The organism is Arthrobacter sp. TJ-240 (assembly GCF_058269195.1).
The window spans coordinates 1-57,336 of sequence record NZ_JBZCNG010000009.1 but is presented as its reverse complement, the minus strand read 5'-3'; the positions used below and the strand labels follow the sequence as shown (position 1 = coordinate 57,336).

Annotated in this window: 54 protein-coding genes (1 of these 54 only partly in view); 32 read left to right on the top strand and 22 right to left on the bottom strand. The window is 63.6% G+C overall.

Features of this window, described 5'->3' with window-relative positions; all coding sequences use genetic code 11:
* Positions 1-1,055, bottom strand: partial view of an MFS transporter gene (locus AC4D2C_RS17840; RefSeq protein WP_490916155.1) — the 5' portion only. 286 nt of this gene lie to the left of the window's left edge; the window shows 1,055 of its 1,341 coding nt (coding positions 1-1,055); it begins with the start codon at positions 1,053-1,055; its stop codon lies beyond the left edge, outside the window.
* 146 nt (positions 1,056-1,201) lie between these two features.
* Between AC4D2C_RS17840 and AC4D2C_RS17835 the strand changes: the two genes are divergently transcribed.
* The 5 genes from AC4D2C_RS17835 (at position 1,202) to AC4D2C_RS17815 (ending at position 4,403) form a co-directional block, all read left to right on the top strand.
* On the top strand, positions 1,202-1,561 hold the full coding sequence (locus AC4D2C_RS17835; RefSeq protein WP_490916154.1) for a LacI family DNA-binding transcriptional regulator: 360 nt from the start codon (positions 1,202-1,204) through the stop codon (positions 1,559-1,561).
* A 345-nt stretch (positions 1,562-1,906) separates the two neighbouring features.
* Complete coding sequence (locus AC4D2C_RS17830; protein ID WP_490916153.1) at positions 1,907-2,500, top strand: recombinase family protein; 594 nt, start codon at positions 1,907-1,909, stop codon at positions 2,498-2,500.
* 39 nt (positions 2,501-2,539) lie between these two features.
* Positions 2,540-2,839 carry a hypothetical protein gene (locus tag AC4D2C_RS17825; RefSeq protein ID WP_490916152.1) on the top strand — a complete coding sequence of 100 codons (300 nt, stop codon included), beginning with the start codon at positions 2,540-2,542 and terminating at the stop codon, positions 2,837-2,839.
* A gap of 23 nt (positions 2,840-2,862) precedes the next feature.
* Positions 2,863-3,348 carry a hypothetical protein gene (locus AC4D2C_RS17820; RefSeq protein ID WP_490916151.1) on the top strand — a complete coding sequence of 162 codons (486 nt, stop codon included), beginning with the start codon at positions 2,863-2,865 and terminating at the stop codon, positions 3,346-3,348.
* 116 nt (positions 3,349-3,464) lie between these two features.
* Positions 3,465-4,403: an oxygenase MpaB family protein gene (locus AC4D2C_RS17815; protein WP_490916150.1), complete on the top strand. Its 939-nt coding sequence runs from the start codon at positions 3,465-3,467 to the stop codon at positions 4,401-4,403.
* Between the two features lie 256 nt (positions 4,404-4,659).
* Here AC4D2C_RS17815 and AC4D2C_RS17810 read toward each other — a convergent pair whose 3' ends face one another.
* Positions 4,660-5,418 carry a hypothetical protein gene (locus tag AC4D2C_RS17810; protein WP_490916149.1) on the bottom strand — a complete coding sequence of 253 codons (759 nt, stop codon included), beginning with the start codon at positions 5,416-5,418 and terminating at the stop codon, positions 4,660-4,662.
* Here AC4D2C_RS17810 and AC4D2C_RS17805 point away from each other — a divergent pair.
* Positions 5,417-5,668, top strand: coding sequence for a hypothetical protein (locus AC4D2C_RS17805; protein WP_490916148.1), 252 nt, complete (start codon positions 5,417-5,419; stop codon positions 5,666-5,668). The two genes, AC4D2C_RS17810 and AC4D2C_RS17805, sit on opposite strands and share 2 nt — an antisense overlap.
* Before the next feature lie 322 nt (positions 5,669-5,990).
* On the opposite strand, the gene AC4D2C_RS17800 is transcribed toward AC4D2C_RS17805, so the two are convergent.
* Positions 5,991-6,419 carry a hypothetical protein gene (locus AC4D2C_RS17800; RefSeq protein ID WP_490916206.1) on the bottom strand — a complete coding sequence of 143 codons (429 nt, stop codon included), beginning with the start codon at positions 6,417-6,419 and terminating at the stop codon, positions 5,991-5,993.
* Between the two features lie 556 nt (positions 6,420-6,975).
* On the opposite strand from AC4D2C_RS17800, the gene mobF reads away from it, so the two are divergent.
* Positions 6,976-11,814: a MobF family relaxase gene (gene mobF / locus AC4D2C_RS17795; RefSeq protein WP_490916147.1), complete on the top strand. Its 4,839-nt coding sequence runs from the start codon at positions 6,976-6,978 to the stop codon at positions 11,812-11,814.
* Between the two features lie 107 nt (positions 11,815-11,921).
* Positions 11,922-12,386: an SIR2 family protein gene (locus AC4D2C_RS17790; RefSeq protein ID WP_490916146.1), complete on the top strand. Its 465-nt coding sequence runs from the start codon at positions 11,922-11,924 to the stop codon at positions 12,384-12,386.
* 2 nt (positions 12,387-12,388) lie between these two features.
* On the opposite strand, the gene AC4D2C_RS17785 is transcribed toward AC4D2C_RS17790, so the two are convergent.
* Positions 12,389-13,438 carry a family 43 glycosylhydrolase gene (locus AC4D2C_RS17785; protein ID WP_490916145.1) on the bottom strand — a complete coding sequence of 350 codons (1,050 nt, stop codon included), beginning with the start codon at positions 13,436-13,438 and terminating at the stop codon, positions 12,389-12,391.
* Positions 13,439-13,927: 489 nt separating this feature from the next.
* Here AC4D2C_RS17785 and AC4D2C_RS17780 point away from each other — a divergent pair, with 489 nt between their 5' ends.
* The 4 genes from AC4D2C_RS17780 to AC4D2C_RS17765 all read left to right on the top strand — a co-directional run bounded on the left by AC4D2C_RS17780 (position 13,928) and on the right by AC4D2C_RS17765 (position 19,701).
* Positions 13,928-15,229, top strand: coding sequence for an ABC transporter substrate-binding protein (locus tag AC4D2C_RS17780; RefSeq protein WP_490916144.1), 1,302 nt, complete (start codon positions 13,928-13,930; stop codon positions 15,227-15,229).
* A gap of 166 nt (positions 15,230-15,395) precedes the next feature.
* Positions 15,396-16,181, top strand: a complete 786-nt coding sequence (locus AC4D2C_RS17775) for a carbohydrate ABC transporter permease (protein ID WP_490916143.1) — start codon at positions 15,396-15,398, stop codon at positions 16,179-16,181.
* Between the two features lie 2 nt (positions 16,182-16,183).
* A complete protein-coding gene (locus tag AC4D2C_RS17770; RefSeq protein WP_490916142.1) occupies positions 16,184-17,098 on the top strand; it encodes a carbohydrate ABC transporter permease in 915 nt (304 codons plus the stop codon).
* Positions 17,099-17,100: 2 nt separating this feature from the next.
* Positions 17,101-19,701 (top strand): family 78 glycoside hydrolase catalytic domain, encoded by a 2,601-nt coding sequence (locus AC4D2C_RS17765; protein WP_490916141.1) that lies wholly within the window; start codon positions 17,101-17,103, stop codon positions 19,699-19,701.
* A gap of 39 nt (positions 19,702-19,740) precedes the next feature.
* Here the strand turns inward: AC4D2C_RS17765 and AC4D2C_RS17760 are convergent, their stop codons facing one another.
* The gene (locus AC4D2C_RS17760) at positions 19,741-20,751 is read right to left on the bottom strand and encodes a LacI family DNA-binding transcriptional regulator (protein WP_490916140.1); all 1,011 of its coding nucleotides are present in this window, start codon (positions 20,749-20,751) and stop codon (positions 19,741-19,743) included.
* A gap of 608 nt (positions 20,752-21,359) precedes the next feature.
* On the opposite strand from AC4D2C_RS17760, the gene AC4D2C_RS17755 reads away from it, so the two are divergent.
* From AC4D2C_RS17755 to arfB, 3 genes are all read left to right on the top strand, one after another.
* Positions 21,360-21,677: a hypothetical protein gene (locus AC4D2C_RS17755; protein WP_490916139.1), complete on the top strand. Its 318-nt coding sequence runs from the start codon at positions 21,360-21,362 to the stop codon at positions 21,675-21,677.
* Positions 21,678-21,680: 3 nt separating this feature from the next.
* Positions 21,681-22,391 (top strand): RES family NAD+ phosphorylase, encoded by a 711-nt coding sequence (locus AC4D2C_RS17750; RefSeq protein WP_490916138.1) that lies wholly within the window; start codon positions 21,681-21,683, stop codon positions 22,389-22,391.
* A gap of 395 nt (positions 22,392-22,786) precedes the next feature.
* The gene (gene arfB, locus AC4D2C_RS17745; RefSeq protein WP_490916137.1) at positions 22,787-23,209 is read left to right on the top strand and encodes an alternative ribosome rescue aminoacyl-tRNA hydrolase ArfB; all 423 of its coding nucleotides are present in this window, start codon (positions 22,787-22,789) and stop codon (positions 23,207-23,209) included.
* Between the two features lie 331 nt (positions 23,210-23,540).
* Here arfB and AC4D2C_RS17740 read toward each other — a convergent pair whose 3' ends face one another.
* The 8 genes from AC4D2C_RS17740 to AC4D2C_RS17705 form a co-directional block, all read right to left on the bottom strand.
* A complete protein-coding gene (locus AC4D2C_RS17740) occupies positions 23,541-23,999 on the bottom strand; it encodes a DUF4913 domain-containing protein (RefSeq protein ID WP_490916136.1) in 459 nt (152 codons plus the stop codon).
* A gap of 4 nt (positions 24,000-24,003) precedes the next feature.
* A complete protein-coding gene (locus AC4D2C_RS17735) occupies positions 24,004-25,839 on the bottom strand; it encodes a type IV secretory system conjugative DNA transfer family protein (protein ID WP_490916135.1) in 1,836 nt (611 codons plus the stop codon).
* Complete coding sequence (locus AC4D2C_RS17730) at positions 25,836-27,395, bottom strand: ATP/GTP-binding protein (RefSeq protein WP_490916134.1); 1,560 nt, start codon at positions 27,393-27,395, stop codon at positions 25,836-25,838. The genes AC4D2C_RS17735 and AC4D2C_RS17730 overlap by 4 nt, the downstream gene beginning before the upstream one ends.
* Before the next feature lie 233 nt (positions 27,396-27,628).
* On the bottom strand, positions 27,629-29,146 hold the full coding sequence (locus tag AC4D2C_RS17725) for an SCO6880 family protein (protein ID WP_490916133.1): 1,518 nt from the start codon (positions 29,144-29,146) through the stop codon (positions 27,629-27,631).
* Positions 29,127-31,055, bottom strand: coding sequence for a hypothetical protein (locus AC4D2C_RS17720; RefSeq protein WP_490916132.1), 1,929 nt, complete (start codon positions 31,053-31,055; stop codon positions 29,127-29,129). The genes AC4D2C_RS17725 and AC4D2C_RS17720 overlap by 20 nt, the downstream gene beginning before the upstream one ends.
* Positions 30,988-31,752 carry a DUF8175 domain-containg protein gene (locus AC4D2C_RS17715; RefSeq protein WP_490916131.1) on the bottom strand — a complete coding sequence of 255 codons (765 nt, stop codon included), beginning with the start codon at positions 31,750-31,752 and terminating at the stop codon, positions 30,988-30,990. The genes AC4D2C_RS17720 and AC4D2C_RS17715 overlap by 68 nt, the downstream gene beginning before the upstream one ends.
* A gap of 37 nt (positions 31,753-31,789) precedes the next feature.
* Positions 31,790-32,092, bottom strand: a complete 303-nt coding sequence (locus tag AC4D2C_RS17710; RefSeq protein ID WP_104181678.1) for a hypothetical protein — start codon at positions 32,090-32,092, stop codon at positions 31,790-31,792.
* A 4-nt stretch (positions 32,093-32,096) separates the two neighbouring features.
* Positions 32,097-32,666: a DUF6668 family protein gene (locus tag AC4D2C_RS17705; RefSeq protein ID WP_490916130.1), complete on the bottom strand. Its 570-nt coding sequence runs from the start codon at positions 32,664-32,666 to the stop codon at positions 32,097-32,099.
* Between the two features lie 189 nt (positions 32,667-32,855).
* Between AC4D2C_RS17705 and AC4D2C_RS17700 the strand changes: the two genes are divergently transcribed.
* From AC4D2C_RS17700 to AC4D2C_RS17660, 9 genes are all read left to right on the top strand, one after another.
* A complete protein-coding gene (locus tag AC4D2C_RS17700; RefSeq protein ID WP_490916129.1) occupies positions 32,856-33,149 on the top strand; it encodes a helix-turn-helix domain-containing protein in 294 nt (97 codons plus the stop codon).
* Positions 33,150-33,706: 557 nt separating this feature from the next.
* Positions 33,707-34,633, top strand: a complete 927-nt coding sequence (locus tag AC4D2C_RS17695) for a MinD/ParA family ATP-binding protein (protein ID WP_490916128.1) — start codon at positions 33,707-33,709, stop codon at positions 34,631-34,633.
* Between the two features lie 69 nt (positions 34,634-34,702).
* Positions 34,703-35,830: a transglycosylase SLT domain-containing protein gene (locus AC4D2C_RS17690; protein WP_490916127.1), complete on the top strand. Its 1,128-nt coding sequence runs from the start codon at positions 34,703-34,705 to the stop codon at positions 35,828-35,830.
* On the top strand, positions 35,815-36,510 hold the full coding sequence (locus AC4D2C_RS17685; protein ID WP_490916126.1) for a hypothetical protein: 696 nt from the start codon (positions 35,815-35,817) through the stop codon (positions 36,508-36,510). The genes AC4D2C_RS17690 and AC4D2C_RS17685 overlap by 16 nt, the downstream gene beginning before the upstream one ends.
* Entirely contained in the window at positions 36,507-36,818 is a 312-nt protein-coding gene (locus AC4D2C_RS17680) for a hypothetical protein (RefSeq protein ID WP_490916125.1), read from the top strand. The genes AC4D2C_RS17685 and AC4D2C_RS17680 overlap by 4 nt, the downstream gene beginning before the upstream one ends.
* Before the next feature lie 139 nt (positions 36,819-36,957).
* Complete coding sequence (locus tag AC4D2C_RS17675) at positions 36,958-38,832, top strand: hypothetical protein (protein WP_490916124.1); 1,875 nt, start codon at positions 36,958-36,960, stop codon at positions 38,830-38,832.
* A gap of 99 nt (positions 38,833-38,931) precedes the next feature.
* Entirely contained in the window at positions 38,932-39,525 is a 594-nt protein-coding gene (locus AC4D2C_RS17670) for an AAA family ATPase (protein ID WP_490916123.1), read from the top strand.
* A gap of 76 nt (positions 39,526-39,601) precedes the next feature.
* A complete protein-coding gene (locus AC4D2C_RS17665; RefSeq protein WP_490916122.1) occupies positions 39,602-39,760 on the top strand; it encodes a hypothetical protein in 159 nt (52 codons plus the stop codon).
* A 1,761-nt stretch (positions 39,761-41,521) separates the two neighbouring features.
* Positions 41,522-41,785 carry a helix-turn-helix domain-containing protein gene (locus AC4D2C_RS17660; protein WP_490916121.1) on the top strand — a complete coding sequence of 88 codons (264 nt, stop codon included), beginning with the start codon at positions 41,522-41,524 and terminating at the stop codon, positions 41,783-41,785.
* Positions 41,786-42,055: 270 nt separating this feature from the next.
* Here AC4D2C_RS17660 and AC4D2C_RS17655 read toward each other — a convergent pair whose 3' ends face one another.
* Complete coding sequence (locus tag AC4D2C_RS17655; RefSeq protein WP_490916120.1) at positions 42,056-42,637, bottom strand: hypothetical protein; 582 nt, start codon at positions 42,635-42,637, stop codon at positions 42,056-42,058.
* A gap of 32 nt (positions 42,638-42,669) precedes the next feature.
* Positions 42,670-43,017, bottom strand: a complete 348-nt coding sequence (locus AC4D2C_RS17650; protein WP_490916119.1) for a histone-like nucleoid-structuring protein Lsr2 — start codon at positions 43,015-43,017, stop codon at positions 42,670-42,672.
* 30 nt (positions 43,018-43,047) lie between these two features.
* Between AC4D2C_RS17650 and AC4D2C_RS17645 the strand changes: the two genes are divergently transcribed.
* On the top strand, positions 43,048-43,419 hold the full coding sequence (locus AC4D2C_RS17645; protein ID WP_490916118.1) for a hypothetical protein: 372 nt from the start codon (positions 43,048-43,050) through the stop codon (positions 43,417-43,419).
* Between the two features lie 195 nt (positions 43,420-43,614).
* Here the strand turns inward: AC4D2C_RS17645 and AC4D2C_RS17640 are convergent, their stop codons facing one another.
* Complete coding sequence (locus tag AC4D2C_RS17640; RefSeq protein WP_490916116.1) at positions 43,615-44,061, bottom strand: hypothetical protein; 447 nt, start codon at positions 44,059-44,061, stop codon at positions 43,615-43,617.
* 369 nt (positions 44,062-44,430) lie between these two features.
* Between AC4D2C_RS17640 and AC4D2C_RS17635 the strand changes: the two genes are divergently transcribed.
* Together AC4D2C_RS17635 and AC4D2C_RS17630 are read left to right on the top strand one after the other, a co-directional pair.
* Positions 44,431-45,156 (top strand): helicase associated domain-containing protein, encoded by a 726-nt coding sequence (locus tag AC4D2C_RS17635; protein WP_490916115.1) that lies wholly within the window; start codon positions 44,431-44,433, stop codon positions 45,154-45,156.
* Positions 45,157-45,555: 399 nt separating this feature from the next.
* Positions 45,556-45,894 carry a hypothetical protein gene (locus AC4D2C_RS17630; RefSeq protein ID WP_490916114.1) on the top strand — a complete coding sequence of 113 codons (339 nt, stop codon included), beginning with the start codon at positions 45,556-45,558 and terminating at the stop codon, positions 45,892-45,894.
* A 1,060-nt stretch (positions 45,895-46,954) separates the two neighbouring features.
* On the opposite strand, the gene AC4D2C_RS17625 is transcribed toward AC4D2C_RS17630, so the two are convergent.
* Together AC4D2C_RS17625 and AC4D2C_RS17620 are read right to left on the bottom strand one after the other, a co-directional pair.
* Positions 46,955-47,350, bottom strand: coding sequence for a MarR family winged helix-turn-helix transcriptional regulator (locus AC4D2C_RS17625; RefSeq protein ID WP_490916113.1), 396 nt, complete (start codon positions 47,348-47,350; stop codon positions 46,955-46,957).
* 11 nt (positions 47,351-47,361) lie between these two features.
* On the bottom strand, positions 47,362-47,739 hold the full coding sequence (locus tag AC4D2C_RS17620) for a DUF3040 domain-containing protein (protein WP_490916112.1): 378 nt from the start codon (positions 47,737-47,739) through the stop codon (positions 47,362-47,364).
* A gap of 365 nt (positions 47,740-48,104) precedes the next feature.
* Here AC4D2C_RS17620 and AC4D2C_RS17615 point away from each other — a divergent pair, with 365 nt between their 5' ends.
* The 4 genes from AC4D2C_RS17615 (at position 48,105) to AC4D2C_RS17600 (ending at position 51,817) form a co-directional block, all read left to right on the top strand.
* Positions 48,105-48,731: a hypothetical protein gene (locus tag AC4D2C_RS17615; RefSeq protein ID WP_490916111.1), complete on the top strand. Its 627-nt coding sequence runs from the start codon at positions 48,105-48,107 to the stop codon at positions 48,729-48,731.
* 165 nt (positions 48,732-48,896) lie between these two features.
* Entirely contained in the window at positions 48,897-49,775 is an 879-nt protein-coding gene (locus tag AC4D2C_RS17610; RefSeq protein WP_490916110.1) for a DUF2382 domain-containing protein, read from the top strand.
* A 313-nt stretch (positions 49,776-50,088) separates the two neighbouring features.
* A complete protein-coding gene (locus AC4D2C_RS17605; RefSeq protein ID WP_490916109.1) occupies positions 50,089-51,012 on the top strand; it encodes a GAF domain-containing protein in 924 nt (307 codons plus the stop codon).
* Positions 51,013-51,172: 160 nt separating this feature from the next.
* Positions 51,173-51,817: a GNAT family N-acetyltransferase gene (locus AC4D2C_RS17600; RefSeq protein WP_490916108.1), complete on the top strand. Its 645-nt coding sequence runs from the start codon at positions 51,173-51,175 to the stop codon at positions 51,815-51,817.
* Positions 51,818-52,257: 440 nt separating this feature from the next.
* Here the strand turns inward: AC4D2C_RS17600 and AC4D2C_RS17595 are convergent, their stop codons facing one another.
* From AC4D2C_RS17595 to AC4D2C_RS17585, 3 genes are all read right to left on the bottom strand, one after another.
* Positions 52,258-53,013 carry an ANTAR domain-containing protein gene (locus AC4D2C_RS17595; protein ID WP_490916107.1) on the bottom strand — a complete coding sequence of 252 codons (756 nt, stop codon included), beginning with the start codon at positions 53,011-53,013 and terminating at the stop codon, positions 52,258-52,260.
* Between the two features lie 142 nt (positions 53,014-53,155).
* On the bottom strand, positions 53,156-53,428 hold the full coding sequence (locus AC4D2C_RS17590) for a hypothetical protein (protein WP_490916106.1): 273 nt from the start codon (positions 53,426-53,428) through the stop codon (positions 53,156-53,158).
* Between the two features lie 575 nt (positions 53,429-54,003).
* A complete protein-coding gene (locus AC4D2C_RS17585) occupies positions 54,004-54,834 on the bottom strand; it encodes a GAF domain-containing protein (protein WP_490916105.1) in 831 nt (276 codons plus the stop codon).
* Between the two features lie 316 nt (positions 54,835-55,150).
* Here AC4D2C_RS17585 and AC4D2C_RS17580 point away from each other — a divergent pair, with 316 nt between their 5' ends.
* The gene (locus AC4D2C_RS17580) at positions 55,151-55,882 is read left to right on the top strand and encodes a GAF and ANTAR domain-containing protein (protein ID WP_490916104.1); all 732 of its coding nucleotides are present in this window, start codon (positions 55,151-55,153) and stop codon (positions 55,880-55,882) included.
* Positions 55,883-56,106: 224 nt separating this feature from the next.
* Here the strand turns inward: AC4D2C_RS17580 and AC4D2C_RS17575 are convergent, their stop codons facing one another.
* Positions 56,107-57,051, bottom strand: coding sequence for a BLUF domain-containing protein (locus AC4D2C_RS17575; protein WP_490916103.1), 945 nt, complete (start codon positions 57,049-57,051; stop codon positions 56,107-56,109).
* Between the last annotated feature and the right edge of the window lie 285 nt (positions 57,052-57,336).

The window sequence follows — 57,336 nt, the reverse complement described above, 5'->3', positions numbered from 1 at the left end:
CTTGAGGACTGGGTGATGACGATGACCCCGACGCCGTAGAGCACGGCGGCGGCGATCACGAAGATCTTGCGTCGGCCGAGAGCGTCCGAAAGCTTGCCGCCGACGAGGCTCGAGATGAGCGTGAGCGCGGAGAGGGCAAGGGTGGACTGGAAGATCAGGACGGGCACATCAGCGGGATCAGCTTCGAGGACCGAGATGAGGAAGAACGCCTGATACGTGGTCAGGAAGGCGTAGGCCAAGACGAAGAAGAAGCGGCCCCACCACACAAGGCCGAAGTCACGGTTCTTGATGGGATTCACCCAGAAGGAACCGGGCACTTCCTTCCAGTTCAGCGCCGGCTTATCTGCCGGGTTGAGGCGACGATCCTTCAAGATTATGGCGAACAGTGCAACCGCCACGGCGCCCACGAGTAACGGTACGAGGAACATCAGGCTCGTGTTCGGCGAGACGGCCTGCACGATGAATGATGCTGCCGGCAATGCGACGGGAACCGCGGCACCTAGGATGCCGGAGGTAACGCCCCGCTGGCTTTCAGGAACCTGATCGGCGAGGACACCGTAAAGGCCAGCGACAGCGGCGTTGAACATGAACTGGGCAATCGAAAATCCGATACCGAGGACCAGGACGCTGGAAGCCGTGGCCATGATCACGGTCCCGATCGCGCCTCCAACGAAACCGATGATGATCCAGGGGCGTCGCATACCCAGGCGGGACGTCGTGCGGTCGCTGAGGCGCCCGAAGATCGGACTGGCGATCAGGGCCATCAGGGCGCCAACTCCGACGATACCGCCGAGGGCACCGCCGGCCGCCTCGATCCCCACGAGCTCGTTCAGTTTCAGGGACAAGGTCACCAGGATCGGTGCGAGGACAGGGATCCAGATGCCGGTAAAGGCAAGGAAGTACAGCAGCAGGAACCTCTTGCTGACCCTCTTCAGTGGGTCGTCCGCGGCGGCCAGGACGAGACCAGCTGCACCGTCCGGTCCTACCGGGCCCGCACTGAGGTTGTGGGGGTCGATTCCGCCACTACCGGGGCGAGAAACATTGTCAGTGGACATGAGGGCCTCCTCTTTGAGGTCGATGTGTTTGTTAACACGTGTTAGTAACGCGTGCTGAGTGAGAACGTAACGTCTTATGGAGCTCACGTCAAGACCATGGGCATCGTATTCTCGCCGCGAGTGAGCGGGAGGAGGAGCGCTGGTTGATGACTACTGATACGAGGGGAGGGAGGTTCTGGCGACCCATTGCTCCGGATGTCGCTCGTCGAGCAGCCGTGTCCCGCACAACCGTCAGCTTCGTCCTCAAGGGCAGGGCAGAGGCCGGCGGAATTTACGAGACCACCTCGCAACAAGTTCAGGCCGCCGCACGGGACCTTGGGTGCGTGCCACACCTAGCCGCCCGTGCACTCCAAAGTAGTAGGTCGAACTTGCTGCTGTTCGTCATTCCGGCGGCGACCCTCGTCGGGATTGCCGCGTTCTCCATCATTGCGGCGCTTACCCGGAGACTCAGTGCGTTGGGTTTAGATGTGGTCACACGCCAAGCTTCACGACTCGACTGCGTCTAGCACCTTCCAGGACCCGGAAAGGGCGACGGCGGCCGCCCGCAAGCCGGTGGTTCGACGCTCCTGTCGGAACCCAGAGAGCTAGCCAGTGCCGTGAGGTCGGGGAGGGGGCGTATGGCCGGGACGGTGAAGCTGAGCGAGAAGGCACCACAGGTGAAACGCCGATCCTGGTCGGCCGTAGGCCGAAGATGTCTCGAAAAACTACAGTTTTCTAAGACACACGGTTGGTGCCTTTCGAGTCTGGCCACTTCCGCGGAGCCTCGGGGTACGCTCTGTCTCGGAAAGTCGTCTCACTATAAAGTGTCTCAGTTCTCGTCTCGCGCGGACTTTCTGAGGCACACTGGTCAAATGAGGCATCTCGGATACACCCGCGTGAGTACATCGACCCAGGATGCGAAGCTGCAACTCGACGCACTCGTCGCGGCCGGGGTTCAAAAGCGGGACGTGTTTGCTGATGTGACGTCCGGGAGTAGGACCGCTGTCGAGCGGCCCGGGATGAAAAAGCTCCTTGAGTACGCCAATGGGGGTGACACTGTCGTGGTCTGGCGAGTCGACCGTCTCGGGCGGTCCTTGATTGATGTGCTGAACACGGTCAACCTTCTTCGCGAGCGGGGGATCCTGGTGCGGTCCCTCTCGGATGGCATCGATCCGGAAACCTCGACGGGCCGGCTGATGCTGAACATGCTCGCCACCCTCGCGGAGTACGAGCGTGAACTCATCGTCGAACGCGTCAACGCCGGCCTTGTCGCGGCCAGGCAAACTGGAACCCGCTTCGGCCGGCCACGCTCGGACCCGAAGGTCGTTGCGGCGAAGCTCGACGTCGTGGCCGACGCCCGCGCGAAAGGCAGGACCGCCGAGGACGCGGCGCGTCTGGTTGGCTGGAGCAGGGCCACCCTGTACCGGCACCAGCAAGCCCACGAGGCCCAAAACCATGCGAGCTAAACCTCTCCGCCACAACCGCCCGGTAGTCAGGGGAGCGCGATGATCCGACTGATCCGCTGGTTGCTGACCTCGAGCATTCGCTACAGCTACCTGATCGTCCGCGCCATCCTTCGGTTGCCGCTGCTCCTGCTGGCCATCCCGCCGCGGGTCGGCAACCAAGTCGCCGGCTCCCTGGCGACCACCCTCTGGTTCGCCGGCCTGTACATCCTGGTCGCCGCGGCCGCTGCGCCATCGTGGGGTCAGCTGATGGTCGTCGCCGCAGCTGTATTCGTCATCGTCGGCGTGGTGCGGATGGAGGGTCGCCGGCCGATCGTGCGCCGGCCGGCGCGGGTCCGATGAGGACCTGGCGGAGGTAGTCGGTGATGAGGCAGCGCAGGGGAGAGGCTGACCGCTTCTGGGAGAAAGTCGTCAAGGGTCCATGGCCCCATGACTGCTGGATCTGGACCGGTGCCGTCGCCGACGACGGCTACGGGCGGTTCTGGGTCACCAGGGACGGCGAGCAACGCGCCCTGCGGCCGCAACGCTACGCCTACGAACACCTCACCGGAGAGACCCTGCACCCCGGGATCGCGCTCATGCACGTCTGCGACGTGCCGCTCTGCGTCCGCGCCAGTACCGGTACGGACACGCATCTGCTGCCCGGCACTCAGGCCCTAAACATGTTCGACCGCTCCCAAAAGGGCCGGCATGCCAACGCCTCGACCTTCCGGTGGCGCGGCGTCGGCCGCGCCCAGTTCCACGCCCAGTCGCTCACACTGCGCACAGCCCTCCTCGAGCACGGATGGAACGAACCGATCATCCGCCCCCTAATCAGCGGCATCGACCCCGAAGCACCAACGCTCTTCTGATCGTGGAAGGGCCCTCTCAGCCATCGCCGTGTCAGGGCCGTGTTCTACGCTGTGTAGTGGAGTCCTGTTTTGGGTGTCCGTCGTACCCGACCTACCGTCGTTGGAGCATTATGCCTGTGAGCTCGATCCCGCGCCCCGCCGAGTTGGCTGACCGCGTCCGCAGCGCGTTTCGTGCCCGGGTCTCCGGCGACCCCACCGGGGCGCCGGACTGGGTGCGCGACATCGCCCTGGTCGGGGAGGGACCAGGTTTGTTCGAACCCGACGGCGTCGTTTGGCAGGTCCACGGTGGCCTTTCCACTTTGGTCGGCGGCGTCGCGGCCCTCCTCGGACAGGGCGCGCACCCGCTGGCGATGGCAGGGGTTGCGCGGCACTCCTCCTACCGCAGCGACCCCTGGGCCCGCCTCGCCGGGACCGCGCGCTGGCTCACCATCACGACCTTCGGCTCCGCGGAACTCGCCGAACGGGACTCGGCGCGGGTCCGCGGCATGCACAGGCGAGTCCGCGGCACCACCGACGACGGCCGCGCCTACTCCGCATCCGACCCGGCCCTGCTCCGTTGGGTGCACCTGGCCTTCACTGATGCCTTCCTCGGGGCCCACGAGGCCGTCGGCCATGACCTCGCCCCGCGATTCGGTCGCAACTGGGCCGACACCTACGTCGCCGACTGGTCCCGCAGCGCCCAGACGCTCGGAGCCGAGGACCTCCCAGTCAGCCGCCAGGAGCTCGCCGAGGCACTGCGCGCGATGGAATCCGACCTCGAACCCGTCCCCGCCGAGCTCCTGACCTTCCTCTCCGCCCCTGACGGGCTGAACCGGGCCGAACGGATCTTCTACAGCGGCATCGCAAGCGCCGGAGCGCTGGTCATCTCCCCGTCCGTGGCTCCCCTCGCCGGGGTGCCCGGCCGCGGCGACCGCTCGCTCGCGGCTCGCCTCCGTTTGCAGCGCACCCGCTTGCAGTTGCGGACCTTCCAGCTGGCCCTCGGACCGCACAGCCCCTCCGTGGATGCGGCGCGCTACCGGCTCGGCCTCGCCGGCCCCCCGGACTGGCTCGACTGAGCCCCGGCCGCGCCGGCGTTCCGCCGCGTCGCCGGCGCGCTCGTGCAGACCTTCCGATGGCGCCGCGTCGGCCGTGCTCATTTTCGCGCTCAGTCCGTCGAGCTGCGCACAGTTCTCTTCGAGCACGGTTGGAACGAGCCGATCGTTTGGCCCTAACTCACCGGCATGGACCCCGAAGTCCCAACCCTTTTTGGAAGGCCCGGGTCGCCGTATGAGATTGTGGAGAAAGCTTGCTTCGAGAATCAGGAGATGGTCGTCATCGGTCGAGCTGCTCGGACTCAACCCACACCTCCAGCTCGGCGAGCATCACCTCTTTGGTTGGTTCATCGACGGCCGCACCTGTATTCGGATCGTCGACCTGTGATCCCAGATAGCGGTCGAGCAGCGTAAGCGATACCCGATCGTACGATGGCTTTGTCCCCCACAAGGTTGCTGGCGCACGCACCCCAAGGTCCTGGCGGTTCTGTACCTCGTGTTCCGGCAGGGTGCGCAACGAAGTACGGTGCGGATCCTCGTTACCGAGACTGACTTCCACAGTACGAACGCGGTCTGCACGCATGTAGGAAAGCCAATCGCTGGCGTTGCCATTGACTACGCACAGTAGAGCGATTGGCTGAGGGCTGGTGAAAGTCAGTTCGATCCGGTCTGCGGGGGTTTTAGCTGAGTCTGCTCGGGAGGACAGAGTTTCTGGTATCCACCCAGAGCCAGGGCGACCGTCGAAGGCATTCATTTTCCTTCGGCTATCCTCGTTGACCTCAGACGACGCTTCGACGGTTACTGTGCCGTCTGTTTCCATGGTTGCAACGTCTAGTAGTTCCAAGCCGCGAGGATCTTCACATGTGGGCTCCACGTAGTGCCACTGACTCAACGCCTGGTCAAACAGAGGAGCGAACGGCGCAACCACGATGGCTAGCACTACTCCCAAACCCGTTAGCGCGACTTGCGCGAGCATCTTTCCTACCGGTTCAAGTACCTTGACCAACCGCGATGACTTTTTAGCTGGGGGATCGCTCATGGCTGATCCTGTGCTCCTCCGGGGGGCAAGTCAAGGTTTACGGAAGCCGAATCAACGACAGACCGGTAGGCGCAGCCACCTGACCTACCTCACGCAGTTGGTCACTTGCGGGTATACGCCGAGTGAGGTCGAGCAGATCATCCTCGACGGCGCGAATAAGACCACCGAACCCGACGAGGACACAGAGACGTTCGAGGAAGTTCACGCGGACGAGGAGGAGATGAGCGCCGAGGAGTACGCGGTCGAGTAGCACCGGGCGCCGGTGGTGCAGGGAGTGGCAGCCCTGCACCACCAGCTCTGGCCCGGGAGAGGGGAAGGTGGCCAGCTCGCCACTGGTGGGCGGGGCGGTTCGCCGCCGCTACGGGAGCCTCGAGCTGTGGTCGCCGGCGACGAACCGCCGTCCTCGCACTCCAGCTCAATGAGGCTCCGGTGCCGCGCACCAGGTACGCATGCACCGGCCGCGCTGCACGCCGACACGATCAGGAGAAAGGAGTATGCAGATGCGTTGCCCACAGCAGAGGGACCGACATAGTCGGTCCCTCACTTCATGCTGCCCGCTAGGGCGTCATCCGCTAGGCGGCCTTCGTCTCGGCGGCGACTTGCTCCGCGACGTCGTCTGCTGTTGCCGCCAGCGTCGGTTCGGTCCGCACTTCTTCGGACGACGAGCTGGTGCCGGCACCGTCCAGGGCACGCTTCATCTCGGCGGTACTGAGCCCGAGCCGGGCGGCTACCGCTGCGCGACTCTCTCCGGTGTCGAGCATCTGCTGCACCTTCGTACTGGCTTCCTTCGCGGCCGCTTCCGCGTCCTGCTCGGCTTTTGCCAGGATCGCGTCAGCGCGCTCCCGCGCCTCGGCGCGGATCTGCTCGGCCTGCTGTTCCTGCTCGAAGAACTCTGCCGCCAGGTCAATCAACCGCTCGTGCCGCTCGGTAAGTTCCTGGGCTTTCGCCCGCGCCTTTTCCCGTGCCGCCACCTGCTGCGCTGACTTCCTCGGTGCTGCCATGATCACCCGTCCCCTTTATTCATCCTGCGCCTCGTACCTGTACCTGATGCTGCGTCGGCCACGACTTGCGATCGGACGCACTTTCCCTGTCAAACCTAACGGTTAGAGCCCACCCGTCACAGCCGCATCATCCTGCTCCTCGCTCATCACCGGCGACGTCAAACCTTTCATGCGGACCTCGCTGACGCTCGGACTGGATGCAACGGACGTTGACCACACGTGGACAGCTCCGAGATAACCCAACGTCTCTATGCTGCCCACCTGGTGGATAACGTCCGTCAGCGGTTCCACACAATCGAACGAACCGTGGATAACGAAAACCGTGTTACCCACCGCCCATTCTCATGTGCACAACCGCATCGAAAAATCGATGGACCAATCGTCCTGGTCTCCACGGCGCTTCATCTCGGTTTCCTCCTCCGTCGTCAACAAGCAATTTCGCACCCCTCACAACCAGCACAATCCGTCACACCTCTTGCATCCCTATAAGTGAGGCCAAAACCGCGCGGCGTGCCGCCTCAAATGGGGTGGGGGAGTAGGTGAGGATGAGAAGGTGATGACCGTTCATAAGCTCAGTGCTGGGGACGGCTACGCCTACTACACCTCCGAGGTCGCTAGCGGCGACGAGCTGCGCGCGGGCGACCGGGAGCTGGGGGACTACTACACCGTTGAGGGCATGCCTCCGGGGCAGTGGGCCGGACACTCAGAGCAGCTACTGGGCGTGAGTGGTGAGGTCACCGAAGCGCAATTGAAAGCCCTCTTCGGCGAAGGCCTGCACCCCGAAGCGGCGAACATCCTCGCCGCCGGCGGCACGGCGAGCGACGTGAAACTGGGCCAGAAGTACCACCAGTACGATGCCGCAGACACGACGATGACCCGCCGCATCGACGAGGAAGTGGCCCGATTCCGACGCACCAGCGGACCCGCATGGAGCGGCCAGGACAACGCAGGCAAGGCGCTGCCGAAAGAGGTTATGCGCGAGATCCGGTCCCGGGTCGGCGGCGAACTGTTCCGTGAGTCCCACGGCCGGAACGCCCGCAGCAACGAAGAGCTCGCCCGGTACATCACCGCGCACACCACTCCGTCGAAGCAGACCGTCGCCGGGTACGACCTGGTGTTCTCTCCCGCCAAATCAGTGTCCCTCCTTTGGGCGCTCGGTGGGGACGAAGCCCGCAAAGCCATCGAGGCCGCGCACAACGAAGCCATCACCGAGACCATCACCTTCCTCGAGAAGAACGCCACCTACACCCGTCGCGGGAAGAACGGTGTCCGCCAGATCGACGTCGACGGCGGCCTGGTCGCCACCCAATTCCGGCACTACGACTCCCGCGCCGGAGACCCCCAGCTGCACGACCACGTCGTCATCGCGAACAAGGTCAAGGGCGTCGACGGGAAGTGGTCCTCCATTGATGGGCGGACCCTCTACAAGATGGGCGTCGCCGCGTCCGAGACCTACAACGCGAAGGTCATCGAAAAGGTCTGCGCGTCCCTCGGCGTCAGCACCGTCACCCGGGCAACCGGTAGCGGGGAGCCCGTGTACGAGGTCGCTGGCATCGACCTCGATGCGATCCACCGTGCCTCCTCGAGGCGAACTAATATCGCCGGAGCGATCAACCGGCTCGAAGCCGAGTTCACCGATAAGCACGGGTACGCGCCCAGCGATAGGCAAAAGATCTCCCTCGCGCAGCAGGCCACACTCGAAACCCGACCCGAGAAGAAGAGCGCCCGCCGCCTCTCCGAACTGGTCGAGGAATGGCAAAAGGACTACAGCACCGGGCTGGACGGCGGCATGGGCATGCCGGTCGGAACGGCCCTCCTCGAGCACGTCCGCAACGCAGGACCCCGCACATCCGACGGCGCCCAGGTGGGCCCGAGCATCGCCGACCTCAACGTGCACGAGCACGCCCGCCAGATCGTCCACGAGCTATCAGCCAAGCGAGCTTCCTGGGGCCGCAACCACGTCATCGCCCAGACCCGCCGACACCTCAAAGAAGCCTTCCCCGGACAAACCATCACCGACGAAACCGTGGAAAAGGTCACCCACTCCGTCACCGGCACACACAGCCTCCAGGTCACCCCGGAAGTCATCACCCCGAGCCTGCGCGAGTTCCAGCGCGCGGACGGCTCAAGCCAGTTCCAACAGGCCGACAGCGCCCTGTTCACCTCCCATGAAGTCCTGAACGCCGAGCACAGGATCCTCGCCGCCGGACAGAAGACCGTCATCCCAGCCGTGTCCATGGAACGCTTCGACGCAGTCCTGACGAAGCACACCGAAGCTGCCGCCAAGAGTGGCAGGCCGGCCCTGTCCCAGGGACAGATGGACCTGGCGCGCGCGTTCGCCACCGACGAGAAGCTGCTCACCCTCGGCATCGGACCCGCAGGAACCGGCAAGACCACCAGCCTCACCCTGGCCGCCGACGCCATCCGCGACACCGGCGGACGGGTCATCGGGCTAGCCCCCACCGCCGCCGCGGCCGCCGTCATGAGCGCAGACCTCGGCGCCGAAGCAACCACCATCGACGCGTTCCTAGCCACCTACCGCAACCAGCAAGCCGGCAGGAGCGCCAGCGCAGGTGCCTTCGCTCTCGGGGCCGGGGACGTGATCATCGTCGACGAAGCCGGCATGGTCACCACCCCGAAGCTCGCCGACGTCGTCGCCGTCGCCGCCCGCAACGGTGCCGTCATAAGAGCCATCGGCGATGACCGCCAGCTCGGCGCCATCGGCTCCGGCGGGGCGCTGCGCCTGCTCAACAATGAAGTCGGAGCGATCCGCCTCGAAGAAGTCCACCGCTTCCACACGGAAGGCGAGTCGGAGGCGTCCCTGGCGCTGCGCGAACCACCCGCGGCCGGCGCGGATACTCCGTTCCACTGGTACCTCGAGAACAAGCGCGTCACCGCCGGCACCACCGAAGCCATGACCCAGGACGCCCTCGCATCATGGATGGCCGACACCCGGGCCGGCAAGACCTCGCTGCTGGTCGCCACCGACAACGCGACCGTCACCGACCTCAACGCCCGCGCCCAGGCAGCCCGCATCGCCACCGGCGACCTCACCGACGGCACCGGTCCAATCACCGAGGCGACACCCTCCGTCGTCCTCCGCGAAGGGCTGCGCGCCTACGCCGGCGACACCGTCGTGACCCGGAAGAACGACCGCACACTGCAGGTCAACCAGGGCAAGGACTTCGTCAAGAACAATGACGTCTGGACCGTCGAAAAGGTCACCGCCGACCCCGCCATCAACACAGCCACCAGCACAGCCGCCGAGGCAGCTGCAGGGCAGGAGCGGCAGCGCATCACCCTCCGGCACGCAGGCCATCGTGGACGGATCACCGTCGACGCCGATTACCTCCACGAGCACGGCCAGCTCGGCTACGCCGCGACCGTGCACCGCGCCCAGGGCGCGACTGTGGACACCGCGCACGCGATTCTGGACGAGCGGACCGACCGCGCCAGCGCCTACGTCGCCGCCACCCGAGGACGCGACACGAACCGGCTCTACGTCGCCCTGGGCGACGACAACGAGCAGAGCGTCACCCGTGACAGCGTCCTGTCCACGATCACCGCGAACTACGACCGCACCCTGTCCGCGCACGAAGCTGTACGGACCGAAGCCGTGCGTACCGGCGACGTCGCTACCCTCGCCGGCGTCTACAACGAGGTCGAGAACGCAGCATGGGAAGCCAAGACCCGCACCATCGCAGCTGAAGTGATCGGGCCGCGGACCGCTGTGCAGTTCACCTCGCACGAAGCATGGGGCGCAGTAGCCACCCACCTGCGCGCAGCAGAAACCCAGGGACTCGACCCCGCAGCACTCCTCGCACAGGCCGCCGGCATCAGCCGTGACAGCACCAGGGACAGCACGGGGCGCGGGCAGCACGCTGACACCGGTCACCTGCGCGGGTTCGACGGAGCCCAGGACCCGGCGGCCGTCCTCGCGTACCGGCTTGAGCAGCGCATCGACGCCGCCACCAGCCTCCTCGCCAATGCCGACCACCGTCCCCTGGGCGCGGTGTCGGATGAGCACCTGGCCCGCCTCGTAGACCAGGCCACGAAGCACGCAGCAGGAGCCGAGCTGCCCCGCCGGTCACCCGGTGAAGCACCGATGGACACCGGGCTAGACAGGGAATGGGCGGCACGTCCGTTCGCGCTCATGCGGACCGACAAGCTCACCGACGCGCGCACCGAAGCCCTGCAGCGGGTCCAAGCCATCGACCCCACCACACCAGGAAACACAGAGACACAGAGAACTGTGTTGAAGGACCAGTGGATGGTGAAGGCGATGACCGTCGAGCTGGAACGACGTCAGGACCTTTCCCCGGCCCAGGCCGCGATCGAGCGCACCGCACGCGGGGAAGATCCCCGCACCGCACACCAGGTCACCATCGGTGACGCCATCCGGTACGAGCAGCAGCTCCGCGCCGTCGCACTGCCACAAGCCAGCACGGCCAGCACGGCGAGCAAGACAAGTGTGCGGCCAGCGGCCGCGGCGGTCAGCGATGACCTCGCGCCGTCCGTACTCCTGCGTGATGAGCTGGTGCCGGCCTCCTACCGGACCGAGCTTGACCGGCTCTGGGCGTACCTCGGACAAAAGGTCATGGTCCGAGGTGCGCAGCTCGCGGAAGAAAAGCCGGTATGGACGAACGCGCTCGGGCCCGTGCCCGGGAAGGACGCGAAAGCCGCCGAGTGGCACCGCATCGCGGCCGAAACCGAGGCGTACCGGAACCGGTACAACATCGGCACCCACGAGACTGCGCTGATCCCCAAGCAGTACCGGGACGAGCCCACCGCGCAACGCCTCATTAAGCGCGCCACCGCCCTACACAAACACAGCGAACTCGCCACCGTCCCACCCAAGACCGCCGCGCAGATCCAGCAGGGAGCAGACGAGGCAGCGATCACCGACCGCATGACGACCGAGCAGGCCGCCGCCCGCCGCGTCATCGACCGGATGCGCGCAGAACGTGCCGCCGCCAGCGACCCGCTACCGGCGCCACAGCAGCGAGAGGCACACATAGTGGACGCTGTACAGGTCGAACCGGTACAGCAGCAGGGCGACGACATGTCGGCCGCCGTCTCCCGTGTGCTCGCCAGGCACCGCGCACAGGCGGAAGCCGCTGTAGGTACAGCAACGCCGGAGACACCCCAAGTCACCGTCGATCCGGCCCCCACCGTTCAGAACCAGAATACGAAGTGGCCCGTCGTAAACGAGAACAAGGATGTCGCCCGCCCTGACAACCGTCATTCACGGTGGGGCAAGGAACAGGCCGAAGCCATCCGCAGGAGGAAGGCCGCGCCGGAGAAGCCGACGACTATATCCGCGAAAAACGAAGCGGCCTCCGCAGCCCGCAGGGCCGCGGAAGCCGCAGATCGAAGCAAGGGACGCTCGCTCTAGTTCCTTAGGGGACTCAGTGGCGTTGACTAGCACGCCGGGGAGGCACGCGCGTTGCTAAGGGTTGCGGCAACTTGGCTACCGTCAGAGCGTCCTGTATGAGTTGTTAGGTGACTGCCGCTGAAATTGATCATGGTGTGATCGGCGTCCTGCAGAAAGCAATCGCCGGCAAGGACCGGTACGCCGTCCTGCTCGGTGCTGGAGCATCAGCAGGTGTGGGGCTGCCCGGCTGGGACGTCCTGGCCCTCCGACTGTTGACGCTCAGTGGCGCGATTAGTGACGAAACTATTGCGGCTGCTTTTCTTGCGGCACAAGATCCGGCACTGGCCGCCGAGGCGGCAAAGAATTCAACGAGCGACTGGGACGCACTGCTCATAGAAGGTCTCTACGGCGATGCCCCAACCGATTTGCGGCCTGGCGCCCTTCACCTTGCGGTCGCTAACTTGGCCCTAAATCGTCCGGTTGGCGAGGTTGGACTCTTCACGCTGAACATGGAGCGCTCGATTGCGTCGTGGCAGCGGTTGTTGTGCGCTTACTTGCCGACCCTGCGAACCTCGGTGGGCTTGAGCCGATAATCTCAGCGGTCTTCGAATTCGTCGAGTGTCCACTCGTCTCGCCAGTGGATGACGGGACGGTCACCGTCGAAGGTCAGCGGCAGCCAGACATAGGTGGCGAGGGAAGTGTTGACCTCGGCGAATTCCTCCATCCGGACGTCGCCGTCCTGGCCGGGGGCGAAGTGCTGCTCAAATGCCTCGTGTGCTTTGGTGCCGTGTTCCAGGTAGGAGGGGAGCCATCGGTCCCCTAGGGCGATGTACAGGTCCTTCTTGGTGGGGTGCTCGAACACAGAGGAAATCTGGGTGTGGAACGAAGTTCGTGACGTATCGCTCGGGTGCAGATCGCCCAGCACCGTGTAGGGGCCGTGAATGCTTTTGGCGACCGCCGCTTCCGACGGGTTCGGGTAGTAGCCGGTGGTTCCGGAGGTCAGGAGGTAATGCTGGCGGTTGTGCCGGAAGTAGGCGGGTGCTTCTCGGACAAACGGGGGTTGCGGTTGCGGGAAATGTGTTGAGTAGTAGCCGGTGACATCGGTGTAATCGTCATCAAGGTCGGCGATGATCAGTTCGGAATGCACCCGCTCGAAGATGTAGTAGCCCTTGCCGTCATGGGGGTCGACCACGAGGTCGAAGTCCCCGGCGCTCATACTGAGTGGTCGCAGCCAGGTCTGCACGATCTTGTAGGGACCAAGGATGTCGTCCGCGACGAGCACCGTGGACCGCTGTACCGATCCCTTGCTCATGACCTTGATCCAGCACACGAACTGCTGGGTCTGGTCGTTGTAGATGATGTGTGGACGGTCGGCCGCTTGTTCGGGGTGGAGAGGGTGTTCGGGGTCGTTTTCGACGGGCGGCACGATGAGGCCGCGGTCCTGCCAGTTGTACAGGTCGGTGGATGAGTAGCAGCGAACGCCCCAGTGCCAGATGTCGCTGCCGGGGACAGTGTGCTCCTTGTTCTCGCCGTACCAGTAGTAGACACCGTTAACGGTGATGATGGATCCGCCGTGCGCCTGGATCCTGTTGCCGTTCGTGTCGTACCACGTCTGTCCTGGGTGAAATGCGGTGAGCGAGCTCATTGCCTTCTTTCGGGTGAGCGAGTAAGCGGGTGAGTGGGTGAACTATCCGGAGGACCGTTGACGGGCTAATGGCCGGTTGCTGCCGGCGCCGCCCCGCGGGTTGCCTAGGAAGCCTGCGTCGGCAAGAACATCATTATCGTTTGTGGCGTCGAGGTAGCTACCGGTGCACGGGATCTGAAACGGTAAAACTTCCGGTACCGCTCGGCATGAAAACGGTGCCCGCAGCGATCACGGTGGACACCGAGAACGGTTCGACCAGCGGGCCCGATAGCAATCCTCCATTAGATCGATGGCTGCCAGTGTCCAATGAAGCGATTCATCGTGTCAACAGGTCAGAGACCACGTTCCTTCATCATGATTGTGCAACATCGGCTATTTTGCTGTTGACAGGGCGCCTACCGGGACCTAACTTCTGATGAAGCGCTTCATCAGCGGCGTCACATTCGAGGAGGAATTGTGTCTACAGCAAATCAGCGAGCACGTAGGGGAGTGTCGCTCGTCGCGTTGCTCAGCGTCGGCGTTCTCGCCATGACCGCTTGCAGCAGCAACGGCGACAGCAGCAGCGAGGCAGGCGGTGGCGGTGGCGGCGCTGAAGCCGGGACCTTCACGTACCTTGGCCAGAACGAAAACACGACGATCGTCGAAACGTTGGAAACCCTCGCTGGTGATCAGTGCTCAACCGAGAACGAGGCGGCGAAGTTCACTCCGGATGCCATTCCCGGTGCGACCTGGGATCAGCAGCTTCAGCTTCTCGCCGGGCAGGAAGGGCTGTCCGATTTCGGCATGGCAGCAGGGACGCCATCGCTGATGAAGCAGTTCATCGATTCCGGTCAGGTGCAGGACGTCTCCACGGAGCTCGAAGCGCTGGGAATCGAGGACAAGATTCTTCCCGCCGCTGCCTCCACCATCAAGGCGCTGCATGGCACCGATGACCTGTACGCCCTTCCGACGGAATTCAACATCGAGGGATTCTGGTACAACAAGCAGCTCCTCGAGGACAACGGGATTACCCCTCCGGCGACGTGGGACGAACTCGTGGAGGCCGCCGAGAAGCTGAAGGCGGCCGGCGTTCAGCCCTTCTCGGCGTCCGGGGAGCAGGGGTGGCCCGTGACCAGACTTGTCGGCAACTACCTGATGCGCGACCTGGGGCCCGATGCCCTGCAGAAGGTTGCGGACGGGGAGGCGAAGCTCACCGATCCTGAATACGTCAAGGCCGCTGACGAGGTCGCCGCGCTCGGGAAGGCAGGCTACTTCGGTGACGCGCCGACCTCGATCGACTACGACACCTCGATCAACCTCTTCCTGACCGGGAAGGCCGCGTTCTTCTACATGGGTAGCTGGGCGACAACGGCGTTCAACGACGAAGCCCAGAACCAGATTGGGGTCGACAACGTCGGGTTCTTCCCCTTCCCGGAGGTCGAAGGCGGGAAAGGCAGCAGTGACCAGGTTCCCGCGAATGTCGGAATCCCGACCATGTTCTCCAGCAAGGGCTTTGATGACTCCACCAAAGCGTGGCTGGGCTGCATCGTGAACAACTACGGTGACACCGTCCTGAAGGACAGCGGCGTCATCTCCGGTTTCAAGGTCGACAACCCACCCACGGACCTTCCCGCCACCACGAAGCTCGTGCAGGACCAGATCGCGAACGCGCCCTCGAGCGTGCTGTGGTTCGAAGCGCTGATGACCTCACAGGCAACGACCGTGAGTCAGAGCAATGGCGGCGGTCTGGGCAATGGCTCCGTCAGTGGCGAGCAGTTCATGCAGCTCGTTCAGGACGCCAACCAGGGCTGAGAAGACTCAATATGAGGGGTTCCGAGACTCCCGTTTCGGAACCCCTCATCATTCGTGAAAGCAGATCATGAACAAAGTCCTTGGAGACCGCAGAGCGATTTTCCTCCTGCTCGGGCCGGCGCTGCTGGTCTACAGCCTCGTCATGCTCGTCCCGATTATCTGGTCGATGGGATACACCGTCTTCGACGGGGGCATCCTTACCGGCTTCACGTTCGTCGGACTCGGGAACTTCATCAAGTTCTTCAACGACCCGACGGCGTTGAGCGCGACCTGGTTCACCATTCGCTACGCGGTGATCCTCACGGTCCTTCAGGTCGGCTCCGGCTACCTCCTGGCGCTTCTGTACACCTTCCGGATCAAGCACGCCTCGAGCTTCATCCGCACGATCATCTTCTTCCCTGTCGTGCTCCCCACCGTCGGTGTCGGGTTGCTCTTTCAGAAGCTCTTCGAAGCCGCGCCGACGACGGGCCCCGTCAACGGCCTGTTGAACATGCTCGGGTTTCCTTCGGTGGACTGGTTCGGGTACCCGGAACAGTCGTTCTGGGTGATCATCCTTCTGGATCTGTGGCGCTCGATGGGCTTTTACGCGATCCTGCTGTACGCGGGCCTGGTCGACATCCCTGAAGAGCTCCTTGAGTCGGCGCGTATCGACGGCGCCTCCGGTTGGCGCCTGGTGCGCTCGATCGTCATTCCACTGTCATTGCCGGTGCTGCTCTCATCCCTGATCTTCAGCATTAACGGGACCCTGAAGGTGTTCGACACCATCGTTGCTCTGACCAACGGCGGGCCCGGAAATTCCACCACCCCACTGACGCTGTACATGTTCCAGACATCTTTCGCGTACGGCGAGTACGGGTACGGCAGTACCATCGCGACGGTTCTGACCATCCTGTGCCTGCTGGTGACGATCCTTATTTTCCGTTCGACTCGCCGTGACCTGACGAAGGAATGACCATGACCACAGCACCTTCGACCACAGCGCCGGCGCCCGCGGAATCCACTCCCGCGCCACCCCCGCCCTCTCGCAGGGCACGACGAGTCCGTCGTATCCTCACGCGCCTGCCGCTGGATATCGTGATAGCCCTGCTGCTGATCGCCGTCATCTACCCGATCGTCTGGCTGGTGCTGAGCTCCTTCAAGAGCCAGTCCGAGTTTCTCAACGCGCCCTTCTGGTCCCTTCCCTCCACCTGGTCCTTCGCCAACTACACGACGGCATTTGTCGACGGCGGTCTCGGCCGCTTCATCCTCAACAGCATCGCCGTGGTCTTTCCGTCCTTGGCGGTGATCCTGATTCTCGGCACCGCCGCAGGGTTCGTGCTTGAAGTGATGGTCTGGAAGGGCCGGGCGGCCGTGCTCCTGACCTTCCTCGCCGGAGTCATGGTGCCGGCGCAGATGATCCTGCTGCCTTTGTTCACCATCTACTTCCGCCTGCATCTCACAGGAACTCTCTGGCCCCTGTTCTTCACCTACATCGGTATCGGCATGCCCCTGACGGTATTCATGATGGCCACGTTCTTCCGCGCCATCCCGCGCGAACTATTCGAGGCTGCCACCATCGACGGCGCCAGCATCTTCCGCCTGTTCTGGCAGGTCGGTCTGCCTCTGGTCCGCAACGCCCTGTTCACGATCGGGCTGGTGCAGTTCTTCTTCCTCTGGAACGACCTGCTCATCTCGCTGACCTTTACGAACTCGCAGGGCCTGCGCACCATTCAGGCGGGACTTCTGAACTTCACAGGGCAGTACGGCGCCGTGCAATACGGCCCGACGTTCGCAGGCATTGCCGTCAGCGTCCTCGGGACGCTGATCATCTACCTCTTCCTCAACCAGCAGATCATGAAGGGCCTCACCGCAGGCTCCGTGAAAGGATGACCATGCGCGTCACCAGGCCTCGCGCCGAATACCGACCCGACGGCTTCGGAATCGGGACTGCCACCCCCCGGCTGTCCTGGCGCATCGAATCCAACACCACCGACCTCGTCCAGTTCGGATACGAAATCCGGCTCCGGCAGGCCGACGGCACCAGTGAACTCGTCGAGCACCGCGACACCAGTGACCAGATTTTTGTCGAATGGCCCTTCGCGCCGCTGCAATCACGGCAACGCGCCGAAGTGGACGTCCGTGTCCAGGCCTCCAACGGCCAGCACTCGGGCTGGAGCGAACCCCTGGAACTGGAAGCGGCCCTCCTCCAGCAGGACGACTGGAACAGCCCCTTCATCTGCGTTTCCAAGGACGCGCCAGCAGAAGGGGTCCGCCCCGGCTACCTCCTGCGCTCGGAGTTCGCTATCGAGGACGACATCAGCTCCGCGCGCATCTACGCCACCGCTCACGGAATTTACACGCTCACCCTGAACGGCGAACGCGTGGGGAATCAGGAACTCGCACCAGGCTGGACCAGTTACCACCACCGGCTTCGCTACCAGATCTACGACGTGACCGACCTCCTGCGCGCCGGAAACAACGCCATCGGGGCTGAGCTGAGCGACGGCTGGTACCGCGGCCGGCTCGGATTCCACGGCGGCCTCTGGGACAACTACGGCTCCGACCTCTCTCTCCTGCTACAGCTGGAGCTCCACAGAACAGACGGGACAGTCACCGTAGTCCCGCTCGACACCGCATGGCGCCAGTCCACCGGACCCGTCGTTGCAGCCAGCCTCTATGACGGAGAACACTACGACGCACGCCTACACCCTGCGGGATGGAACGAACCAGGCTTCGACGACACCTCCTGGTCCCGCCCGGCGATCCTTCCCCGCGAGGACTTCACCGCCGAGCTCCAGGCGCCCGTCGGAGAACCTGTCCGGGAGATCGAAACACTCGCGCCCTCTACGGTGGAACGCCGGCCCGATGGCCGTATCCGCCTCGATTTCGGCCAGAACATCGCCGGCCGCCTCCGCATCCACGTCAGCGGACCGGCCGGACACACGGTCACGCTGCACCACGCCGAAGTCCTCGAGGACGACGACCTCGCCGTCCGACCCCTCCGCCACGCACCCTCGGTGGACAGCTACACTCTTCGCGGCGCTGAACAGGCAGAGACCTGGAGCCCCCGATTCACCATCCATGGTTTCCGCTACGCCGAACTCGAGAACTGGCCAGGCGACTTCCGCCCAGAGGATGTCGAGGCCGTCGTCGTGCACTCCGACATGGAACGCACCGGCTGGTTCGACTCCAACAACCCGCTGGTCAACAAGCTGCACGAAAACACCGTATGGAGCATGCGGGACAACTTCGTCGACCTACCCACCGATTGCCCGCAACGCGACGAGCGTCTGGGCTGGACGGGGGACATCCAGATCTTCGCCCCCGCTGCGAGCTTCCTCTACTCAAGCGGGGGGGTGCTTGCCAGCTGGCTCGCCGACGTCGCGGCCGAACAGGGCCCCGACGGCGCCATCCCCAACTTCGTGCCTTGGATCGCCTGCGGCTTCCCCGAGGCCTCCTCCGCCGCCTGGGGCGACGCGGCCGTCATTGTTCCCTGGACGATGTATCAGCGCAGCGGCGACGCCGGTGTCCTCGACCGTCACTTCGCCATGATGACCGGATGGGTCGACCACCTTGCCAGCATGGCCGACCATACGGGGCTCATCCGCGAGGGCATGCAGCTCGGGGACTGGCTGGACCCGGCAGCGCCACCTGAAGATCCCGGAGCAGGAAGAACCGACAGGTACCTCGTCGCGTCCGCCTACCTTGCCCACTCGGCCAGTCTCACGAGCCAGGCCGCAGAAGTGCTCGGCCGCGCCGAGGATGCCGCCAAGTACCGGGCACTTGCCGACCGAACCTCCGGAGCATTCCAGCACGAGTTCCTTTCGCCCGCCGGTCGCCTGGTGGGGGAGACCCCTACTTCTCTGGCGTTGGCACTGGTCTTCAACCTGATCGACGATCCTGCCCAACGCACCCGGGCCGGAGGCAGACTTGCAGACCTCGTCCGAAACGGCGGCTATCGGATCCAAACAGGATTCGTCGGTACCCCCGTGATTTGCGACGCACTGGCCCTGACCGGCAACACAGAAGACGCCTACCGGCTCATTCTCGAACAAGAATGTCCCTCATGGCTGTACCCGGTAAGCATGGGTGCGACCACCATCTGGGAGCGATGGGACAGCATGCTGCCCGACGGCACAGTCAACCCCGGCGAAATGACGTCCTTCAACCATTACGCGCTGGGCGCCGTCGTGGATTTCCTTCATCGTGTTCTGGCCGGACTCGCGCCCGCTGAACCCGGGTATCGGCGGCTGAGGATTGCCCCGCACCTTGGCGCAACCTTCACCTCGGCCAGCGCCCGTCACCTCACCCCCTACGGGCTCGCCTCGGTGGAGTGGACCCTCGCGGACGAGGTGTTCTCCCTCGATGTCGTCATCCCACCAGGAGCGACCGCGGAGATTGTTTTTCCTGGCAGGCACGACGCCACCCGTGAGGTCGGTTCGGGAAAGCACCACTTCCGAACCAAAATCCGATCATTCGCAGAAGTAGCGTAATTCGAAGCGCCTAGCGGTGCACCAGGACACAGCGCACCGCTAGGCGCTCCGCCCCACGGAACTCTCCCGCACCGTCAACCGCGGAGGTATCACCACATTTCGGTGCAGGTGATTCTCCTCGTTCTGCAGCTCATCCAACAGCAACTGCATCCCCGAACGCCCCATCTCGAAACCGGGCAGATCGATCGTTGAGATGGGCACCGCGCTTCCATAGGCCGATTTATTGTCGTCACAAGCGACGATGGCAACGTCAGCGGGGATCTGAACGCCTGCCTCCAAAAGACGCTGCATCAAGCCGAAGGCGACGAGATCGGCTGCCGCAACAATCCCATCGACATCACCCGGCCGTCTCCTCAACAACTGCGCACCGGTGACCTGCCCGTCATGGATGCGGACATCGGGGGAGTCAAGGTGGATCAGGGTCGCGAATCCGCCTGATTCGGCGACGGCTCGCTGGGCGCCTCTCCACCGGCCACCTACTGCGTGATTGGCTAGCGGTCCTCCCGCGAATGCGATGCTCCGCCGGCCCAATCCGATCAGGTGGGACGCCGCGAGATAGCCCGCGGCCTCGTAATCGGTTGTCACCGTGCAGCTGTCGGCCGCGCTACTCGCGTCGACATCGAGCAGAACGACATGCTGGCCGGCGCCCCGCGCATCAGCGACTCCCGACAGGTCGCTTCCTGCGGCCGTGAGCAGGGTGCCGGCAACCTGCTCCTGAGCAAAATGCTCGAGATAGGCCTTCTGCTTCTCCACCCGCACATCAGAATTAGCGATCAGGAGGAAGAAACCGGATCGTTCCGCTTCCACCTCAGCGCCCCGCGCCATGTCCGCGAAGAACGAGTTGGCAAGGTCGACCAGGACAAAACCAACCGAACTGCTGCTACCGGCGGCAAGGGACCGCGCAGCGCTGTTGCGAACATAACCCAGGGCGCCTATCGCCGATTGGACGCGCTTCACCATCACCTGATCCACCCGATCCGGACGATTCAGAACATTGGAAACAGTCCCCGTGGAAACACCCGCCTGGCGCGCCACGTCACTGATGGTCACCGCAGTCCGCTGTCGTGAGCGTCGCACGGGTCCCCTTGTACTTCCATGAAGCGGTTCATGAACCATGAGGAGATGGTAGCTCTCTTCGGCACTAAGGGCAGAGTCTGAGGTTGCCCGGGCGATTCACGCGGAAAGACGAGGGGACTCATTGGTTTGAGCCTGTTCACCCGCTGCTACCTCCTCGCACACGACGTTCTTCCCGATACTGACCAGAAAGCGTTGCCGCTACCTGAAGCCAACGTGGCTACACTCGAGCACGATTCCGGCTGACGGGCTGCAGCGTGCAGATACTCCGCACAACTACGTGTGGCGATCAGTGATCGCCACACGTGCGGCGTCTGTCGAGAAGGTCGGGGGCTTTGGCTCACTGCAGCCTTCGTGAGAGGCAGGCCGGCAGCAGAGTGATAGCAGTGGGTAGCAACTGAGCTCCGTCAACATAAGTTGACATAAGATAAATTATCGGTGATTCGAGGTGTGATCTCGGGTGGGTTCCGCGCATGGATTCTGACTGGAGTGCATGAGATAATTGGTGCATGACAGCTGTAGCAGGAGCACGCACGGACCTTCAGGCTCACCGGGACTCTATCCGGTTTCCGGAGGATCAGCTCGTGCGCGAGCTGCGCGAAATCCTGGGCGCCAAGCTGGTGGCCTATCTAGGGTCCGTGAAGGAAACCCGGGCAGTGCGCCAGTGGGCTGATGGTGAGCGCAAGCCATCCGCTGATGTCGTGCAGCGGCTGCGCGATGCCTACCACGTAGCGGCGTTGCTCCATCAGCGCGATACGGCCCCCGTTGTCCAGGCCTGGTTCATGGGCATGAACCCGCAGCTCGACGATGTGCCACCGGCACGACTGCTGCGCGAGGGACGGCTCGAGGACGCCAGCCCAGCGGTACTGGCAGCTGCCCGCGCCTTTGCAGCAGCAGGCTAGTCCTTGCCACCCCGGACACTGACGACCATCAACACTTCTCACACGGTCTGGCGAGTCGGCTTCTCCCCTGACCCGTGGGCATGGAGCGGCTGGCAGTACGCCACCGACGGCCGGTTCCCCGGCCGCTGGGACGACGCCGACGGCAACTTCCGCACCATCTATGCCGGCTCCAGCCTGCTGGCATGCCTCCTCGAGGTACTCGCCCACTTCCGCAAGGACGCCCACCTGGCCGCCGAGCTCGAGGACATTCACGAGGACGACCTCGACCGGTACGCGCACCCCACTATCAAGCCCGGGCTTGTTCCCCGGCAGTGGCTCGATCCCAGAAGCATCGCCACCGGAACGCTCACCGGCACTTTCTGCGTCGTGGCGGCGTCCAAGACCGTCGCGACCCTCTACCCGGACTTCATCGGGCAGGCTCTATCCCTGGGATTGACCGACTTCGACGCGGCCGCATTGAAAGATGCTCGTCCACGCCAGCTCACCCAGAGCGTCGCGACGTGGCTGTACGAGAACACCGACGTCAACGGTGTCAGCTTCAGCTCCCGGCACGGCGACGACTTGACCCTGTGGGCGGTCTTCGAGCGCCCCAATGACGGGCCAGTATCAGCGTGCATCGCGGACGTTGAGCATCACTCGTTCACCGACGCCGAGTCCGACTTTGTCCGTGCTTTCCAGCTCCTTGACCTGCAATGGGGCCGAGCACGAGCTTGAACTGACACCCGCCGGACCACGACTGGCAATTGTCCAACAGCCCGTTGGACAATCGCTTCTCGCCCATCCACCGTCAGCGCCAAGGTGGTTGAGCACCGGTTGTGGCGCAAACCGGCAAATGCACAGATATCTGTTCCTCTGTGTATCCGTGCCGAGAATCCCCGACCCTTCAGTAGGTGGGTCTGGTCGTGACGCCGCGACAACTGTCAACCTGACAGAACGTCGGCTATCGGCGTATACGATAACGAGTTCCGGTGGAAGCTTTTCCGAGCGGCGGCACACCCGCCGGTCGCCGGGCGGCGCGGTCGCTGCCGCGCACGGTCAAGTCGTTGACGGAACGACTTCCAATAGTTGACGCCTGCCGCGTGACACACCTGGCGTGTCACGCTTACTGCGTGGATCTTGAAGTGACATCGGACTTGATCATTCCGGCGACCGAATTGCAGTGGAAGTTCTCCAGGTCGTCCGGGCCTGGCGGGCAGCACGTCAACACTTCTGACAGTCGGGTGCAACTCACCTGGGTGGCATCGGAGTCGTCGGCGCTAAGCGATGAGCAACGGATGCGAATCGTTCACCAGCTCGCCCGGAGCTTCGTCTCGGGCGCGATCACGGTAACGGTGTCGGAGCAGCGGTCCCAGTTGCGTAACCGCGAAATCGCTCTCAAGACGCTCCGCGAAATTGTGGCCGCCGCACTTACCCCTTCGCCCCCTCTGCGCCGCGCGACGCGTCCCACGCGCGGCTCCGAACGTCGCCGTTTGGCGTACAAGCAGCAGCGATCCGCGACTAAACGGCAACGCCGACGGCCCACCAGCGAGTAACGGCTCACTGTGGCCGGTGCTTGGTGACGCACGCGGACTTAGCAATGAGGACGAGATGGTCCAGTTGCGCCGTGCTACGGCTCTTAACAGAGAGTCTGTGCTTCCGTGTTTCCTGGAACCGACGCCCAGGTCGTGGCCGACAGGGCGGTCAACGCTGTCAGGGCCACGCCCACGGTTGGGTCCTAGGCAGCACGACCACCTGGGCGCGACGGGACTTGCTGGCGTGATTGAAGCTCCCGAGGCGATGCAAGCCTCTGCACGTTTAGATTCGAGGCAAGTCGCTTACCTGCCCCTCCACTCACTAATTCATCTACTCAAATGAGTGAATGAATCAGCTCGAGTACAAGCCCTGTGGAGCTGGAACGATCGGCAACGGCTTGTTTGCAGGCTTGTGCTCCGTCGTCGTGCAGCCCTGGAAAGGTCCGGTGCCAGAGAAGAGGACAGCCATGGTGGGGTCGGCGTAGCTGTTCCACCAGTTCGCGAGCCCCGTCGTCGGGTCGAGGCGGAGAGCTTCCCAGGCCCGCCAGAGCGCGTTGAGCCGGTTGACGGCTTCCTTGTGCCGCCACCAGCTGGCGCACCAGCCGAACTCCGCACGGCCGTAGGACTCAACGGGACGCTGATACTGATGCACCAGGAACTCGGTTACGAACTCCTCGAGGTTGTTGAAGACCATCTCGGGAACAGGCTGCGCGGTCCCCTGAGCTTGGGGGGCACTATCGGTCTCGGGCTCCTCGCCGGGAAACACATCATCGGCAGAGTCGTTGGCTCCGAAGGGTGCGTGTAGATCCATCGGGCTACTCCTTCACCATGGCGGACCAGCGGTTACCGCCGGCAGCGACACCCGGGCTGGGAAGAACCTCGCCGGCGGGGCCCACTGTCGGCGGTTCCGCTGCAGCGGATGCAGAGGCGACTCGTGTGCCATTGTGAGCGGCTTCCGATGCCGCGACCTTGTCCGCGTAGGAACGGTCGCTGATTGGTACTGTGCGCAGCAGGACGGCGCGTGAGCCGGAGCCGAGCATGATGGCCCGGCCCTTGGGCATCGCGGCGAGGTCCGCGACGGAGAGGATGTCGTCGGTGGAGTCCTGGCGGCTCGTGGAGCGGCTGTCCTTCTGCCTCGAGGTCGATACCGAGGTGTACCGGTACTGACCCACGAGGTCGGAGAGCATCTTCAGGAAGCCCTCTTCTTTCACGTTGCCGCCGTAGGTGAAGACGTTGGCCGTGGAGAACAGCTTCTTCATCCCGGACTCACCCCACACGTCGACGCCCTGAGACCAGGATTGTAGGAATGTAGAAACCACGATTCCTCGGGAACCGTAGTGGCTGTAGAGGTCGGGCAGGTTCTCCCACCGGCACACGTTCGCGGCCTCATCGAGGACGCAGACCATCGGGACCGCCAGGCGACCACCTGCCTGCGTGGCCGCGTACTCCTCAGCCGCGGTGGCCGTAGCCACGGTCAGGGACGTCACCAGGGGACCTGCGGTGCCGGCGCCTTCCTTGGAGAGCGCGTACAGAGTGTTCTTGCCCTTGATGAAGTCCTCGGGCGTGAACTGCGGCCGCGGATCATCCGGGCCGGACGGGTTCACCCATGCGGCGATCTTCTCGTTCTTCAGGCACGTGGCCATCTGCCGGGCAGTGCCATAGACACCCTCACGCTGCTTGTCCGGCAGGGACATCGTGCTGCCCATCGAGTCGGCTTCCTTCCGCCATCCGGCGTCAAAGAGAAGACCGGCGGCTTCCTGGTTCTCGGAGTGGGAGAGCCACGAGTGGACCTGACTGATCGGGCGGCCACTGACCGCGGCAGCGAGCAGGTAACCGGCCAGCAAGTCCTTGCCCGCGTTGTCGAAGTAGGCATCTCCCCCCTTCGCGCCGACGGGCCGGGAGCCCAGGGCGAAGTTGTTCGCCATTTCCGCCGCGCGTTCGGCGTCGACCACATAGCTCAGCGGGTTCCACCACCAGGTGGGCTTCTCGTTCGCGACGGACTGCGGGTCGAAAATCCACACATCACCGTTCTCGGCCCGGATGTCGCGGGTCAGATCCGATAGGTCCCGCTTGTTCGACGTGGCGATCACCGGGCCCGGGGCCTCGATGATCGACGGCGCGGCCTGCGTCGTGGTCTTACCGGTACGGGTGCCCCAGATGTGCAGGAGCGTGTCCTCCCACGACGCGTACAGGGTGTTCCCGCCGCGCACCATGCGCCCGATCATCACGCCCGGTGACTGCTCGGCGGTCAGTCCGAAACGGGCAGCCTTGGCCTTGACCTGCTTCTCCGTGAAGGGTGCGACGTCTTTGAGGGACGCCATCTTTATCGCGGCCCGGTCGTGCTTGACGATTTTCCGGCCCTTGCGGATGCTCATCACGATGTACAGCACGAACAGTGCCAGGAGCAGGACGCCGGCGATGATTGCCAGGGTTATTTCGGTGGACCGCCACGGCATGATGCCGGTGAAGGTGCCGAGGGATCGTGGCCAGAACCCGGTAGGGATTCCTTCGGGTCGGGGTGCGAGCTGGTGCCCGAGGGTGTTCAGCCCGTAGAGGGCTCCCGGGACGCCGACGAGGGCGATGATGAGGACGACCAGCAGTGCGGCCTCGCCGCCGAGGCCGGCTTTGTGCTTGCGGTCCAGTGAGCTCACAGCTCGCCTCTCTCCTCTGCAGCGGTTCGCTTGGCCTTGTGCCACTTCTTCTCGGTGTCGTGGACGCGCGACCTGCGTTCGGTGGGGGTGAACTCCATTGAGAACGGGATGCCGGCCCGGGAGCCGACTTTGATGAAGAACTTGCCCTGCCCTGGTGGGGGCTGTGTGGAGCGGTCGTCGTTGTACCAGGCTGCGTTGTCGTCGTCCTCGAGCCACGCGGCCAGCTCATCGTCGGTGATCGACTGATCCGTGCGCCGGAACACGTCGTCGTTGGTGTAGCGCATCGCGTCGTCGCCGGCCCGGTTCCAGGCGGGCGGGTCCTGCCATGCGGCGAGTTGTTCCTGCTCCCGGTTACTCAGCGGAACAGACTGCGTGAGCAGCGGCATTTCGGAGCGGGCGAGGCCGCCGAGGATCTTGATGCCGCAGCGGTCCATGATGCCCTGGGCCTTGTGCCGGTCCGCTTCGTCCTTGACCGCTTTGAGGTCAGAGGGAGTGTGGGAGGCCATGATCTGACCGACGCCCCACTCACGGTTCAGACGGGTGAGGGCGTTGACCTGATCCACGATGCCGGGACCGGCCGCGAGGGTGTTCCACAGCTCATCGAGGATCACCAGGAATCGCTGGCGCTCGATCACGCCGTCGTCAGCGAGCATGTTCGAGGTGGTGACGGTTCCGAACCCGGCCGACCAGCACGCCATGAGCGTGGCCGCCCGCAGGTCGTTTTCGGCCTGAGAGATCCGGGAGAGGTCGAACGCCATCGGCGTCGTCGCGTCGATCTTGTGGGTGGACTGCTTGGAGAACATGTCACCGAATGCGCCGGCCCCGCAGAGTGAGTTCAGCGAGGACTCCAGACCTTCGGTGATCGTGTCATACCGTTCATCGCTGCCACGATCCAAAGCAACTTCCCGCACCTGCGCCGGACGGCTTTTGAGGACGGCCCGCAGGTCGTCCATGAGGGGAACAGTGCCGGCGGGGTTGTGGTCGGCTTCGAGGACCATCAGGCACCGGTCGAGGATCGACTCCTCACGCTCATCGAGGGGCTTCTTGCGCAGGATGGCGATGAGCGCGGCGATGAGTCCGCGGCGTCGTGCGTGGAGTTCGGTGAGCAGTTCCTCCCGCTTCACCGGGGACAGGCGGGTCGCAGCTTCCAGGGCGCCGGCATCATCGAGGGGGTTGATGTGGCCGATACCGCGCCCGAGCGGGAGGCCCTTGCCGCCGAGCTTTTCGATCATGTCGATGTGCTCGCCCTTGATGTCCCCGAGGATCATCGGGTTCACACCGAACGCGCAAAGGCCGATCGCCATGCGGCGCAGCAGCGAGGACTTTCCCAGACCAGGGTTCGCCATGACGAACGCGGACGGGTTCGAAATCAGGCGGACGTTCTGGAACCACGAAATCGGGTCACAGCACACCGGCTCGTTCGAGAGCAGGTTCCGGCCCAGAGGTACACCTTCCAGGGGTGCGCCGCCGCCCATCGGGAACGGGTACAGACCGCACACCTGATAGTTCGTGCCGCGCATCTCCTTCACCGGGTGCAGCAGCTGCGCCTCACCCATCCCACGGCCCTTGAACCCACGAGGGCCCGGACGCATCGCGGCCTTCACCGCAGTGCTCCCTGTCCGAGCCTTCTTCGCCTTCGTGCCGCTCTTGCTTCGGCCCTTCGCCTTCGCCGGAGCGTTTGCTGATCGGGAGGTACCGAGCTTCGCGAGAACCTGCGCCCACGCACCATGAGAAGCCTGCCCCGGGTTGCCTGGGTTGAACGATCCTGCAGCTGGGTTGAGTGCGGCCATCAGAGTGCGTCCCTTACAGTCTTGGGCAGTGCCAGGTGGTCGGGAATGACGATGCCCAGCGGCAAGCCGGCGGCGAAGGTCGAGTCCTGCGCCCCGTAAGCCTCCTCGAGGCGGATACGAGCGGACGCGCCAAGGTTCTCGATGGCGGCCTCTGCCTCGGGCAGGTCCTCCTTGTGGCGGACGGTCGCGGTGACGATCATCGCGAAGTTCAGCAGACCTGCTCCATCGGCTTCCTCCTCGGCCGTGGCTTTCGCGGCCCGCGTCTCACGGCTGTCCCGTGATGTTGCGCGGTTGCGGGAGGAGGCATTGAACGTCGCCGTGTTGACGTCGTTCTCGACCAGCTGCGCCGCTCGCGCCGGGTCGATGGGACGGTAGAGCATCGTCACGCGCTTCCGCACGACCTCAGGGGTCGGCGCGACGAGGGACTGCAGCACGCTCGCTTGGATAGTGGAGCGGGGCGGGACAGACATCGCCCACGTCTTCGACCACGCGTTGTTGTGGTGGTAGGTGTCCCAGAACGCGTCAGCGGCCTGCGGGCCGACTTCGTTCCAGTCCAGCATCGGTGCTTTGCCTTCGGCGTGGGCGCGGTCGAACAGGATCGCCTCGGCCGGGTCGTAGGCCACGCGGATGACTTCGCACAGCTCCTGCGCGGACAAGGGGGTCGAGACGCCGGCCCCGGTATCCCCCAGACTCAGGGTCAGGTTCGGCAGACGCGCCGCGAGGTCGTTGGCGACCTCATCGGCTTTACGGATCTTCCCGCCCGGGCGCAGCGTGGCTTTGAACGTCACCGCGATGTACGCACGGGTGACCGTCGCACCGGTGGGCAGGGCCCGCACGGTTTCGTTCATGATGTCGCGGGCGAACGCCGGGGCGTTGGGGTCCATCCGGTTCTCGACCTTGCGGGCGAGCCGGAACCCGGAGTCCGGTGCGGTCTCGATGGTCGCAGACGCGGCGATCAGGCCGGGCTCGTCGGTGAGCATCCCCAGCCAGTGCGACCACCGGTCGACCCAGCGGTTGATCTGCTCCTGGTCGACCATGCCGCCGCCGTCGGGCTCGGAGCCGAGCACCACGGTGTAGTGGTTCTTCACCGGGATGTGCAGCAGGGCGAACGGGCGGCCGTAGCCGTCGGTGTGCTCGCTGATGGTCGAACGAGCCGAGATACCCGGCAGCTGCGTCGTTCCGGACGGAACACGGCTGATCGGCCCCGCCCGGTACACGTTCGCCCCGGCATAGCGGGCATTCATCCACCCGAAGCGGCGCATGATGCGTTCGATCATCGTGCGGCCGTGCTTGTTCTTCTGCATCGACAGCAGGATCAACAGTCCGATCAGCAGTTCGAAGACCAGGGCCAGCATCCACTGGCCGAGCATCATCAGAACCACACCGACGACGACGCCGAGGATCAGGATCATGGTGCCCGCCGTGGACAGCCCGGCCAGACCCTTGCTGGTCGGCAACCGGTAGTTGCCGTAGATGCGTGGTCGGACGTCGGGGGTCTTAGCTTCGGTTTGCGCCATCAGTGCGGTCCTCGTTCCCAGTGTTGCTGGTGGTGTTAGCGACTTCGTTCTTCAACTGCTGCGCCTGCTTCTGGATCTGCGCAGCTCCCTGCCTCAGCGCAGCGCCCGCCGGACCAGAGGCCCCAGAGGCACCGGATGCGCCCTTGGGCCCAGCCGCTTTCGCACCCGCCGGTCCTCCGGCGGTCTGAGGCGGGATAGCGCCCTGGGCAGAGGGCTTCGCGCCGCCCTGCCCAGCGCCGCCCTGTCCACTTCCCGAGCCGGTGTGTGCGCCCTCCTGGACCGCACCCTTCACTGCTTCACTGCCCTTCTTGACCGCTTCACCGGCGATCATCGCTGCAGCCGCGGGAGGCGCGGCAGCCGCCGCACCAGCAGCAGCTCCGCCACCAGCAGCCGCACCAGCACCAGCGGTACTGCCGGCCCCGGCAGTAGTACCGGCAGTAGTACCGGCCGTTGACCCGGTCGGTGCTGCTTTCGAACCGCCACCTGTTGCGTCTGCGCCCTTGGGAGCCGCGCCGTCACCACTACCGGCTCCACCGCCGGTAGGCGCTGACGCAGATTTCTCCGACTTCGCCGGAGGACCCTGCGGGGGTGCCTGGCTGCCGAATCCTTGTCCTCCACGCGGCGTGCGGGAGGCACCCTGCGGGATTGCCGCACCCAACGCGGCGAAGCCCATCGCAGCCCCACCGCCGCCACCGGAGGACGCCATGGCGCCCAGCGCCGGGCTGAGGAACCCGATGAGGACCGGCAAAGCGACGACGGACGCGAGGATCAGCATGAGGCCCGCGGAGAACTGCAGGAGCGCCTGACCGGAGAACAGCCCCGAGGTCGTCATCTGGATACCGGTCGCGTAGATCAGTGCGGCGGCCGGCTTGTAGAAGGCGAAGGCCAGGGTCCACGCGATGATCTTGCTGAACCAGCTCTTACCTGTTTCGGTGTTCATGAACGCCGCCGACAGGGGCAGGACGCCTGCGATGAGGAACAGCATCGCCGTGCGCAGGACCATGAGCATGATCTGCACGATGTTCACCACCACAGCGAGCAGCCCGCCGACGATGATGAGCATCTGATTGCCCATGAGGAAGGTTGCGCTGGACGTGCCGGTGTCCTCCATGCCCAGGAGCATCTGCACGTCTGATTGGAAGTCGTCTCCGACGCCGGCTGTGATGATCTGTTCAGCCAGAGCGTCGGTAGCTCCAAGGAGCACGTTGAGGAGGGCGACACCCGAGGCGGTCACGATGGCCAGCGTCAGCAGTCCCTTGAGCAGGTCCTGCGCCGGTTCGGCGCGCTGGGACCACACCATGCGGACTCCGGCGACGATCATGCTGATAGCCGCCAGTGCAAGGGTCAGATAGAAGGTCTGATCCTGCACGAACCCCACAGCCGGGGCCGAGGACGCCGCCCGTCGAGGAACGATGTAGCCGACGAGCGAGGTCGCCCCACCAACAAGGGCAGCCCCACCGAACACGATCGTGGCCGTGTTCACCAAGCCCGCACCATCACCACGACGAGCATTCGTCACCAACGTAATCCCGAGAAGGATGATGGCAATCGTGCTGATGCCCAGTCCGATCCACGTCGCATAACCGAGGATCAGGGCAACCTGATCGTTGAACGCACCCCCAGCGGGAGCGTCCGCGGACCCAGTCTGACCCGTTGTCAGGTCACCGGCGTCGATCGTCGTCCACAGGGTGCCGAGCTGCGCGATCGTCGCGACCAGCGCCGCCTGTACCGCGTCGGCAATGGCTTCGATGGCGTTACCAGCTGCACCAGTGATTGCGTTGGATACGCCTTCCTTGACGGTACAAAGGGGATCAAAACCATCACAAACATCCTTGGCAATTTCAGCCATTGGTGGGGCCCCAAAGGATGTAACCGGACAGGTCGGAGACCTGCCCCTGGACAGGTCCACTCGATCCGTCGTCGTTGTACCTCACGTACCAGTCACCTTCGTGCCATTCCATGACTCCGGAGGTTGTGAAGTAAATGAGTTCAGAGCCCGAGTCGCCTGAGTAGACAATCTCAACTGTCGCTTCATCCTCGGTGTAAGACAGAAGACGGAAGCCTTCGATCTTGATCGGGGGAGCCGCTCCGTCATCGGATGCAATGCGCTGCTCAATCCGATCAACACCGATGTCCTTACCAGGGCCTTCGAGAGAGAGAGCTTTGGTGGTCTCCAAGAACAACTCAGAGTCACCCCCAGAAGCCAGCCTTCCAGCCAACGAAAGAAGTGCTCCCTCTGGTGTGTGGGAGTAGCAGGAGCGGACCCCTGTCTGCTTATCAACGACGCCGGGGCCGTGTTCAACCGACCTAGGCGCTGCAATTCCACCGAGGAACTCCCACTCAACATCTTCGGGTGCAGCGGTGAGAGTCGTTCCTCCGGTGGCGTCCAGGCCGCACACGGATTCGTCCGATGATGCCACCGTCGCGGACGGCGTTGGCGTGGCTACCTGTGTCCGGGCTGGTGGTGCGGCGTCGGATTCGTCGTCGTTGCCGACCCAGACGAAGAGGATGATCCCGACGATGACGAGCAGCAGGACGGCGACCGCGGACATGAGGAAGCGGGGTGCGGCCCACCAGACGTTCTCGGTTTCTTCGGTTTCGGCCATGACTACTCCTGTAGGTAGGGCTGATTCTGCAGGGTGGCTACGCTGTGCCGCCGCCGGAGATGAAGGTCAGCAGTGAGGCCCCGCCGGAGATGAGGGCGACGGCGAGGACGATCTTGATGATGCCGGAGATTTCCTGCGTGGTTTCGCCGCGGCTGGAGTCGAAGGCCATCTTGCCGCCGACAACGAGCAGACCCAGGACGCAGATGCCCAGGGCGATCCACTTGCCGACACCGACCATGCGGTTCCAGGCGTCCCCGATGCCGGGAGGGGCCAGCGGTCCGCTGTCGGGCAGGGTGTTGGCGTTGATCAGGACATCCTGTGCGATGAGCAGCAGTTGCATGGTGCTAATTCCTTCCAGAATTACGGTGTTCGATGACCTCACTGAGACTGGTGAGGACTTTCCTTGGCTCGCGGGCCAGCGACTCGGGGTCGACTGTGCCTTCGAGTCGAAGCTCTTCTATCCACGGCAGCGTCCATGTTTGTGGGACACCGCCGGCGGTGATGCGGGTCAGGTTGTGCAGGGTCTTCGGCAGCTTGCCGGGTGCGTCTGCGATCACGACGAGGCCGCGCAGGGTGATGGTCGGGTGTGCGCCTGCGGCCCAGTCGCGGGCGGCGAGCTGAGCGGCTTTCAGCCCTCGATGGTTCTGCCGGGCGACGAGGAATACATCGGCCGGTGGCACGGTCGGGCCAGCGTCCGAGCGGGAGGGCCAGCGGTGGTGGCAGGGGACGCCGCCCAGGAGGTCGGCCATGGTGTTCTCGCCGGCTCCGCCGTGCACACCAAGCCAGAAAACCTCGGGGCTATCCGTGATGAAGCGGACCATTCCTTCGCCAGCGGCGAGGCCAAGAATGCCCTGCTGCGGACCGGCGACACCGCGTAGAACTTCAACGGCGTCGCGAATTTCGGTTTCTGTCACGACGGGCGCCTCAACGGGCTCGCGCGTGACGAAGTCACCCCAACGGTTATTCATTTAGCTATGCCCCCAGCGGCTTCCCATAGACTCGACTTCGATCATAGTAGCTCAATTTAATGAATGGAAAGGCAATTGTGCGAACTGAAGTGAACCATAGTGAACTGAGGCGCAATCTAGGGTACTGTTCCCAGCATGGGGGTTGGAGTGGTCATAGTGTCTAGAGCGCTTGATGTGCTTTTCGCTGACCTACCCGCGCGACTCAGTGTCGAACAGCTCACTGACGTTCTTGGTTTGTCTGACAAGACGGTCACGTACCGATGGCTGCGCGAGGGGCGGATACCTGCAATCAGGCTCGGCGGGACATGGCTCATCTTTCGCGATGACATCAAAGATCACCTCGAGGCGCACTACAACACGCCCGGCCCCAGCTCTGCACCGGAACCAGGTACAGAGGATGAGAAACCAGAGGATCTTGAGGGGACATGATGACGACGGAAGCGCTGGCCAGACCTGTATGCACGGCAACCATCGGCGAGGACGACACCGTGAGCGTCACGGTTGATGGAGTCGACCGGACGTTCGGCTCGATGCCGGAAGCGATTGGCTTTTTCGCGGGCACGGCAGGCGATCTTGGCCGCCCGCTCAAAGTCACTGCCTACGATCCGTCGTCGACGACGCAGCCGGAAACCTACCTCATCGTCAATGAGGACGGTTCTGTCGATGCAGACACCAGCGTGCCCGTGAAGAAGCGACCTCCCCGCCGCACCACTGCCCGTCCCGCCAAGGCAGCAGCTACAAGCCAGCCTGAGCACCCGGCAGAGCGTCCCATCACAGCAGACGTGGACCCGGCTCCCGTAGCCCCTGCACCTGTCATCAAGGATGCTCAGCCCGAAGCAGCCGAGCCACAGGCCTCACGTCAGGTGCCTCAGCCGGCCGTTGACCAAACCCCTGACGTGTCCTCCACGGCATCCACCGAAACGGCTCACACACCGCACACCCCGCCCACCCCGCAAGCTCCGCAGGGTGTACTAGCGACTGTGCAGGTGGAGCCCGGGGATGAGCGGATTAAGCTGCGCCCCGAGGTGAAGGCCGAGAAGGCTGCAGCGCCGGCCCGTGAGGGTTTCCGGGGCTGGCTGAACGCCACGTTCAAGGCGAACCTCGCCGCGTCCCCTGCGGAGCAGGCAAGCAGGGCCCGCCGCGCACGTATCCAGCGGCCGTTGGACACCCACTGCACGATGGCCGTGGTCCAGCTCAAGGGTGGAGCGACGAAGACCACCGTCGCTTACCACCTGGCCGCGACCTACGGGCGGATTCGCGGAGGGAACATCCTCGCCGGTGAGTTCAACGAGAACCAGGGCACCCTCGGTGAGCGGGCCCTCGCTGGTTCGCATGACCGCACCACGCTGGACCTGATCCGGAACCTTGGCACCGTCACCCGGCGCACGAGCGATCTCGTGCGCTACATCCGCCCCCAGGGCGACGACAGGATCCACGTCCTCGCCTCCCCACCCGAGGGAGCTGACCGGCGCCGCGTCGACGGCACCTCCGTGAAAGCCGCGCACGACGTGCTGCTCTCGCTCTACAACCTCATCCTGCTCGACACCGGCAACTCCGCCCAGGCATCGACCTGGCAGGCAGCCGTCGACGTCGCCGACTCGCTCGTGTTCGTCTCACAGAACAAGGCCGACGACTTCCGGCTCCTCGAGGCGACCATCGAGGGCGTCAAAGCCCAAGGCCACGCCGCGAAGTTTGCCCGCTCGATCCTGGTCATCACCAACACCGCCCAACCCAACACTGAGCGCCTCGCCCAGCTCAAGGAGTACGGAACCAGCATCGGCCTCGCAGCCGTCGTCGTCGTACCCTTCGACCGGTCCCTTCAGGAGGGCCAGAACTTCGACTACGAAGCTCTCAACCCGGCCACGCGCCGGGCCTACGAGGAAGCAACCGCGGCCCTCACCGACCAGCTCTAGACACGCATCATCCGGTCTCACATTCGGTCTCTTATTCGGTCTCAGTTCAAACGCAGTGGTTAGGAAGGCATGGCAGGGGGGAAAGCCATCGGGTGCGGCATCGCCGCGCTCACCCTCGCACCCATCGGCGCGGTCGTGGCCATGACCATGCTCGTCGCCGGCATCACCGAGGACGAGGAAGCCAACCAGCTCGAACGAGCATCCTGCGTCGTATCCGCAGACACTTCCAGAGATGCGGGCGCGACGCCGGGTGCCCTGCAGGCTGTCCCCAACGGGTGGGGACCCTTGGTCGAAGCGGCGGCGAAGGAGGCGGGCCTGCCGGCCAGCGTCGTCGCCGCCCAGCTGAACCAGGAATCCGGGTGGAACGAGAACGCCACCAGTCCTGTCGGAGCCCAGGGCGTCGCCCAGTTCATGCCCGGAACGTGGGCGAGTTACGGCAACGGAGGCAACCCGTTCTCCGCGAAGGACGCCATCCCCGCCTACGGCCGGTACATGGCCGCGCTGAAGAAGGAAGTGCAGTCGATCGCAGGAGACGATGCGAACTTGCTCGTGCAACTCACCCTTGCCGCGTACAACGCCGGCCCGGGAGCCGTGCAGCAGTACAAGGGGATCCCGCCGTACCAGGAGACGCAGAAGTACGTCAGCTCCATCCTTGATTCGGCGCAGAGCGGGTTCTCCATGGACTGCAAGGCACCCACCGGCGGCAAGCCGTGGGACGGCGACCTCGGAGACGGCGAGTGGACCACTCCCCTGCCCGGAGGCGTCTTCACCTCCGGCTACGGAATGCGCAACGTCCCGTACCTTCCCGCCTGGGCGCAGGATCACGTCGGCGTGGACATCTCGAGCCCCGGCGCCGGCTTCGGCAACGGCGGCCCCGTCGTCGCACCCACGGACCTGCGCATCACCGGGTTCAACGACAAGGACGGGTGCGTGATCGCCAAGGAAGACGGCGACGATCCGGACTTCGGGTTCGCGTTCTGCCATCTCAACGCCTACTCCGTGAAGGAGGGCGACAAGCTCAAACGCGGCGACATCATCGGCACCGAGGGCAACAAGGCAGGACTCGGCAGCGTTCCTACACATCTACATTTCGAGATTTATACACCCGAAGCACCAGACGTCACCTACCCGTATGAGGGCTTCAACATCGACCCCGAACCGATCCTCAAAGAGAAAGGCGCGTGGCCATCATCATGACCCCGACCTCCACGCACCACCGACCCGTACGCCGGCACCCACGCCAGCGACCCGTACGCCGGCACCCACGCCAGCCACGCCGCGCGGCGGCCGTGCTGTGTCTGGTGCTGCCATTTACGCTCTCAGCTGTCGCCTGCAGCAACAACGAGGGCCAAGCCGGGTCAGCACCCGACCCGACGCCCACGACCATCTACGAGGGCTCCTACACGACGGCGGCCGCCGACGAGATAGCCGGCAACGGCACCTTTACCACGCCAGCTGACGCCGACCGGAGTGACGTCGAGTCCACAGCCGAGGTCACCGCGCTCATGCTGCACTTGTGGGACACCACGACCGACACCACCCAGACAGCAGCGGCCATCCGGGCAAGCCCGCTGATGAGCAATGAGTGGGCGTCCAATCAGGTCGAGCCCGAACGCAACGGCGCACAAGGCGAATGGCTGAAACCAGCCGAGCACCAGGCCTACAGCGCACCCTCGATCGTCCCCGCCCCCGGTGACGTCTCCCGGGACGTCGCCGACGACAAAGCCATCCGCGCCTACGACGCCAGCTGGCGTTGGATCAGCCGCGACGGAACCGAGCTCACCACCACCGGGCGGCAGATCGTCACGATCTACCTCGAGAAGCACGACGGCCAGTGGAACGTCGTCGGCCACCAGTACCAGGACATGGGTCTATGAGCGACGTCCGCGAAGAAATAAACCGCGACACGCCCAAGCTCTTCGTGCTTAAGCCGTTTCAGAAACCTAGAGTGCACAGTATGGCTATTCAGAGGCGCGCGTCAGGCGGACGACCATCAAAGGGCGACCGCCACGTACTGACAACTCGAATTCCCACAGCCGAAGCGGAGAAGCTCTTCGCCGTGGCTGATGCCCTGGGAACGTCAGCTAGCTCCTTCATCGCCGAAGTGATGGCGGAGAAGCTAGCCTCCATAGATTTGGACAAGCTAAGCGGCCAGGAGGCGCTGCCCTTCAGCAAGGCCTCATAAAAAAGAAGGCCCGCCGTAGCGGGCCTTCTCATATTCAAGTTTCCAAGCTCCACACCGTCGTTCCGGCAAGATCACCGGTGAGGAGCTCAACCGAGTACGTCCTTTTCAGGTCGTGCCCTTAGTTGAAAGTGTACACCGAGTGCTCGAAGCACCTCCAGCTCTTTATGCAGCGCCACGCCGTGACGATTCCCACCAAGCTGCTGCTTGGGTCCTCGCACCGCTGATCGCAGGTCAGCCGTCCTACCGCCTCGGGCGGTGGAAGGACGGCCGGTTCCAGTACCCGCAGCCCACCACTGCCCTGCGGATTACCGGGACGCTGCCGGCAAGACCGGCCGCCGTGATGATCCATGACGTCGACGGCACTGTTCGCACGCTCTGTCTTGACCTCGACACGTCCAGGGCACGGAAAGCCGTCGTCGACGATGACGCCCGACGCTTAGCGGGCCTCCTAGACACAGCCGGCCTCGCCTATGTCGAGGACCAGTCCCCCAGCGGTGGCCGCCACCTGTACGTTCCGCTGCAGGAACCCCTCACCGCGGCCGAGGCACGCCGGCTCGTCGAAGCCCTCGGCCGACGCGCGCCGAGCCTGGACCCGAGCCCGCACCAGAACGTCGTCCACGGCTGCATCCGCGTCCCCGGATCCGCCCACAAATCCGGCGGCCACCAAACGCTCATCACGCCGCTCACCGACGCCTACGGCATCCTCACCCGACGCAACCCCGCCACCGCGCTGGCCGCACTGCGCAAAGCCCTCGCCCCGGAGCTCTACCGCCTTGAGCAGGACCGGCGACGCGCCCAAGCCCGTGCAGCAGCCGCCACGACCGCCCTGCACGCAGCAACCACACCGGGCGTCGCCTCCATTGGCCGCAACGACTCTCCCCTGCGCACGGCCGCCCGCACCGGGCTGTACGACACGAGCCGGTACTCCAGCCACTCAGAAGCCCGCATGGCCGTGCTAAACCACTTCGCGGCCTGCCACTGGAGCGTGGATCAGGTTCGCGCCGGCATGGCCGGCCCCTACGCAGGCCTCGCCGCCCTCTACGGCACCAAAGCAGAGCGGCTCCTGCCCATCGAATGGGCCAAAGCCCAAGCCTGGACCGCCACCCGGACCTCCACCCAAAACCCCTCCCGGCGTCCACGGGATACGACGGCGCATAACTTCAACACAAGCCCTACTTCACTCACGGGGGGCAGTTCCAGCTCATCTTCGGACCAAAGCCACCACTCCATCCATCAGCTCGTGAACGATCTCGAGAATGTCCTTTACGCGATCCTCGATCAACGCCTTCAGGCCCAGGGCAGGGTCGGTATCAGCCTGCGGTTCCTCATCCGGTCCGTCCTGGCCTACATGCGCACGAACCAAACCAACGTCCTTGACGTCGGTTGCCGCACCTTCGCGGTGGCACTGGGCAAGGACCACGTCACCATCGCCCGCCTCCTGCCAACCCTCGAGGCCGTATCAGCGGGCATCCTGACCCGCATCGACCGTGGCCGCGGACGTAACGCCGACACCTACCTCGTACAGCTCCCCCAGCAGTTTGAACAGCTCGCCCGTGAGTTCACCTGGCGCAAGGGCAAGATCCACGCCATCCGGCCCGTCTTCCGGGTTCTGGGGGACGTCGCAGCCCTCGCCTACGAAGGCATTGAACGCGGCCGCCACTCCCCCACCACCGCAGACCTGGCCCGTACTACCGGGATCTCCCGCCGCGCCCTCACCGATCACCTGGCACGCATGGAGGCCCTGCAGATGATCCGCCGGCACCACGGCACCTGGGAAATCGTGGCCACCACCGGCCTGGTGGAACTCGCAGAACGTCTCGGCGCCACCGAAGACCGTGAACAGCAGATCACCCGCTACCGCAAGGAACGCGCCGCCTGGCACGCATGGCTCGACCGCCACCTACTTCCCCACTTCGAAGAACACGAGCTGTACGACCCCGAAGTGGACGAATACTGGCAACCGCCCATAGACGACGAACATCAACAACAACGAGTCCTCTGGCACGCTGCCTGACCGCATCGCTCCGCCGTTCACCAGAGACACCGCACAGGGATGCAGAAACACGGGCGTCTGTACACACGGTTTTCTGTGTTTCAGTGATACGGTCAAACTATGAAAGTCGCCCTCGTGAATCTCAAAGGTGGAGTAGCAAAAACCACCAGTTCGATCTACATCGCGGCTGCGCTAGCCCGGAAAGGTACCGTCGTACTCCTCGACGGCGACCCCCAGGGATCTGCCTCAGACTGGACAGGGCTGGTCGAGGACAGCGGCGAGCCGATGCCTTTCACCGTGAAAGTCGTCAATCAACGCACCATGAAAAAAGCTGCCCAAGGCTTTGACTACAGCGTGATTGACACTCCCCCGGGCAACCCGCAAGTCATCGACGCGGCCATCGCCACCGCGGACATCGTCGTGATCCCCACCGATGCGTCAGCCATGGACATTCAGCGCGTCTGGCCCTCAATCGAAGCAGCCGCACGAGCAGGCAAGCCGGCGGCCGTACTTATCGTCCGTGCGCGCCTGAACACCAGAAGTCTCGCCATCGCTGTCGAAACCTTTGAGCAAGCTGGAGCAGCTGTCATCGACGCCTACATCCCCTTGCGCGAGGACATAAAAAACGCCTACGGCACAATCCCAACCAACCTGCACGGCTACGACCAAGTAGCGACCGACCTACTGGAGGTACACCATGGCATCGCCAGCTAAGAAGCCATCACTTGCAGAACGAATGGCACCCAAGACGGCCGCAACTACTTCCGCAGCTCCAAGTAATGGGCCCTCCGTGTCGAAATCCTTCAAGAGGGCCAACGAAGACTATGCCAAGCGCCTCACACTCGACCTGACACTCGCGCAGCACCGCAAGCTGAAACTGCGCGCCATGGATGCCGGAGTTCCCATGGCACAGATTTTGCGGGACTACATCGACGGAATTACCGACTAAAACTACCGCTCCACGCGGAACACTCCCCCGCTACCCCGGCTGTCCCGCCACCACTCGATGTGGCCACGGAGAAGCAGGAACACAGAAAGACTGCAGGCTATCAGCTGTGAGGTCAGTACTCCCGCAGCTTTGTGAGGGCCGGCCATATGGCCGGCCCTCACGTGTCGGCAAGACGATCCGCCACTCCCCCGTTGGCGAAGCTTCAACCCGCAGCCGAGAGCACTTCTAACGCTCGACCAGCAGAACAAGGCATGCTGTGAACGTCGGTCACAGAACCAAAGATCACCATGAACACAGATACACAGAAATCCGGGTTCATGCCATGGGCGGTCCGCCGCGTCATGCAGATCTGTGGAGGTGCATACACAGAAAAACGGAATCCTGTAAACACAGACCCTAAAGGTATGAGATGCAAATCAACCATTGCAGGAGTCAGCCGCGGAATCGGTATCCCCCAGTCAAGTGAGAGTCTGACATGTGGCTGGTCCTCATCTATTGGCCGGCAGTTCGCCACTCCCCCACGGTGCAGCATCACCCCAGCTGTTCGGGGCATCTCCGAAGCTTCACCTCAGGAGATGACGTGCCCCAGGTGCGTATGCACGGAACCATAGATTGCCGTGAAAACGGAACACAAGAAACACAGAAAGACAGAAATACAGCATGCTTCGGACGCGGCCACAGCGTCATGCTGATCTGTGGATACGAATACACGGAAACACTGCATCCTGCAAAAACAGACCCTGAAGGTGCAAGAAGCAGACCAGCGACTGCGGGAACGCCAGGCAAAGGAGATCAGACTGCCAGTTGCACCGATAGGTGGGCCAGAGAATGGAGCATCTAGGGCAAGGTGGAGCACGCATAAGCCAGAATGAGCGACGGGGGAGTACGCGCTGTACCCTCTTGGGCCCCGGAGAAACTGTCATATGACCCGGCACAGAAACACGGTAATGCGGAGGAATGTGTACACAGAAATCTGTGCACGGTTTACAGCTATAGACCTGACCAGCAACAACTCGAGTTCGTCGGGAATCTGCAATCCACTCCAGGACACGGTTGCTCTGCACTTCGAGCTCCTGCCAGGGGCAATGTCGGCGCTCGATTCTGCGCGGCACTCGAGACGTCGCTCTTGATACACAGAAAAGCGTAATCACGGAGCGGGCGGGCGTCGAAGTACGTGAAAACAGAAAGACGTAAACACAGAAGCGCGACAAGTGGGGGAGTACCGCTTCGGGGGACGCTGCTGTTCACCATGTACTTCAGACCTCACACATGAACGGCATTCCATGTCGGGCCCTGAGTGTCTGAGAGCGGACCGGAGGAAGCTCATGTTGCAAACCGTGAGCATCGACCGGGCAGGCATAGTTGTCCAGGTTCGTTTCGCCGGGGGAGTGGTATTAGTGAGCGAGGTGACATCGGTGGGCCATCCACGCGCCCCGCTCCCGTCGCCCGAGTGTTGAGTTCTCGCCACACTTCCGCTGCTCAGCAATCCAGCTGCCACCGAAACTGAACTCTGCATACACAGAATTAAAGATACACGGGTGCCAATAAAACTGTGTTTCCGTACTCTGTACCGAGTCCGGGCACAGCCGGCGAAGGACCGCGCTGGTCAGTCTCACCTGTCGGGTATGCAGAAGACAATCCAGCTGAGAAGATCCCGCGAGACCACGTGGTGCGGTTCCGTTTCCACCCCTTGAATGCATCAATCAAGGCGTCGGTCCGGGTCGCCGCGTTCGGTGGCTGGGATGCTGGGATGCTGGGTACATGACAGACCAATCCCTCGAGGAGCAGCCCAGGCCGCTGCGGTTCCTGACTCTGCAGCAGGTAGCGGACGAGCTGAATACCAAGCACAACACGATCCGGGCCCTCATCGCCTCAGGGGACCTGCCGGCCATCCAGATCGGTGGCCGCGGCCAGTGGCGCATTGAACGCGCCAAGCTCGAGGACTACATCAGCGCCGCCTACGCCAGAGCCCGCAGCGACATCGCACACGGCGCCATCGATGCTCCTGACGGTGCAGCAGAATGACGCGAGCCCGCGCCTGGGTTATTGCGGGCCTGGTGGTGGCTCTGCTGGCAGGCGTGGCGGTGGCGCTTCTTGAAGCCAATGGCGTGATCACTGATCCGGGGAAGCTCGTCTGCGATATCGCGGTCCGTCGCGGGAGCTGCGACTAATCCGCGCGGCGCGCTGGTGTGACAAGTCGACGGCTCGTGGGCGGCCAGCTTCCGCTGGGCAGTTGATCAGCCGGCGGTGTCCGGTTCAGGTGCCTGGTGGTGCTGTAGCGGCGAGGAAGCGCCCCTAGCGCTGGAAGCTTCTGACCTGTAGGACTGCCAGGACGGCGAAGGCCGCGAAAAAGGCCAGGTACACCCAGTCCAGGTTTCCCACGGCCTGGCCGATGAAGTAGGTGTAGGCGGGAACGATCAGGAGCGTGGTGGCGGCGTCCTTGCGGCTGCGCACGGCAACAGCTCGTGCCACGCCAAGGTGATCTGCTGGCACCAGTTCCTTGCCGTTGATGCCGCGCATCAACGCTTTCTGCTCGTCCTTCTCCAAAGGGAAGGTGATGGCAACGTTTGCGCCGAGCTCTACCCGGGGTTTAAGCCGTCTTGCGTTGTACACGAGCCCGCCGACAAGGGCGGCGATGGCGAAGATAAACCACCCGGCCTGCACGAGAATCGGAACCTGATCTGGCCCGTCCGGAATGACGATAGGGCCCAGCAGGGCCAGGAGAAGGACGATGGCGAGGGCGCCGAGCGGCAGATAGCGGGTGTAGTAAACCCGCAAAGCCTCACCCATGCCGTTGTCGGCGTAGCCCTGCGCGTACTGCCCGGCCTTCGCCCACCGGGCATCGGCTGCCGTTCCCGGATCCTCCACCCCGACCATCACCCCCCCTGATCGATCGAGCCGGTCAGCTTCTAGTGGGCCTCGTTGTAGGCGTCGATGATGGACTGGGTGATCCGTCCGCGGGAGCTGGGGTTGTAGCCGTTGTCCTGCGCCCACTGGCGGATCTGCTGGGTGTCCTCACGCTTGGACCGGCCCGTCGAGGAGGACGTGGGGGCTTTCTGTGCGCCCTGGCCCCTGCGCCCGGTTTTAGCCTTGCGGGCCTTGTCCACGTACTCGGCCAGGGTTGAGCGCAGCTTCTGCGCGTTCTCCGTCGTCAGATCGATCTCGTAGTCGATGCCGTCGATCCCGAAACGGACCGTTTCCTGTGCGACGTCACCATTGAGGTCGTCTACCAATTGCACCTGTACGCGCTGCGCCATTATCACTCCTGAGTTATTAGACATGAATCAATGATCCCCAGCCTTCCACCCTATCGTGTCGGAAAATGTGGCCTGCGCCAGCAGAATGTCCCGGTTTCATTCACTGGAGTGGTTGTTCTTCTTTTTGTCGCGACCGTCGTTCTGCTTGTCGTCCTGGTTGCTGTGGTTGTTGCTATTGGGTACGGGTGTGACCGAATTGAGCCACACCCAGCCCTCACGCTGGATCTGAATGAGAGGTTCCAGGAAGCGGATCTTCACTGCAGTGCGGGTGTAGGCGATGGCGTGGGCCTGGATCCGGATGGCTTTGGAGGGATAGCGGACCCACGCGTACACCCGACGTGGTTCCGGGAAGTCGGTGGGTGGGGTGTGCTCGAGGTCGAGTTCGGCCTTGGGTGGGCATGATCAGCTCCTCGCGCATCACGAACTCCTCAATCCGATCGTCCATGAGCCTTGCGTAGTGTTTGGCGTATCTCTTGTTTCGACTCATGGACTCGCAATTCGCCCCGCCACCTGCTGCTCATGCCATATGGCGCCGACCTGAGCCGACGGCGTTCGAGTTAAGCGGTGTTCGAGGTGATCCGTGGTCGTCGGTAACTGCTAGTAGCCGTCGATGGTGGTGACGCGGCGCAGCCGCCAGTCCTCCCACCGGGCATCGGCGGTCATGTCGAACTCCAGGACCGGGGACGCCGGCCCGGTCTGGGCCCGGAACCGCCAGAACCGGGTCGTCACAACACTGCTCCGGCCGCCTCTCCCGTCCACGCTGCCGAGGCTGCCACGGCTCCTGTGGGTGTTGTCTGTGCCTGGGGGAGTGGCGGGTTCACGCCAGGTGTCGGAGCTGGACCGGGCGAGGGGTTCGCCGATGACCTGCCAGATGTTGCCTCGCCAGCGCAGCGCCAGGGGTGTGCCGGAGGGCAGGAACCGGACGGCTGCCGGCTCGTCCAGGACGTGCCACGCGCCTCCCTGCGCGCCCTCGCGTGCAGTGTCTTGGGCTGTGTTGTGGGCTGGTTCTGTGGGTGGTGTGGTGTCCACTGGTTGCGCTGTCATCGGCTGCTTTTCCCTTACCCCTGGTGGTCCTTGTGCAGGGTTTAAAATAGAACACAGGTTCGATTATTTGGGAAGCCGGGTCGCGAACGAGGGTGGGGTTGCGGGTCATCCATCTGTGGGCGGGTGGAGCCCGGAGGAATGAGCTCAAAGCCGTCCACCTGTGGATGAGCCGCCCGCGACGTAAGTTGCGGACGGTGGTTACTGTCAACACCATGCATCGCACACCGCCCGGGCCCGACGGAGGAGGGGCACGTTCGGATCTTCGCCATCCCTCGCCGAGGGCCGACACGGCGCCGCTGTCATCGGAGCGGGTGCGGTCCTTTGGCAGTGGGGGAGTAGTGGTGGCTGATCGGACAGGCGCGGGGCCTCATGCGTTTTGATGACCTGGTCCTGGCCGAGGACGAGTACCCGCCGGGGGCGTGTGAGAACCGGCAGGAGTGGCTGCTGATGTACTCCCGCGGGGTCCCGCCGGCGGTGATCGCCGCATGGTGCAGGGTCGACGTGCGCCGCGTACACCGGGCCGTCGACCGGCAGACGGAGAGACATCCGGGGTGGTTCGGCCGGTGCTGGCTGATCCACGACCAGCCCACGTCCAGCAGCAACCGGCGCCGCTTCCGGCGGAGCCGGGAGCAGGTGTGGTGGGAGCACTACGCCCACATGATCGCCTACGTGGATCGGATGGGTGGGTTGCCGGCGCAGAACGACAGTCTGGAGGCCCGGGTGTTGTACCGGTGGTTGGAGAACCAGCGCCGCTGCTTTGATGCGGGCCGGCTCGCCCAGGACAAGGTCGAGGCCCTGGACAGGCTGGGGGAGTGGATCGGAACCCGGAAGGGCAACCCGGAGGAGTTGTGGGCGCGGCGCCTCGGACAGGTACAGCAGTTCTGGGACGAGGTCGGCCGGTTCCCTATCTATGACCCGCAGAATCGCCCGGATGAGAAAGTCCTTGCGGTCTGGCTAGGCCGCCAACGCACCTGGCAGCGGAAGGGCCGGCTCCGCCCCGACCGACAGGAAACCCTGACCCGGGTGCTCCTCGGCTGGCATGCGTCCGCCATGACCCGGCAGCAAAGCCCTGCACCCGGGAACGCTGTTCTCTAATCACCCACCCCCCCGCCTCCCTGAAATGCCTCCCTGGAATGCCTCGCCATGGTCACCACGCACTCGAGGTGCGTCAGCCGGGCCGGTGACCGGCGGAGCAGAGAGCTAGGTGTGGTGCTCAGGCTGGTTTCCTGGTGGTCGGGTCCGCGCAGGACTAGCAGGACTAGCAGGAAAGCATGGGGAAACCTGGTACCGCGCCCAGGGGTCTCGAATTGGCGTAAATGTGCTCCGCCAGGGGTTAAATCATTTCGAAGTGCGAGACCATGGACGCCAGGCATGAGGGAAGGCCCTAGCGGGATGCCTGAAAGGCAGGGACAGGCCAGCATCCGGGACCTTCCCCGCAGTTTCACCCCCGGGTGAATGCTTTCCCACCGATTCGACGGTCGAGGAGGGGATCCCGTGAGGAGACCGCCCTACGCGGGACCTGATGACACCAGTGCATTCGACGGCCTCACACCGGACGAGGCTTCAAAGCGGCTCCACTCCTACCGGCTTCTTGGAGACTGCTTCGAGCTCTCCAGCGATGACGACCTGGTCGGCCGTGGGTGGCTCATCAAGGACTGGAAGGCCCTGCTGGAAAACCGGCATGAGCAGTCCGAGCGCGCCGAGCGGGAATTGACAGCCGCAGTTCAACTGGCCCGCAACCAGGGCGCGGGCTGGCACGATATCGCACGGATCCTTCGGCTCCCTGCCCAGGAAGCGCGTGCACGCTTCGATTGGCCCCACGGAGGCTACTAACAGCCGCGTCACTAGCCACAGATTCGATGTCGTTTCCGCTGCGGAAACCGTCAGGAGGTAGCTCAATGGCGCAGGTCGTCGCGGTGTAGACGCGGGTGTGGAAGTGGGCGTGGGGGGATGCCACAGGTGCTGCAGAGAGGAAAGCAGCCGGCGTTCACTGTGCCTAGGGGTAACACGGAACACCGGCCGCTTCTGCCCCTAAGATTATCTGCCGCCCCCGGCACACAAAAATCAGGGACGGTACCGAAGCGTTTCCTGACCGGGATTGATAGCTTTCGTAGTCCCTTCCATCTGTGCGGGAGGGCCTGCACGCAACGAATCAATTGTTGACCGGGGGCTTTGTCAGCGGCGGCCGTGCTGCAGGAACCAGCCCGCGCAAATCTTTCGCTGCCCACTGCGCCGGCCGTGGATGTCGGAGGGCTGGCAGGACATCATCCACACGTACACGCGAGGTGAGCTTGGTGAACGGGGCGGCGGAATTGAGCCGCCATCACCGCCAGGAGCATCCGAGGAAGAATAGAGGAAGACCCCGGCGGACTACGTGAATAGGGGAAAACACGTAGGCTACCGAGGCCTTCACTGATAGTTGTACTGGGTGAGAGCGCTCCTCAGGCAGCGACGGGATGGAGAGGGGTGCCTGATGATGATGCCGGCCCTGGCACAGTGCTGTATCTGCCGTGCCACCACGAAGCTCGCTGACGAGGGACAACCCCTACCCGAGGGTTGGCTGTACCGGATGATCACCGTCGACGTCGGCCGCTACTACTGCCCACAGGACGCCCACCGAGCGTGAGAGGGAACGCGCGGGCTACCCACAGTCCGGTTCTCCAACCCTCGGGCCGGCACTGCGTCAACGCACTCAGAGAGCCTTGAGGGTATCGCGGCGGTCCACTCGCGAAACCGATCGCGATGACAGCCACGATCATCAGGGGCGCCACGCCTGTGTAACGAGGGCAGAGCTGCCACGCACTGTTCTGGCTTGCTTGCCGTTCCTCACGTTGCTGCTGGAGGGCCGAGACGTCATTCTCCCTGGTGGTGCCTCAACAATCAATGTCGGGCGTCATCCCGGAGGCGGGCCAGCACGATTGATGATCATGGCCAGGAGTGGGCGCAGGGCTTCAGTGTCGGTGGGTAGTTGGAGTGTTTGGAGGCGTTTTTGTGCTGCAGTGAGGAGGGCGCGGCCCTGTTCCGTGATGCTTACGGCTACCTGGTTGTGGGTGAATCCGCGTTGACGGGTAATCCACTGGTTGGTCTCCAGTGTTGTCAGGACGGTGCCGAGGGTTTGTGAGCGGACAAGAACCAGGCGTGCGAGCTCGGACTGCGTCATGGGGCTGCGCTTGTTGAGGTACTCGAGGATGTAGAAGCCAAGTTGGGGTAGTCCAAGCGTTTTGAGGTAGGCCGCTGATTCCCGCCGGACCGCTCGGGCGGCTAGTGACAGCAGTTGCAGGGAGGACAAATGATCAGGGTTCATTCCACGGCACCCCTGGGCGCCGGGGTTATGGCCCTGGTGGATTGACGTTCACGCCCAAGGGTCTGGAACCGTGCTCCACCGAAAATCATCAGGACGAATCCCAGGACACCGATGAGCAGGACCTTCACGAGAACCGCGAGGATCACGACCGAGAACGCGACCAGCACAACAACCAGGGCGAGGATTGAACCGGCCAAACCAGCCGTCCTGTGCTTGATCCCGCGATCCTTGCGGGACTGCGCCGCCGCGGAAACCTCGGGTGTCAGTTGCCGCTCGAGCTCACGCCACAAACGGCGTTCCTCCGCTGATAGGGCCACGTCGTCCTTCCGACCTTTCGTTTGCTGCTGTGAACTCGTCGCAACGCCGACTGGCATCGAGCACCTTTGACGGTGCGGAAGAGCTGCCACCCTGGTGGCGCCCCTTGTGTGTCCTTGGTGTGAGTGAGGTCGGCCCTTGATCCCAGCGCCAGCAGTAGATGTCAAGCCCACAGTAGGAGCGACGAAACCAAAAAGGCAAGCACCCTTACTATCAGTAGGCTTAGGTGCGTGATCGTAGAGGTTCTGCCTCTGCGAAGGAGTTATGAAAATGCTCCTTCAGCGCCTTGATACCGGCGAACGATCAGCCTTCCGCACCGCAGCCACCCAGCCTCCCAGGAGGGAGCTGTCGGCGCTTTGACGCAGACACAGCACGACATTGAGATGAAGCATCACCTGCATGACTGAGTTGCAAAGGATCTGACATGGCAGAGCACAACACCTCAGGGGCAAGTACCCCCAAAAGCCGCAGAAACGACGTCGTTGCTGCGCAGAAGGAACGCTTCGGCGGCATCAAGTGGGGCTCCGCGTTCTTCGGCTGGCTGACAGCCATCGGACTAACCGTCCTGCTCAGCGCTCTGGCCACCGCAGTCGGTGCCGGCGTGGGAGCCGCGAACACCAGCGGCGCATCCGACGCCGCGAACCAGGCGCAGGAAAACGCACAGACCATCGGCATCGTCAGCGGGATCGTGCTGGCAATCATCCTCTTCGTCGCCTACTACTGCGGCGGGTACGTCGCCGGCCGCATGGCCCGCTTCGACGGCGTGAAGCAGGGCGTGGCCGTGTGGGTGTGGGGCATCATCATCGCGATCATCCTGGCGATCCTCGCCGCGGTGGCCGGCAGCCAGTTCAACGTGCTGTCCAACCTCAACGGCGCCCCGAGCATCCCCGTCGACGGCAGCCTGCTGACCGCCAGCGGCCTCATCGCCCTGGCAATCGCCGTGCTCGTCCCGCTGATCGGCGCGATCCTCGGAGGCAAGGCCGGCATGAGCTTCCACCGCAAGGTCGACCAGGTCGGCATCAACCACCAGGCCGGCATCACCGACCACTAACAGCAGTCACCAACACCGGTCTTCAACAGCAGCCTCAACACAGGCCGCTACCACCGGGCCAGTACCTGCGGCCCGCAGCGTCCTCCGATCAGGAGAACGCCCTACGGGCTGATACCCACCACCAGCGACCGGGCAGCACGCCCGGCCCACACGAAAAGAGTTTTCATGATCTCGCAAAACGACATCGACACCATCCTCTCCGGCCGCGGCCAGGTCCTGGATTCCCACGGTTCGAAGGTTGGCTCCGTCGGCCAGGTGTACCTGGACGACCAGACCGGTGACCCGAGCTGGGTCACCGTCAAGACCGGCCTGTTCGGCACCCACGAGTCCTTCGCACCCCTGCAGAGCGCGAACGTCAACGGCAACGATGTGACCATCGGATACACCAAGGACCAGGTCAAGGACGCACCCCGCATCGAATCCGACGGCAACCTCAGCCCCGAGGAAGAGAACCGCCTCTACCGCCACTACGGACTCTCCGGCCACACCGGAACCACTGGAGGGGACTTCCTCGACACCGACACCACCGGCACCATCACGACCAGCGCGGGTACGAGCGGGTACGAGCCCGGTTTCCAGGCCGGCGATGAGCGCCTGGACCGCCCGGGCACGGTCGGTCACGACACCTCCGGCCCCACCACGGATGACGCGATGACCCGCTCCGAGGAGCAGCTCCATGTCGGCACCGAACGCCGCGAAGCCGGCCGTGCCCGCCTGCGTAAGTACGTCGTGACCGAGAACGTCACCAAGACCGTCCCCGTCACGCACGAAGAGGTCCGCATCGAGCGTGAGCCGATTACGAACGCCAACCGCGGCGACGCCTACGACGGCCCGGCGATCAGCGAGGAGGAACACGAAGTCGTTCTGCACGCCGAGCGCCCCGTGGTTCAGAAGGAAGCCGTTCCGGTTGAGCGCGTCCGCCTCGACAAAGAGACCATCACCGAGCAGGAAACCGTCACCAGTGACGTGCGCAAGGAAAAGATCGAACTCCTCGACGACACCACCACAACTGAAGGCATCGACACCACGGACCGCCGCCACTAGGCAGACCGCCGGTCGATAAACCGGCCTGCGGAACCGAGAACAGGGAGGGGCGCTGCATACGCTGCGCCCCTCCCTGTTCTCATGAAGTCGGATTGCTCAGCGAGCAGCACTTCGGTTCATCGAAGCTGTGGCTCATCGGCACGCCTCAACGCCTCCGTTGCTCCGGTCGACCGGTCAACCGGCAGGGCGACGCTTGATTGCAGAATCGTGGTGACGTGTCGAGGGGCGGTATCAGCAACAGATGAGCGACGAGGAGTGCGCAGGAGATCCTAGTGTTGGTCGGTAGCAGCCGCCTGGTGAGTACTGAGCTGGAGTGCTGGGCCGGATTGCAGGTAGAAAGAGTGACGGAGGATCGAACGTGCTGGATGAGTATGTTCAGCAGTGGAGCGTAATCCAGACAGTGCGGGCCGCAAGCCTGAGGTCGGAAGACGTCTTCATGGCGTACATCGGCCTCGCAGGCGACGCCGATGAACTCGAGGTTCTGGGATATCTGTCCGGTCTGGTGATGCTCTCAAGAGCGGAGCGGGACCTGCTCGCCCAGGCCATCAACGAACTGCTCGACAGCACCGGTTCCATGGTCGATGGCGCGCACTACAGCAACCAGGACACGGCGTCGTTTTCCGGGTATAGCGACTACCTCCGCGACCTGGCCCTGTCCCCCGACGGGTACGATTTCGGTGCCCCGCCGGCAGGAGACCACAGCACCACCAGCACCAGCACGGAACTGACCGCTGTTGATCCCAGTGATGCGGAGGTAGATGGAGCCGAGGTGGATGAGGCCGAATTCCGGCGCGTCCACGCGTTGTATGAGTCGGGGTTGCTCGAAACCGGGCCGGAGGAGCGCTTTGACAGGATCACCCGGCGGGCCCGCGATCACTTCGGTGTCAGCTCGGCCTCCATCGCCCTGATTACCGAGGACGCGCAGGTCATCAAGTCCGTCGTCGGACCTATCGGCCAGGACCTTCCGCGGGCTGTGGCGTTGTGTGCGAAGACCATTGAGCGGGACCGCACGCTCGTCATTCCTGATGCCACTCTTGACCCGCAGTGGCGGGATCATCCCCTCGTTGCCGGAGGGCCCCGGATCCGTTTCTATGCCGGGCACCCCATCAGCACAGCCGATGGGTGGCGTATTGGGACCCTCTGCCTCATCGACGAGCGACCGCGGACCTTCACCGAGGAGGATGTGCAGGTCCTCAGGATCCTCGCCGCGCAGGTGCAACTCGAAATGTGGGTCTAGCGGAACCAACACGACCGGAATCACCACGACAAGGCCGAGAAGTCAATCCTGCCGTCGAATGATCAGCCGGCCGGGTGTGCTTTCCACCGGCTTGTCGATAGTGTCGTCAGACACCGGGGTCTAGACAAAGGCTATGGTCCTGACGAGCACAGGAACGGCCATGACAGAACTCCTGCACCCCGTACACCCCCCGCTTTCCACGAGTCCCGTTTCTCATACATCAGGGACCGTCACCCCTCAGGCCGGTGCCGCCGATGACGTCCAAGCCCTCGTGCCACGGGCTTCGCGTCATGGGCATGAGGGCGCGATGCTGGACGATGCAGTGACACCCGAGGACTTCCCGGCACTGTCGACCAGGCAGCTGCGGGTCATGGTGAACCAGGCTTACAAGCTGATGGATATCGACTACCCGCCGGCCGGTGCCCTCGACCGTTATGAGATGCTCGTCGAGGAGCTTGAGCTTCGTGTACAGCAAGCTGCAGGAGACGGTTCTGGTACCGGTTCCGTGCACCACATCAAGGAGGGCTTCCGCGACAATTCTCTGTACTGCAGGTTCGAGTTCTTCATCGACGGCGACCTCGCCGCCTACATGAGATACACGATCAACGGCGGGCAGGTCGTCCTTTTCGACGGCGTGGAGCAGCCAGCCTTCCGGGACCAGGGTCTCGATGTGCCCTTGATGCGCCACGTCGTGCTCAACACCCACAAGCGACGCCTCAGCCTCGTCCCGCGGTGCCCTATGGCCTTGTCGTTTTTCGCTGACAACCCCCAGTACGAGCTCCTTACCGGCCAGCCCGGGCACTAAGAACCCGACGGGCAGCACCTACGCGCCGGCTGCTCAATCATGGGCCGGCGGCAAGTCAGCCCGACGATACTCGTTGTGTCCTGGCGGCTTGTAGGTTGTCGAGGCACTCGATGTATCTCCGTTTCGGCAGGCCTGGGTGAGGTGTTGCTACTTCGCCAGCAGTGTCGTGCAGTGATGTGGTCGAAGTGTGTGGCGGGTGTCTGTCCGCTGACGGATATGACGACCGCGGCGGCGATGTCGTGGAGTCTTATGTTCCGTGCGCTGAAGGCGCCTCTGACCTCGTCACCGATCCGCTACGGGGTGTCGCCGGTTTGCATGTGCCGAAGGAGGGGGGTGCTGACCTGGATGGACTCACCAAAAGGCGCTGCCGGGTCGAAGGCATCCGGGCTTTTCGCAGTCCGTTGGAGTTGCGGAAGCCCCCGTATCCAGTGATCGAAGACCTAGTGGTCGAAGTGCGTCGTGAGGGGTTCTGCCTGCCCGATGGACGTCAGGACGCTGGTCGCGAGGTCGCGGAGCTTCACGTTCCGCGTGGAGGAAGCCTGCCGGAGGATCGCGAACGCTTCTTTCTGTGTGCACCGGTTCTGGGCCATGATCGCGCCGATAGCCGTGTCGATTGTGGTGCGGGCCGTCATGGCGGCTTTGAGGTGCTGGGTGTCTTCGCTGAGTGTCGCGATGCGCACAGCTAGCCGCAAGGACCGTGATGCGTCGCGGGCGAGGCCTTCGGCGACAGCGATTCCTTTGGCATCGAAGGCATCAGGTGTTGTGGAGTAAAAATCCAGTCCAGCGCTTGCTCCGTCCTCCAGCCGGATGGGGATGCCAAGGGCCGAGCGCAGGCCGTAGGAGGCGATGGCCTGGCGGTACTCGGGGAAGCGGTGCTCGGTGTGGAAGTCCCTGATGTGGATGGTCCTTCCTGTGCGCGCGGCTCGAAGGCAAGGACCGTCGTCGAATCCGTACTGCACTTCATCAACCTCCCGAGCCTTGTCGCTGCTACTGGCGACGGTGATCATTGAGCGCGGGCGAAGGAGGGTGACCCCGCAGAACACCTCACCGTAGGGGCCACTGAACGCTTCCGCCGCGATGCTCGCCAATCCCGTGAGGAAATCCTGAACATCATCGCTTTCAAGGACCATGTCCTGCAGGAGCGCGGTAACCGGGTCACGGTCGATCTCGTGAGCGAGTTCCTGTTCATTGGGCATGCAAATCATTCCTTCCACGGGAGATGCGGAGGGCGCTTGTCAAAGCTCCGCCACGCATTCGACGCCAGCCAACCTCGGCGTTCTGGGGGTTTGGGGCAGCACGTCGGCTGCTCAGGGTCTGAAACACACCCTATGGGCGGGTTCAGGTAGCCTGCCGCCAGTTCGGTAACTCGGTGAGACGCCCGCCCTGGTTCTGCGCCTCAGGGATCGTCCGGCTGTACTTGGCGTCGTCGCGGCGGTCCAGCTCATCATTGAGTTCCTTGAGACGGATCTCCGTCTCAAGTGCTGGTTCTCCATCGTGGATATATTCATGATCAAGCTCGCGGTGTACGCGGCTGTTGAGAATTTCCACCTGTCGAAGATCTAAGGCAGCGAGATCCTCGGGAAACGGATTCGAAGGAGTCAGTCGGGTCATGAGATCACCTGGTCTTTCGATGCACACGAAAGAAGCAGGCTCACTTCAGAACCAAGTGGACAAAGCCGAATGAACGCTTCGCTCCAAAAGACTATACGCCGTACCTTCCCCGCCATCGATCTGCACCCCTCCACCAGCCAGCACCCTCAGCTACCGTCTTCCAAGTTCGCAAAGACTGGTCCGGGCCAATTTACTTAGCTGGTTCGCAAGATCACCGGGAATGCCACTGTCACCAAGAATGCCCTGCCCGTCCTGCGTGGTTTCGCTTGTCATCGGTACGCCTCGCCGTCCTATCGACTGGAGCCGTTCGCCACTTCCAAGTCTGCCCAGCACAGACCTAAGCAATCAGCCTACTCGGGCAGCCTAACGGGGGTGGCTCAGCGTGGGTGGTCGAATGGGGGCGTGAGCGTCGGCAGTTGATCGTCGTGGTTTGCCGTTCGGCGAGGTCAGCGCTGGGCGTCCTAACGTGCTGTGGAGCACCGAGCGATCCTGAGCCGGAGGCGTAGGAGATCCTGAATCGGGTCCCTTCCCACTGAGCGCGCCCTGCAGCGTCCCGGGGTGTGAAGGCGCTCCGCTTACTTGTCGTTTTGCTGCTTGTTCTGCTTCTGTGTGTTTGAGGATGGGGTTTCTGGGGCGTTGAGTTCCTGCTCGGTAATCAGCGCCAGCTCTCGTAGCGCATGCTCATCCTCGGGGGAAAAGCCTCGGGGGTTTTGGTCGATGACGCATAAGGTTCCCACTGTCCAGCCAAGCGGCCCTCTGAGCGGGTAGCCGGCGTAGAACCTGATGTAGGGCTCACCTACGACCAGGGGGTTGGCCTTGAACCTCGGATCGCTCCGGGCATCGTTGATGACAAGCGGGCCCGCGTTGCGGATCGTGGCGTTGCAGAAGGATATTCCCCGGGGCATGTTCTGGGACACGTTTCCCACGATTGATTTGAAGAACTGTCGGTGGTCATCGATCAGGGCGATGGTTGCCGTGCTGACGCCGAAGCGTTTCTTTGCCTGACGGGTGATGCGATCGAAGCGCTCCTCGCCGGGTGTGTCCAGTAGATGAGTGCTGGTGACAGCATCCAGGCGTTCCTGCTCGGCTTCTGCCGGCGATAGCAGGAACGCCCCGGCAGCGCCGAGCATTTTCCGGGCCGCGCCGTCCGGCATGCGTGCCTGACTTCCTGCGCTAGAGGGGACCCGAAGGGCCGAGGAAGCCTCCTCGAGGATTTCGTTGGCTGCGGCTGCCAGCAGGTCCCGGTCCAATACCGGCACGTCGAACAGGCCGTTCAAGTACGCATCGATTTCGAGCTGTGACAGGTTACCGGCTAGCCCGAAGTAGCCGATCCAAAGGTCCTCGACGGGGAGGCCGGCTTCAATGAGCGCAGCTCGCGTCGGGTCCTGGTGCCTGTGCTGATCCACAATTACCGTCCCGTGGTGAAAGGTTCCTCCGCTGCAGCAGTACGAGGAATCCCGAAACCACCAGTAATCAGCTTGCTTATTATTTCACGGTACCGCGCCTGTCCCGATCATGGTGAACAAAGAGGTGGAGAGACCCGGGGTGAGTCGGCGATGGGCAGATGACGCACCGATGTGCATCCAGTGTCGGTCGGAACATTCACCAGCCTCGTCGACCATTAGCAGTAAGAGGGTGAGCCCCGTGGCGAGCGAACCTCGTCCTCAACTCCTGGGCCAGGGCCGTGGTTCTGGTGGTAGACGAGCCTTCTAGACTGACGGCATGGAGGAGAACGCGGACGGGGCGTCGATCGTGAAGCAGCTTCAACGACTGATCCTCGCCTCCGGCACGCTGGACATCTTCCTTGAGGGTTTTGCCAGTCACATCGTGGCCATCCTCGAAGAACACATCGACGTGGTGTGCGGGGTGACGTTGAAGCGGAAGAAGCAGGCTGTGACGGTTGCCAGCAGCAGCCTCGAGGCCAAGGCCCTGGATGAAGTGCAGTACGGCTACGGCAACGGACCCTGCCTGCACGTCCTCGACACCTGCACCGCTACTGTCGTGCAGGACACGCGCATCGACGGGCGGTGGCCGGAGTACTTGGATGCCATCGCTGCCCAGGGCTTTCACTCGGTTCTTGTCGTCCCCTTGCTCACCGGTGACGACGGAGGGGCTGTTGTGAACCTATACGCGCATGAACCGAACGCTTTTACCCCTGCGATCGTCGATCGGGTCGAGGCTTATGCGGCGGAAGTTACCCTGACCCTGCAACTGGCTCTGCGCCTGGCAGCCCAGGAAAGGACCGCAGCACACCTGAAAGCCGCGATGGAATCACGGACCAACATCGACATCGCGATCGGAATTATCATCGCCCAGAACAGGTGCACACCTGCGGCGGCCATCAACATCCTGCAGCGGGCCTCCAATGGTCAGAACATCAAACTGCGCGTCCTCGCCGAGCAAATTGTCGCCTCCATGGCCCGCACACCAGCCCAAACCCACTTCACTGACTAGACACGGCCCAACCGATCGGAGGGCGGCTAGGACTTATGACCACTTGTAACGTCAGAGGGCGTGGATGGAGTAGCGAAACCCTGCGATCGGCCGCGTCCCATGGCGATGATGACTCGCGCCAGGACCTGTAGTCGCGAAGAAAGAATCCCGGATGGTCCGCGTGAGGTAGTGAAAGGGACTTGATGGAAGAGTCTTACGATCAGGTATTTGCGTCGCTGGCAGTGTCATTGTAAGGGAATGGCGCGGTCCTGGAACCAGCGGATGAGCTTGAGGAGGACCTGGATGGTGCCGGCGGGGTCCGGGTCGTCTTCGGCGTCCACGAATGTCTTCTCGTAGCCGGGTACGTGGTCGGACATGGTGGCGCTGATGGGCTCGTAGCCCATCGTCCAATCCGGGAATTGCCGCTCGTTCCGTGTCTCTTCGACAAGAACCCGCACCCGGGTGTGGCGGGGGTCGGCCCTGATGATGGCCATCCGGTCCCGCACTGTCGCTTCGGGGCCTTCCAAGACCTGCAGGAAGCGACCCTGGTGGTAGAGCAACATGCCTGTCAGGTGTGAGGAGTCGTTGGTGCGGCGGCACGCAGCGAGCAGCTCCGCCAGATCCGCGTCGTTAAAGGGCCGGGTCGCGGTACTGGAGTAGACCAGGGACAACATCCGCGGCTTCCGAGCGGTCCCGTCAGCTGTTTCGACGCCGGCGAGGACTCCGTCGCCCTTAGACGGGTTCCGGCTATCGCCGCTAGCCCGAAGGACAGTTCTCATATCCGCATCAAGGGGGGCATCCGGGTCGGCCTGTAGGTGGGCGTGTAGGTGGGTGTTGGGTGTGGTCTCGTTCCTGCTGGAACTGTAGGGGGCTCGAGCTCCGCGGCAAATGTCAGCGATCATTTCGTTGACGGACTGGGCGATGATGTCCCGGGCAAGAGCGGGGAGGCGTATCAGTCCGTGCAGGTATGCGTCGATTTCGATCTCGTCGACGTCGCCGCCTACGCCTAGGTGATACATCCACAGTTCTCTCACCGGGATGCCGAAACGGTGCATGGCATCAAGGGTCAGGACGTGTTGGTCGTGATCGGATTGCCCCCGATAGGCCAGGTCCTCGTCGTTGTCCTCGGGAATGTGGTCGCTGGCATCGCTATCGTGGCCCTGATCACGATCGTCGTATCGCTCAACCATGCCGCCTCAACCTCGCCAACTGCTTCGCATTCGCATGCTCACATCACATCGATCCATCCACCGTATCGACCCAGAGCTCCGAACAGGGGCGCATAAAGGCCTTGAACCGGCCCCTCCTCCTATGGCACAAGCACCCTCGTGTGAAGTCGGTGCTTCTTCCTGCTCAGAGATAGAGGAGCCTGTGCACGCTCACCGCTCACCAAAGGCGACCTCCCGTGTCGGTGAGATGACGAGTGTGTGCAGGCGGGGACTGTCCGATAAACGGTGTGTGGGGCCGGCGTTTCA

Excerpts from the sequence above, each read along its gene's own strand:
- AC4D2C_RS17835 (WP_490916154.1), top strand. The coding sequence starts at position 1,202 with ATGACTACTGATACGAGGGGAGGGAGGTTCTGGCGACCCATTGCTCCG.
- AC4D2C_RS17830 (WP_490916153.1), top strand. The coding sequence starts at position 1,907 with ATGAGGCATCTCGGATACACCCGCGTGAGTACATCGACCCAGGATGCG.
- AC4D2C_RS17825 (WP_490916152.1), top strand. The coding sequence starts at position 2,540 with ATGATCCGACTGATCCGCTGGTTGCTGACCTCGAGCATTCGCTACAGC.
- AC4D2C_RS17820 (WP_490916151.1), top strand. The coding sequence starts at position 2,863 with ATGAGGCAGCGCAGGGGAGAGGCTGACCGCTTCTGGGAGAAAGTCGTC.
- AC4D2C_RS17805 (WP_490916148.1), top strand. The coding sequence starts at position 5,417 with ATGGCTGATCCTGTGCTCCTCCGGGGGGCAAGTCAAGGTTTACGGAAG.
- AC4D2C_RS17810 (WP_490916149.1), bottom strand. The coding sequence starts at position 5,418 with ATGAGCGATCCCCCAGCTAAAAAGTCATCGCGGTTGGTCAAGGTACTT.
- AC4D2C_RS17800 (WP_490916206.1), bottom strand. The coding sequence starts at position 6,419 with ATGGCAGCACCGAGGAAGTCAGCGCAGCAGGTGGCGGCACGGGAAAAG.
- mobF (WP_490916147.1), top strand. The coding sequence starts at position 6,976 with ATGACCGTTCATAAGCTCAGTGCTGGGGACGGCTACGCCTACTACACC.
- AC4D2C_RS17785 (WP_490916145.1), bottom strand. The coding sequence starts at position 13,438 with ATGAGCTCGCTCACCGCATTTCACCCAGGACAGACGTGGTACGACACG.
- AC4D2C_RS17775 (WP_490916143.1), top strand. The coding sequence starts at position 15,396 with ATGGGATACACCGTCTTCGACGGGGGCATCCTTACCGGCTTCACGTTC.
- AC4D2C_RS17770 (WP_490916142.1), top strand. The coding sequence starts at position 16,184 with ATGACCACAGCACCTTCGACCACAGCGCCGGCGCCCGCGGAATCCACT.
- AC4D2C_RS17765 (WP_490916141.1), top strand. The coding sequence starts at position 17,101 with ATGCGCGTCACCAGGCCTCGCGCCGAATACCGACCCGACGGCTTCGGA.
- AC4D2C_RS17740 (WP_490916136.1), bottom strand. The coding sequence starts at position 23,999 with ATGGATCTACACGCACCCTTCGGAGCCAACGACTCTGCCGATGATGTG.
- AC4D2C_RS17730 (WP_490916134.1), bottom strand. The coding sequence starts at position 27,395 with ATGGGTGAGGCGCAGCTGCTGCACCCGGTGAAGGAGATGCGCGGCACG.
- AC4D2C_RS17725 (WP_490916133.1), bottom strand. The coding sequence starts at position 29,146 with ATGGCGCAAACCGAAGCTAAGACCCCCGACGTCCGACCACGCATCTAC.
- AC4D2C_RS17715 (WP_490916131.1), bottom strand. The coding sequence starts at position 31,752 with ATGGCCGAAACCGAAGAAACCGAGAACGTCTGGTGGGCCGCACCCCGC.
- AC4D2C_RS17710 (WP_104181678.1), bottom strand. The coding sequence starts at position 32,092 with ATGCAACTGCTGCTCATCGCACAGGATGTCCTGATCAACGCCAACACC.
- AC4D2C_RS17700 (WP_490916129.1), top strand. The coding sequence starts at position 32,856 with ATGGGGGTTGGAGTGGTCATAGTGTCTAGAGCGCTTGATGTGCTTTTC.
- AC4D2C_RS17690 (WP_490916127.1), top strand. The coding sequence starts at position 34,703 with ATGGCAGGGGGGAAAGCCATCGGGTGCGGCATCGCCGCGCTCACCCTC.
- AC4D2C_RS17680 (WP_490916125.1), top strand. The coding sequence starts at position 36,507 with ATGAGCGACGTCCGCGAAGAAATAAACCGCGACACGCCCAAGCTCTTC.
- AC4D2C_RS17670 (WP_490916123.1), top strand. The coding sequence starts at position 38,932 with ATGAAAGTCGCCCTCGTGAATCTCAAAGGTGGAGTAGCAAAAACCACC.
- AC4D2C_RS17660 (WP_490916121.1), top strand. The coding sequence starts at position 41,522 with ATGACAGACCAATCCCTCGAGGAGCAGCCCAGGCCGCTGCGGTTCCTG.
- AC4D2C_RS17655 (WP_490916120.1), bottom strand. The coding sequence starts at position 42,637 with ATGGTCGGGGTGGAGGATCCGGGAACGGCAGCCGATGCCCGGTGGGCG.
- AC4D2C_RS17650 (WP_490916119.1), bottom strand. The coding sequence starts at position 43,017 with ATGGCGCAGCGCGTACAGGTGCAATTGGTAGACGACCTCAATGGTGAC.
- AC4D2C_RS17645 (WP_490916118.1), top strand. The coding sequence starts at position 43,048 with ATGATCCCCAGCCTTCCACCCTATCGTGTCGGAAAATGTGGCCTGCGC.
- AC4D2C_RS17640 (WP_490916116.1), bottom strand. The coding sequence starts at position 44,061 with ATGACAGCGCAACCAGTGGACACCACACCACCCACAGAACCAGCCCAC.
- AC4D2C_RS17635 (WP_490916115.1), top strand. The coding sequence starts at position 44,431 with ATGCGTTTTGATGACCTGGTCCTGGCCGAGGACGAGTACCCGCCGGGG.
- AC4D2C_RS17620 (WP_490916112.1), bottom strand. The coding sequence starts at position 47,739 with ATGCCAGTCGGCGTTGCGACGAGTTCACAGCAGCAAACGAAAGGTCGG.
- AC4D2C_RS17615 (WP_490916111.1), top strand. The coding sequence starts at position 48,105 with ATGGCAGAGCACAACACCTCAGGGGCAAGTACCCCCAAAAGCCGCAGA.
- AC4D2C_RS17610 (WP_490916110.1), top strand. The coding sequence starts at position 48,897 with ATGATCTCGCAAAACGACATCGACACCATCCTCTCCGGCCGCGGCCAG.
- AC4D2C_RS17600 (WP_490916108.1), top strand. The coding sequence starts at position 51,173 with ATGACAGAACTCCTGCACCCCGTACACCCCCCGCTTTCCACGAGTCCC.
- AC4D2C_RS17595 (WP_490916107.1), bottom strand. The coding sequence starts at position 53,013 with ATGCCCAATGAACAGGAACTCGCTCACGAGATCGACCGTGACCCGGTT.
- AC4D2C_RS17590 (WP_490916106.1), bottom strand. The coding sequence starts at position 53,428 with ATGACCCGACTGACTCCTTCGAATCCGTTTCCCGAGGATCTCGCTGCC.
- AC4D2C_RS17580 (WP_490916104.1), top strand. The coding sequence starts at position 55,151 with ATGGAGGAGAACGCGGACGGGGCGTCGATCGTGAAGCAGCTTCAACGA.
- AC4D2C_RS17575 (WP_490916103.1), bottom strand. The coding sequence starts at position 57,051 with ATGGTTGAGCGATACGACGATCGTGATCAGGGCCACGATAGCGATGCC.